Consider the following 44,401-nt stretch of genomic DNA (forward strand, 5'->3'; position numbering starts at 1 on the left):
TGCAGTCGGTGGCGATCAGCAGGTCCAGCTCACCCTCGTCCGCTAATTCCTCCGGGCGCTCCTTGGAGCGTGGAGAGAACGCAGTGAGGATGGTACCCAAGTCCTTGCTCAGACGCGGCAGGGTGCTCTGGTTGCGACCAGCGCCCGTGACCAAGGCGGTGTCGATGCCCAGTGTTTCCTTCGCCCACAGTGCAAGGTTCTCGTAAAGGTAGTGGGCGGTATCGGCGAACGCGGTGAAGACGATGACCTTGCGGTTGCCCGCATTCGTCGGGTGCTGGCATTTGTGAGCGATCGTCTCGCGCAGGGCGTTGAGCTTGGCGTCGCGGCTGGCATCCACCTGGCGTGCCGCCGACAGCAAGGTGGCCAGGCGGTTGCGGTCCTCGATCAAGTCTTGCCGCCAGCGGATCAGGTCCACGTCGCCCAGCAGCACCTTGATGCGCTTGCCGACCAGCAGGCTCTCGAAGGCCGGATCGTCGATATCCACATCGGCGATATCGATCTCTTCGATGTCGCCCGCTTTCGCCTCGATGCGGGCGAGCGTCGCCTCCACGTCCTTGAGCTGGCGCCCGACGGTCAGGCTGAATGACGACACCGCGCTTTCCATGCGCTTGAGCACATTCACCCGCAGCAGATGGATCAGGCTTTCCTCGCGGTCGGCCTGACGGAAGAAACCTTCGCCGCCGCGCACCTCGGTGCTGTATTTCTCGTCGTAGGCGGCCTGCTTGTGCGGCAGGACATAGCGCAGGGGAGCATAGGCCGCCAGATTCAGGCGCCGGATCTCGTCGTTGATCTCGCGGATGGAGCGGAATTCGCCGGCGCGATCGACGTCCGGTTTGATATTGATCGGCTTGAGCCGCGCAGGAAACTTCCCGGTCTCCGCCGTTCCGTAGTACTTCTCGATGTGCTTGCGCGACCGGGCAATGGTCAGGTGGTCGAGCAGGGTGAAGTAGTCGAAGCCCAGCATTTCGATCAGCCGCGAGGGCGTGCGGTCGCCATCGGCCAGGTCGAGCCAGCGATTGAACTGCTTCTGTGCCAGCCGCGTGGTGGCCTCGATGCTGGCGATGCCGTGATCGGCCAGCGCCAAGTCATCGCCTTCGGTGGCAAAAGCGATCTGGTTGCGCAGATCCGCCAGGCGGTTGTTGACCGGGGTGGCCGACAGCATCAGCACCCGCGTCTTGACGCCCTCGCGAATGATTTGGCGCAGCAGCCGGTGGTAACGGGACTCGCGATCCTTGTGGGTGCTCTTGTTGCGGAAGTTGTGCGACTCGTCGATGACGACCAGGTCGTAGTTGCCCCAATTCACGTGGGACAGGTTGATATCGCCTGACAGTCCGCCGTCGCGGGACAGGTCGGTGTGGTTCAGGACGTCATAGTTGAATCGGTCTGCGGCCAGCACATTGCGCCGGTCGTTGCTGCGGTACAGCGTCCAGTTGTCACGCAAGCGCTTGGGACACAGCACCAGCACCCGGTCGTTGCGCAGTTCGTGGTACTTGATGACCGCCAGCGCTTCGAAGGTCTTGCCCAGGCCGACGCTGTCGGCAATGATGCAGCCGCCAAAGCGATCGAGCTTGTCGATGGCGCCGACCACGCCGTCACGCTGGAACTTGAACAGTTTCTTCCAGATGACCGTGTTGCGGATGCCCGTCGCGGACTTGACGATGCGGTCCTCGTCCATCTGCTCGCCTTGCTCGGCGAAGAGCTGGTGGAGCATGAGGGCGTAAACCGAAGCAGGATCCCGATGAGCCGCAAGCGACTCGAAGTGATCCACAAGTCGTTGCTTGGCCTCCGGCTGTGTCTGAAGCGCCACCCACTGCACGTCGAACCACTGGCTCAGAAGCTGGCTTTCCTCGGTTGTTTCCGAGGCCTGGATCAGACTGAGAGGATTGCCTGGCGTCGTGCCCAGGCCCTCGGTGCTGAACGCGAACGACCCCAGGACAACTTGGTGGGGACGGTCTTGTGCGTCGCGCACCACCAAAGCCGATTGGGGAACCGCGCCGACTGCGCATCGGACTTCAGCTTTGGCCGCCAGCCATCCGGCGAAACGCTTCGCCAACCATCGCGTTCGCAACTGGTTTCTCGAGGCGCGATCAGAATCCGATCCAAGATCGCTAAGGCCCATACCCTCTTGAGGCAGCAGCAACCTGGCCCTGTCCAGCCGGGCGGCTTCCTTCATCAACTCCGCAAAGGCGAACAGCGAAAGTGCAGGCGTGACGACATCCAGTCGGTACCCGGGCTGCATCTGGGGTCGAACCAGGTCGATGACGCGCTCCGCGCCCGAGTTCCTGATGATCCTCATGCGTTGGACCGCTCGCGTCGCAGGTCATCGAGAGAACCCGACGCAACTGTTTCGATGAAATCGACCTCCATACCAAGGACGGCCGCGATCGCCAGCAGTTTGCGTGCACCGAACTCCGGGCATCGCCCGCGCTCAAGCCGGGAAAGCATCTCTTGCGCGACCCCGGCCTGCCGGGCGACGTCACCTTGCTTCAAACCAAGCGAGCGTCGTCGGTCTGCAATGGCGTGCCCGAGCTCAAGAATTGTCTGCATTTGACTTATTCGGCAAAAACCCAAAGCGAATAAGCCATTCTTTGCCTAACACGTCAACTTCTACGGTAGACAAGGCCTGCGGGAGTGCAAATTTCCTCCCATTTTTGGTTCTCGCCGACCAAGCGTACAGGTGGTGGTGTTCCAACCAGGAAAGAGGTCGCCACGAAAGCCAGACTGATCAGCCCCCCTCGCTCAACTGGCCTGCCTGCCAGGCCTGGTCAGACAAGTCGAGCCGGTCTAGCTGAAGGACAGCGGAGAGTGGGGGGTGCTGACCCGCGGGCGGGGATTCACCCGGCTCCTTGAACAAGAGTTGTTGCACGCACCAAACCTGATCCGGCCAGTCGGCTGGTCGCCGCACCGGCCCTTTGGGCGGTGCGGGGATTTTTTCCGGGCGGAAGGTGCCGCACCCTCCATGAACGGCCGCGCCAATGCGCTGGATGCCTCGACGCCTGGCTCAGCTCAGCGAGCAAACGCGACGTCGGGTGATTCGAAACCGTCGGCAAAGAGGGTGTCGCCGGGGCCGATGGCAGTCACCATGCCAACCAGATCGACGCTCGGATACCAAACCGCGCCAGGACTGCAAGGCGCGCTGCAGTTCATCACGTCGCCTGCAGGAAAGGTGCGTGATGGTCCACCCACGGCCGCGGCAGGCGCCAAGTCTGCAGCCGGCACGGCGGTATTGCCCAGCGTTGCCACATAGGGTGCCTGGGCGGCAGCCAGATAGATCGATGCGCCGTCCAGGGCAGCCAGGCCACCGACGACGTCGGCGCCCAGGGTGATGCTGTGGTCGTCGAAGTCCGCCGTGACCCAAGCGGGCTGACTGGACGGCACGAAGGTGTTTTGCACCGAATCCCAGAGCAAAAGGTCGATCTGCAGGTTGTCAGCGAGGTCCTCCTCGTGCGGCGTGCAGGGCAGCATTTGTGTCGGGGTATGCGCAAGCAGGTAGGCTTCGGCGCCAACGCCCATGATCGGGGCGCCGGTGCTGGTGTTGTTGTCCACATCAATCAAGACGCCCCATTGGGCGTCGTAGTTGAACACGGCAATCGCCGCAGAATCCCGGCACAAGGTGATCGTGGATGGCAGGCCGGCCAAACTGAAAGTGGCCGATACGCCATCAGAGGCGAAACTGCTCGCCGACATGCTGGCCAATGCAACACAGCCGATCGGCAGCAAAGTGACGCGAATCAACGAGCGAATCATGTGAACCTCCTTGGCGGGACCGAATCGACGGATCTGCCGACGTGCCTGTGGCCTGCGGCGAAACGTCGGCGGGTACCTTACGCCCGTTCATTCTGCGACGCGAATTCACTGGCCGCGGGCGAGGAAAGGGCAAAGCCAGGTTAGCGGCGATGTCCCGACTCCGAGCCTTGATGCCGCGCGAGGCGCCGATCGCCTCAGGCAACGCCTGCGCCGCAGATCCGAGGCCGGATCTTCCGCGCGACGCGACTGCAGCCGCTGCTGCATGGCGCGCGTCCGAATCGAGGCAAAGCCGGCCGTTCGCTATGCTGCGCAAACTGCGCGTGCGTGTTGTTCGCTGCCCTCCACAGCTGCATTGCAGCGCGCATGCGGCCGTCCAGACATCCAATCGAGGCCGACTCCACCCGCACGAATCGTCACAAGGAAGTTGTTGACACGCCGCCACAGCGTCGTTTAGGGTCGGCTCCATGTCGCAACGCAACAGCCAGCACAGCCTCACCGGATCGAGCCGCCTCGCGGCGCTCGACGGGCTGCTGCCGGCGCGCGGCACGCTCCTCATTAGCCTCGTACTCGTACTCCTTATTACCAACGGAGGTGCGGGCTGAGGGCGTGTGTCCAGGTAGCTGAAAGTTGAAAACCTGAAGACTCCCGAAGAACCCCGCACCAGCAATGGCGCGGGGTTTTTTGTTGCCTGCGGCCCGTCTCCACGACGGAGCCCTGAATGGAAATCCAGCAAACACCCGCAAGCGATGCCGACGGCGCTGCCGTCGATCACGTACGCATCTTCGACACCACCTTGCGTGATGGCGAACAGGCGCCCGGATTCTCGATGGATCGGCGCGCCAAGCTGCGCATGGCGCAGATGCTCGAAGCGCTCGGCGTGGACGTGCTCGAAGCGGGCTTTCCGCAGGCTTCACCGGATGATTTCGCGGCGGTGGCGCAGATCGCGCAATCGCTCAGGACCACCACCGCCTGCGCGCTGGCACGCTGCGTCACGGGTGACATCGATACCGCGGCACGCGCACTGGCCGGCGCGCAGCGCGCGCGCATTCATGTGTTCCTGTCGACCAGCCCGCTGCATCGCGAGCACAAGCTCGGCATGAGCCGGCAGCAGGTGCTCGATGCCACGGCCACAGGCGTCGAGCGCGCTGTGCAGCTCGCGCACGAAGTCGAGTTTTCGGCCGAGGATGCGATGCGCACCGAGCCGGGGTTTCTCGCCGAGGTGTTTTCGGTCGCTGCCGCCGCGGGAGCAACCACGCTCAACGCGCCCGATACGGTCGGCTATCTGACGCCGGTCGAGATCGCCGAACGCTTTGCCTATTTGCTGGCCCACGTGCGCCGCGAACGCCACGTGGTGTTCTCCAGCCACTGCCACGACGATCTCGGCCTCGCGGTCGCCAACAGCCTCGCCGCAGTCGGCGCGGGGGCGCGTCAGGTCGAGTGCACGATCAACGGCATTGGCGAGCGCGCCGGCAATGCCGCGCTCGAGGAAATCGTGATGGCGATGAAGGTGCGCGGCGCGCTGCTGCGCACCGAAACGCGCATCGACACGCGCAAGCTGTTTCCGGCTTCGCGCCTGCTCGCAGAACTCACTGGCCAGGCGGTGCCGCGCAACAAGGCAATCGTCGGCGCCAATGCCTTCGCGCACGAGTCGGGCATCCACCAGCACGGCATGCTCAAGCACCGCGGCACCTACGAAATCATGCGTCCACAGGATGTGGGCATCGCCGAAACGCGCCTGGTGCTGGGCAAGCATTCCGGTCGCGCCGCCTTGCGCGCGCGGCTGGAAGCCCTCGGCCACGCACCCGATGACGCCGTGCTCGATGCGCTGTTCGCGCGCTTCAAGGCGCTCGCCGACAAGAAGCGCGAGATCCACGACGACGACCTCGATGCGCTCGCGCGCGGCCATGATCCCGAAGCCACCGGGCCCTGGCGTCTGCTGCGGCTGGATACCAGCGCGCATCTGGGTGCGGGCGCTTCGGCCTCGGTGCGCCTCGCGCACGAAGATGGCGGCGAAGTCGCCGAAGCTGCGCTCGGAGATGGCCCGGTCGATGCGGTGTTGCGCGCGATCGAACGCGCCACCGATACCGCGCTCGAACTCACGCGCTTCCAGATCCAGGCGGTCGGCGCCGGTGGCGATGCGCAGGGCGAAGCGCGTCTGGCGGCGCGCCATGCCGAACGCGAATGGAACGGCCATGGCCTGAGTACCGACATCGTCGAAGCCGCCGCGCAAGCCGCCCTCGCGATCGTCAATCGCATCGAGCGGCAACAGCCGCGCGAGCGCAATCCGGTTTCGCAATCACCGCGTGGCCACGCCGCGCCATCCCCCGCAATCCGTGCAGCCGGCGCTGCGCGCAGGGAGATCTCGCCATGAGTCATCCCGCCCTGCTCTGGCACAACGGCCAGATCAAACCGTGGGCGCAGGCCACCACCCATGTCGGCGCGCATGCGCTGCATTACGGCTCGTCGGTGTTCGAGGGCGTGCGCGTGTATGCCACTGCGCGCGGCGCGGCGGCATTTCGTCTGTCCGATCACACGCAGCGCCTGTTCGAATCGGCGCGCACCTACGAGATCGAGATCGGCTACAGCCAGGCGCAGATCAACGCGGCCTGCGCCGAGGTGGTGCGCGCCAACAAACTGACATCGGCCTACCTGCGTCCGATCGTGTTTCGCGGCGCGGGTGGTCTGGGCGTGCTCGCGGGCGCACAGGATCCGGTCGAGGTCGCGGTGATCGCGCTGCAATGGGGCGCGTATCTGGGTGAAGCCGCCGAACGCGGCGCCGATGTCTGCGTGAGTTCCTGGCATCGCCCCGCGCCCAACACCTTGCCCAGTTGGGCCAAGGCCGGTGGCAATTACCTGTCGAGCCAGTTGATCGGCATGGAAGCGCGTCGCCACGGTTACGACGAAGGCATCGCGCTCGGCCACGACGGCCTGCTCAGCGAAGGCGCGGGCGAGAACCTGTTTCTGGTCAAGCACGGCAAGCTGATCACGCCGCCATCGAGCGCGGCGATTCTGGCCGGCATCACGCGCGACAGCGTGATCGCGCTGGCCGGCGATCTGGGCATCACGGTGGAGGAACGCGCACTGCCGCGCGAGGCGCTCTACAGCGCCGACGAAGTGTTCATGACCGGCACCGCCGCCGAGATCACGCCGGTGCGTTCCGTCGATCGCAAGCAGATCGGTCGCGGCGCACCGGGGCCGCTCACCACGCGTCTGCGCGCAGCCTTCTTCGGCTTGTTCGACGGCAGCACCGCCGACCGTCGCCAGTGGTTGCAGTTGCTCGATGCGCCGACGCCGGCCGCAGCCAGGATCGAGGTGGCCGCATGAGCGCGCCCCGCACCCTGTTCGAAAAGGTCTGGGACGCGCATCTGGTGTGCGCGCAGACCAGCGACACCCCCGCGGTGCTGTTCATCGACCTGCACCTGATCCACGAAGTCACCTCGCCACAGGCCTTCGACGAACTGCGCGCGCGTGGTCTTGGCGTGCGTCTTCCCGAGCGCACGCTGGCCACGCTCGATCACTCCACGCCGACCTTGCCCGGCGATGCCAACGGCGAGCGGCCCTATGCCACGCCCGCGGCCAAGGCGCAGGTCGAGCAACTGCAAGCCAACTGCGCGCAGTTCGGCGTGCAATTGCACGGCTGGGACAGCCGCGAGCGCGGCATCGTGCACGTGATCGGCCCGGAGCTCGGCGCGACCTTGCCGGGCAGCACGATCGTCTGCGGCGACAGCCACACCTCCACGCACGGCGCCTTCGGCGCGCTCGCCTTCGGCATCGGCACCACCGAAGTCGGCCATGTGCTCGCCAGTCAATGCCTGCTGCAGAGCAAACCGAAAACGATGGCGATCGAAGTCGATGGCGCCCTGCCGGCGGGCGTGAGCGCGAAGGACCTGATCCTGCACATCATCGGCCAGATCGGCATCGCCGGCGGCACCGGGCACGTGATCGAGTATCGCGGCGCGGCGATCCGCGCACTGTCGATGGAAGAGCGCATGACGGTGTGCAACATGTCGATCGAAGCCGGCGCGCGCGCCGGCATGATCGCGCCCGACGAGGTCACCTTCGCGTGGCTCGCAGGCCGACCTCGCGCGCCACGTGGCAAGGACTGGGACAGCGCGGTCGCGCACTGGCGCACGCTCGCCAGTGATCCCGGCGCGCGTTTCGATCAGACCGTCCACATCGATGCAGGCAAGGTGCGGCCGACCGTGACCTGGGGCACGCATCCGGGCATGGCGATCGCGCTCGATGCACCGGTACCGGTTGCGCGCGATGCAGTCGAGCAGCGCGCGCTCGACTACATGCAAGGCCGCAGCGGACAGCCGATGCTCGGCACGCGGGTCGACGTGGTGTTCGTCGGCAGTTGCACCAATGGCCGGCTGTCCGACCTGCGCGAAGTCGCCGCGATCCTGCGCGGTCGCCGCATCGCCAGCCATGTGCGCATGCTGGTGGTGCCGGGCTCGGAAAGCGTGCGCCGCGATGCCGAGGCGGAAGGGCTGCACGAGACGATCTGCGCGGCCGGCGCGCAGTGGCGCCTGCCGGGCTGCTCGATGTGCATCGCGATGAACGGCGACATCGCCGCCAAGGGCGAGCTGGTCGTCTCCACCTCCAACCGCAACTTCGAAGGTCGCCAGGGCCAGGGTGCGCGCAGCGTGCTCGCCAGTCCCGCAGTCGCGGCGGCGAGCGCCGTCGCCGGCCAGCTTGCCGATCCCCGCCAGTATCTCAACGAGGCCGCTGCATGAACGCCGTCACCCGCATCCATTCGCGCAGCGTCGTGCTCGCCGATGAAAACATCGACACCGATCGCGTCATCCCCGCGCGCTTCCTCGCCACCACCACGCGCAGCGGTCTGGGCCGGCACTGCTTCAGCGACTGGCGCTATCTGCCCGATGGCAGCGACAACCCGGCCTTCGCGCTCAACCAGCCGAGCGCGCGCGGCTGCTCGATCCTCGTCGCCGGACGCAATTTCGGCTGTGGTTCCTCGCGCGAACATGCGCCGTGGGCGCTGCTCGACTACGGCATCGAAGCGGTGCTCTCCTGCGAGATCGCCGACATCTTCCGCAGCAATGCGCTCAAGAACGGCCTGCTCGCGATCGTGCTGAGCGAGCCCGAACATCGCTGGCTGCTCGAGCATCCGGGCATCGAACTGGCGATCGACGTGCGCACGCAGACGATCAGCTTGCCCGATGGCGGGCGGATTGCCTTCGAGATCGATGCCTTCGCACGTCACTGCCTGCTCGAAGGCGTCGATCAGCTCGGTTATCTGCTCGCGCGCAGCGCGCAGATCGATGCCTATCTGCAGTCTCGTGCGGTCGTTTCGGCAGGAGTTGCGGCATGAAGGCGCGCATCGTCTGTCTGCCCGGTGATGGCGTCGGGCCCGAAGTGACTGCGGCCGCGATCGCGGTGCTCAAGGCGGTGGCCGCACATTGCGGTCATGGCTTCGAATTCTCCGAGCATGCGCTCGGCGGTTGCGCGATCGACGCCTGCGGCGAGCCCTTGCCCGCATCCACGCTGGCTGCGTGCAAGACCGCCGACGCGGTGCTGCTTGGCGCAGTCGGCGGACCGAAGTGGTCCGATCCCGCGGCCACCGTGCGACCCGAACAGGGCCTGCTCGCCTTGCGCGCGGGGCTGGGCGTGTATGCGAACCTGCGCCCGCTGAGCGTGCATCCCGCGCTCACCGCGCTGTCGCCGCTCAAGGACGACAAGCTCGCGGGCGTGGACATCCTGTTCGTGCGCGAGCTCACCGGCGGCGCCTACTTCGGCGCCAGGACGCGCAGCAAGGACGCCGCCACGGACGAATGCAAATACACCGTGGCCGAAATCGAACGCGTCGCGCGACGCGCCTTCGAGCTCGCCGGCGCGCGGCGCGGGCATCTGACCTCGGTCGACAAGGCCAACGTGCTCGAAACCTCGCGCCTGTGGCGCAGCACGCTCGATCGCCTCGCCGCCGACTATCCCACGGTCAGGCTCGAGCACCAGCTCGTCGATTCGATGGCGATGTTGCTGCTCACGCGCCCGGCGAGCTACGACGTGGTCGTCACCGAAAACCTGTTCGGCGACATCCTCACCGACGAGGCCGCGGCGATCGCGGGCTCGCTCGGTCTGTTGCCATCGGCTTCGCTCGGCGACGGTGCCTGCGGACTGTACGAACCGATCCACGGCTCGGCGCCCGACATCGCCGGCCAGGGCATTGCCAATCCGAGCGGCGCGATCCTCTCGGCGGCGCTCCTCTTGCGCCATTCGCTGCGGCTCGAACGCGAAGCCGCCGCAGTCGAGGCCGCAGTCGCGCGCGTGCTGCGTGATGGCCCGCGCCCGCGCGATCTGGGTGGCAGCGCAAGCACGCGGCAAGTGTGCGATGCGGTGCTGGCCGCGCTCGCCGCGAACCTGTCGGCTGCGCAGACCTACGCCGATCCGATGAACGCCTGCTGCGGTTGAACGCCATGACTTTTCTTCTTGCAACGGAATACTTCCATGCGCAGTGATCTCATCAAGACCGGCGCCGAGCGCGCGCCCGCCCGCGCGATGCTGCGCGCCACCGGCATCGACGATGCGGGGCTCAGGAAACCGCTGGTGGCGATCGTCCACACCTGGTCGGATGTCTCGCCCTGCAATCTCAACCTGCGCGATCTCGCGCGCGCCGCCGCCGAGGGCATCCGCGCCGCGGGCGGCACGCCGGTCGAGTTCAACACCATCGCGGTCACCGACGGCATCGCCATGGGCACGCCGGGCATGCGCTACTCGCTGGTGAGTCGCGAGATCATCACCGACTCGATCGAGGCCGCGGTCGAAGGGCATTGCCTGGATGCGATGCTGCTGCTGTGCGGCTGCGACAAGACGATTCCCGCCGCGGCGATGGCGATGGCGCGGCTGGACATTCCGAGCGTCGCGCTCTACGGCGGCACCATCGCCCACGGCCTGCACGATGGCCAGCCGATCACCATCCAGCAGGTGTTCGAAGCGGTCGGCGCACACGCGGCCGGTCGCATCGACGCCGCCGAACTCGAGCGCGTCGAATGCGATGCCTGCACCTGCTCGGGCGCGGGTGCCTGCGGCGGCCAGTTCACCGCCAACACGATGGCGATGGTGCTGAGCACGCTCGGTCTGTCGCCGCTCGGCCTCAACGACATCCCCGCGACCCACGCCGACAAGGCGAAGGCGGCGCATCGCTGCGGCGAGCTGGTGATGCAATGCCTGCGCGAGGGGCGCCGGCCACGCGCGCTGATCACGCGCGACTCACTGGCCAATGCCGCGCGCATGGTCGCGGCCACGGCGGGTTCGACCAATGCGGTGCTGCATCTGCTGGCGATCGCGCGCGAGGCTGGCGTGGAGTGGTCGCTCGAGGATTTCCAGCCGGCTTCCGAAGGCACGCCGGTGATTGCCGATCTGCTCCCGGGCGGGCGCTACACCGCGGTGGAATTGTTCGCTGCGGGCGGCAGCGCGCGCGTCGCGCAGGAACTCATCGCGGCCGGCCTCCTGGTCGACACGCCGACCGTGACCGGTCGCTGCCTGTTCGCCGAAGCCGCAGCCGCGCCGCGCGTCGCCAATCAGAAAGTCGTTCATCCGCCCAGCGCGCCGCTCAAGCCACGCGGTGGTTACTCGATCCTCTACGGCAATCTCGCGCCCGATGGCTGCATCCTCAAGCTCGCGGGCAAGGGCGCCACGCACTTCGAAGGCACGGCGCGCGTGTTCGAAAGCGAGGAAGCCGCCTTCGCCGCAGTGCAGGACGGCTTTATCGGCAAGGGCGAGGTGGTCGTGATCCGCAACGAAGGCCCGGCCGGCGGCCCCGGCATGCGCGAGATGCTCGGCGTCACCGCCGCGCTGATCGGGCGCGGTCTCGGTGATGACGTCGCCCTCATCACCGATGGCCGCTTCTCGGGCGCAACCCACGGTTTCATGGTCGGCCACATCGCGCCCGAAGCCGCGCGTGGCGGGCCGATTGCCTTGCTCGTCGACGGCGATCGCATCCGCATCGACGCCGACACGCGGCAGATCAGCACCGACGCCGATCTCGTCGCGCGTCGCAAACACTGGCAGGCGCCCGCACCCAAGGTCGTGCGCGGCGCACTCGCCAAGTTCGCGCTGCTGGTCGGCTCGGCCTCCGATGGCGCGATCACCCAGCCGGTATTCGACACCCCCGTTTCTTCCACCCCACGTTCTGGAGTTCCCGCATGAGTCAGGTCAATGCCTTGTCTTCTTCCCGCATCGCCGTGCTTGGTTACGGCAGTCAGGGCCGCGCGCACGCGCTCAATCTCGCCGAGTCGGGCCTGGATGTCGTGGTCGGCGTGCGCAAGGACGGTCCCTCGTGGCAGCGCGCACAGGCCGATGGCCTCAAGGTTGCCGAGCCTGCGGCCGCAGTGCGCGATGCCGATCTGGTCGCCGTGCTCACGCCCGACATGGTGCAGCCCGCGCTGTATCGCGAGGCGATCGAACCCAACCTCAAGCCGGGCGCGGTGCTGCTGTTCGCGCATGGTTTCAACGTGCACTTCAAGCAGATCAGCCCGCGCAGCGACATCGACGTGGTGCTGGTTGCGCCCAAGGGGCCGGGCGCGCTGGTGCGCAGCGAATACGAGCGTGGACGCGGCGTGCCCTGCCTGTACGCCGTGCATCAGGATGCCAGCGGTCACGCCGAACAACGCGCACGCGCCTACGCCGACGGCATCGGCGGCGGCCGCGCGCTGCTGATCAAGACCGACTTCCGCGAGGAAACTGAAACCGACCTGTTCGGCGAGCAGGCCGTGTTGTGCGGTGGCGCCAGCGAACTGGTGACCAAGGGTTTCGAGACGCTGGTCGAAGCCGGATACCAACCCGAGATCGCCTATTACGAGGTGATGCACGAGCTCAAGCTGATCGTCGACCTGTTCTACGAAGGCGGCCTCGCACGCATGTTGCAGTTCGTCTCCGAGACCGCGCAGTACGGCGATTACGTGAGCGGCCCGCGCGTGGTCGATGCCGGCGTCAAGGCGCGCATGAAGGAGGTGCTGCGCGACATCCAGGACGGCACGTTTGCGCGCAATTGGACGGCCGAATACGCCGCCGGCCTGCCCAACTACCAGCGCCTCAAGCAGGCCGATCTGGATCACCCGATCGAACAGGTCGGCCAGAAGCTGCGCGCGCGCATGGCCTGGCTGCAGCCGGAGAAATCCGGCGCCGGTTCGGTGTCGCTCAAGAAAGCCGGCTGAAGCAAGCGCCGCAGCCAGACCCTCACGTTCACCACCGGAGAATCCGCATGAAACGTTTCCACATCGCCATCGCCGTCGCCGACGTCGATGCCTCCATCGCCGACTACAGCAAGCGCCTGGGCCAGCCGCCGCAGGCGGTGGTGCTCGACACCTATGCCATGTGGCGCACCAACCAGCTCAATCTGTCGGTGCGCCACGATCCCGCGCACGCCGGCCAGATCCTCCAGATCGGTTTCGAGGATGACGCGGCGACAGGATTTGCCAGCGACACCGACATCAACGGCATCGAGTGGCAGCGTTTCTCCACGCTCGAACAGGACCTGCAGATCATCGCCCGCTTCGGCGTGCCGGTGCATCCGGCCGAACCGCGCGAACTGATCCGCAACTGAGCCGCAGCCGAGGAGTCAACGTGAACCTGCCCCTGCCAACCGCAGTCCCATCGCCGGCGCCGGAGGCGCCGCATCCGCGCGCCGGCGAACATCTCAGCGGCGCCGACATCATCGTGCAGATCCTCGTCGACGAAGGTTGCGAGGTGCTGTTCGGCTATTCGGGCGGCGCGATCCTGCCGGTCTACGACGCGATCTTTCGCCACAACGCGCAGCATCTGCGCGCCGACGGCAGCGAACCGATGCCGCTGATCGTGCCTGCCAACGAACAGGGCGCGGGCTTCATGGCGGCCGGCCATGCGCGCGCCTCGGGCAAGGTCGGCGTCGCGGTGGTGACTTCGGGCCCGGGCGCGACCAACCTCGTCACGCCGATCCGCGATGCGATGGCCGACTCGGTGCCGATGCTGGCGATCTGCGGTCAGGTGCCGACTGCGGTGCTGGGCAGCGATGCGTTCCAGGAGGCACCGGTGGCCAACATCATGGCTTCCTGCGCCAAGCATGTGTTCCTGGTCACCGAGCCCGAACAACTCGAAGCGACCCTGCGCACCGCCTTCGAGATCGCGCGCAGCGGACGCCCCGGCCCGGTGGTGGTCGACATTCCCAAGGATGTGCAGAACGCAATGCTGGCGTTCGACGGCGCCTGCCGGCTGCCGATTCCCGGCTATCGCGCACGCTTGCGCGCGACCGCGCAGTCACAGCTCGGCGAAGATGCCTGCGCGCGCTTCTTCAACGCGCTCGCGCAGGCGCGGCGACCGCTGATCTATGCCGGTGGCGGCGTGATCGCTGCGGACGCCAGTGCGGCCCTGCATGAATTTGCCACCACGTTCGGCATTCCGGTGACAACCACGCTGATGGGTCTGGGCGGATTCGACACCACCCATCCGCTGGCGCTGCACATGCTCGGCATGCATGGCACCGCGTATGCGAATTACGCGGTCGAGGATTGCGATTTCCTGATCGCGCTCGGCGCGCGCTTCGATGATCGCGTCGCCGGCGTGCCGGCGCGCTTCGCTCCGCGGGCGCAGTTCATCGCCCAGATCGACATCGATGCGGCCGAGGTCGGCAAGGTCAAGGCGGTCGACTGGCATCACGTCGGGCCGCTGCGCGCGGCGCTCGAACGCCTGCTGCGCCACGGCCGCGCGCGCGCCGCGCAGCCCGATTTCAGTGCATGGCATGCGCATCTGGCGCAGCTCAAGCGCGCGCATGCGCTCGACTACGACCGCGACAGCGTCTTGATCCAGCCGCAAGCGGTGATCGAGGCGATCAACCGGCACACGCGCGGCCGCGCGATCATCAGCACCGGCGTCGGCCAGCACCAGATGTGGGCGGCGCAATATTTCGATTTCCGTGCGCCGCGCCACTGGCTCACCTCGGGCTCGATGGGCACGATGGGCTTCGGCCTGCCGGCCGCGATCGGGGCGCAGTTCGCGCGGCCCGATGCGCTGGTGATCGACATCGATGGCGACGGCAGCATCCGCATGAACCTCGGCGAGCTGGAGACGGTGACCAGCTACGGCCTGCCGCTCAAGATCGTCGTGCTCAACAACGTCGGCGACGGCATGGTGCGGCAGTGGCAGAAGCTGTTTTTCGATGGCCGCTTCAGCGCCACCGATCGCAGTCTGCGGCGCAAGGATTTCGTGATGGCGGCGCAAGCCGACGGCTTCGGCTGGGTGCGCCGACTCGAGCGCAAGGAAGACCTCGAAACGGTGATCGCCGAGTTCCTCGCCCACCCCGGTGCGGCCTTCCTCGAAGTGATGATCGATCCCGATGCCGGCGTCTATCCGATGGTCGGGCCGGGCAAGTCCTACGCGCAGATGATCACCGGCCCGTTCATTGCCGAGCGCGGCGAGAGCGCGATCGCGCCCGCGCAAACCGCCGACATGTTCTGAACCGACCTCGCGCAGCGACCCACGTGGAGACGACCATGAAACACACCTTGTTCATCCTGTTGCAGAACGAATCGGGCGCGCTGCTGCGCGTGGCCGGGCTGTTCGCCGCGCGCCACTGCAACATCGACACGCTCACCGTCGCCACCACCCACGATCCGGCCATTTCCCAGCTCACGCTCGTCATGCACGGCAGCACGGCGCTGCTTGAACAGGTGGTGCGGCAGACGCGCAAGCTGGTCGACGTGCTCGACGTCAACACGCTGTCACTGGTCGGCACCGAGCAGCGGCTCCTCGCCCTGGCGAGCAGCGCGTGAACGCCTGCATGAACCCGGTCGCCGATGAACTTGACTCGCTGGAAACGGTGCTGCTGCGGCGCGCGCTCGACGCGGGCGTCTACGAAGTCGCGCGGCAAACACCGCTTGAGGAAGCGCCGCTGCTGTCGACGCGCTGCGGCGCGCGCGTGCTGCTCAAGCGCGAGGACCAGCAGCCGGCGTTCTCGTTCAAGCTGCGCGGCGCATGGAGCCGCATGCAGCGGCTGGATGCGCTGCAGCGCGCGCGCGGCGTGATCGCGGCATCGGCAGGCAATCATGCGCAGGGCGTGGCACTGGCCGCGGCCAGGCTCGGCGTGCGCGCGACGATCGTGATGCCGGTGACCGCGCCGCAAGTGAAGATCGATGCGGTGCGCCGCATCGGCGGCAAGCATGTCGAGATCGTGCTGGCTGGCGATTCCTACAGCGATGCGCAGGCGCATGCGCTGCGCCTGCAGGCCGAGCGCGGCCTCGAGTTCGTGCATCCCTTCGATGATCTCGACGTGATCGCCGGACAGGCCACCGTCGCACTCGAATTGATCGAACAGGCACCGACCGACCTGCACGCGCTGTTCGTGCCCATCGGCGGTGGCGGTCTGGCTGCGGGTGTCGCCAGCGTGATCAAGCAGGAACGCCCGCTGTGGCGCGTGTTCGGCGTGCAGGCCTGCGATGCCGACGCGATGGCGCGCTCGCTCGAAGCCGGCGAGCGCATCGCGCTCGACGAGGTCGGCCTGTTTGCCGACGGCACCGCGGTCAAGCGCGCCGGCGCGCTCACCTTCGAATTGTGCCAGCGTCATCTCGACGGCATCGTGCGCGTGGATGCCGACGCGATCTGTGCGGCGATCCGCGATGTCTACGAAGTCGACCGCAGCGTACCCGAACCAGCCGGCGCGCTCGCGCTGGCCGGACTCAAGCAGTACGCGGCCACGCATGCATCGACGGGTCCGCTCGCGGCGATCGTGTCGGGCGCCAACATGAATTTCGATCGCCTGCGCTTCGTCGCCGAGCGCGCCGAGGTCGGCGAACAGCGCGAGGCGATCTTCGCGGTGACGATACCCGAGGAGCGCGGCAGCTTTCGCCGCTTCTGCGCTGCGCTGGGTCGCCACGACATCACCGAATTCAACTATCGCATCGGCGATGCGCGCCGCGCGCACATCTTCGTGGGCATCCGCATCGCCGCGCGCGAGGATCGCGAGCGGCTCGCGCTGCGCTTCATCGAGCAGCGCTTCGACGTGCTCGATCTCACCGACGACGAACTGTCCAAGCAGCACCTGCGCCACATGGTCGGCGGTCGCTCGCCACTGGCGCGCAACGAACGCCTGTACCGTTTCGAGTTTCCGGAACGCCCCGGCGCGCTGCCCGAGTTCCTCGCGCAATTGCATCCGGACTGGAACATCAGCCTGTTCCACTACCGCAACCACGGCGCCGACCACGGCCGCATCCTCGTCGGCATCCAGGTGCCCGATGCCGAGTTGCCACTGTGGCAGGACTGCCTCGCACGACTGGGCTTTGCGCACTGCGACGAAAGCGACAATCCGGCCTATCGCCTGCTGTTACGTGCCTGAACCCGGCCAAGGCGCGCGCAAGCGCTATTGGCTGCCCTCGACCGGCGGCGTACGGCCAAGTTGCGGCCAGTCCGGATCCGCCGTGGTATCGCGCGAATCGCGCGGTACGGCCAGTTCGGCGCCATGCACCACGAACCAGACGTTTTCGGCGATGTTGGTGACATGGTCGCCGATGCGTTCGATGTTCTTGGCCATGAACAACAGGTGCGTGCAGGGCGTGATCGCGCGCGGATCCTCCATCATGTAGGTGAGCAGCTCGCGGAACAGCGCGGTGTAGGCCTCATCCAGGCGTGCATCGTCCTGCCACACCTTGAAGGCGCGTTCGGCATCCATGCTGCGGTAGGCGGCCAGCACTTCGGCCAGACCGGCGCCGGCGAGATCGGCAAGCCGGCGCAAGCCGAGCGCGGGGGCGACCGGCGCGGCCAGTGCGAGGGCGATCGCTCGCTTGGCCACGTTGGCTGCGTAATCGCCGATGCGCTCGATGTCCGCGGCGATGCGCAGGGCGGCGAACACCGCGCGCAGATCGCGCGCCATCGGTGCGCGCAGCGCCAGCAGTCGCACCACGTCCTGGCTGATCGCATGCTCCATCGCGTCGATGGTGCCGTCGTTGTCGACGATGTGGCGGGCCGCGCGGTCATCGCGGCGCTCGACCACGTCGACGGCGGCCAGCAGTTGCCTGCCGGCGAGTTCACCCATGCCGATGATTTCGCTGGTCAGGCGGGCAAGTTCGGTGTCGTAGCTCTTGATGATGTGATCGATCATTGGATGGGATCCATGCGGCTCGTGGCGGGGTTCAACCGTAACGTCCGGTGATGTAGTCCTCGGTCTGCTTGCGCGCAGGCGCGGTGAAGATCTTTTCGGTCGCATCGACTTCGATCAGCTCACCCAGGTACATGAAGGCCGTGCGATCGGAGATGCGCGCCGCCTGCTGCATGTTGTGGGTGACGATGACGATGGTGAACTCGCTCTTGAGTTCCTCGATCAGTTGCTCGATGCGACCGGTGGCGATCGGATCGAGCGCCGAGGTGGGTTCGTCGAGCAGCAACACCTCGGGCCTGAGCGCGATGCAGCGCGCGATGCACAGACGTTGCTGCTGGCCACCGGACAGGCCGAGCGCGCTGCCCTTGAGCTTGTCCTTGACTTCGTCCCACAGCGCGGCCGAGCGCAAGGCCTCCTCGACACGCCGCTCGAGATCGGACCGACCCAGGCGCTCGTGGTGACGGATGGCCCAGGCGACATTCTCGAAGATCGTCATCGGGAACGGCACCGGCTTCTGGAACACCATGCCGACCTTGCTGCGCAGGCGGTTGAGGCTGTAGCGCGGGTCGAGGATGTTCTCGCCGTCCAGCAGCACCTGGCCGCTTGCGCGCAAGCCCGGATGCATCGCGTAAATGCGGTTGAACACGCGCAGCAGGGTCGACTTGCCGCACCCTGACGGGCCGATGATGGCGGTGACCTGGCGCGCCGGAATGTCGAGCGTGATGTTCTTGAGCGCGTGATGGCCGTGGTAGTGAAAATCCAGGCCCCGCACTTCGATGTGATTGCGTGGAGCGAGGGTGTCGGCGGTGTGCAGGGCGGCGGCAAGTTCAGTCATGGCGGATGTGTCCACGGACGAGGAACCAACGCGCCAGCAGACCGAGCGCGAGCACGAACAAGGTGATCATCAGCGCGCCGGCCCAGGCGATGGCGTGCATCGCCGGATTGGGGTCGTTGGTGTACTGGTAGATGATGGTTGGCAGGCTGGCCATCTTTTCGAGCGGGCCGAACGCCATGTAGTTGTTGCCGAAGGCGGTAAACAGCAGCGGCGCGGTCTCGCCCGCCACGCGCGCCAAGGCCAGCAGGATTCCGGTGAGAATGCCCGAGCCGGCGGCGCGCAGCAGCACCTGACTGGTGAGCTTCCATTGCGGCACGCCGAGCGAAAGCGCCGCCTCGCGCAGGGTCATCGGCTGCAGGCGCAGCATTTCGTCGGTGGTGCGCACGATCACCGGCAAGGCAATCAGGGCAAGGGCGAGCGCGCCGGCGAAGGCCGAAAAACTGACCGCGCCATTGCTCCACGCGGTCATCGGCAGCACCACCACCACATAGACGAACAGGCCCAGCACGATCGATGGCGCCGAGAGCAGGATGTCATTCATGAAGCGAATCAAGGCGCCCAGCCGCGAATGCGCGGCGTACTCGGCGAGCCAAGCACCCGCCATCACGCCGATCGGCGCGGCAAACAGGATCGCCATGAAATTGATGATCCCGCTGCCGACGATGGCGTTGGCCAGGCCGCCGTCTTCGCCGTGGGCGGAGATGCGCGTGAACAGCGGCACGCCGATCGCGGAGATGCCGCGACTGAGCGTGGTCCACAGGATCCAACCGAGGAAGCCAAGTCCGAGCGCGGTGGAGGCGGCGGCGAATGTGATTGCGGCGCCATTGCCGAGGGCGCGGCGACGGTACAGGCCGTTCATGCCGTGCCCTCGCGCCGGGCCAGGCGACGCAACATCACGCGTGCGATCAACAAGACGAAGAAGGTCACCACGAACAACAGGAATCCCAGCGCCAGCAGGGCCGAACGATGATTGCCCACCGCTTCGTTGAATTCGTTGGCGATCGAGGACGAGATCGAGGTGCCCGGCATGAGCAACGAGGCTTGAATGTCGTAGGCATTGCCGAGCACGAAGGTCACTGCCATCGTTTCGCCCAAGGCGCGCCCGAGACCGAGGAAGATGCCGCCAATCACCGCCGATCGCGTGGCGGGCAGCACGATGTGCCAGACCACCTCCCAGGTGGTTGCGCCGAGCGCGCGCGCCGATTCCTTGAGACGACCGGGCACGGCAAGAAACACCTCGCGCATCACCGCGGCGATGAAGGGCACGATCATCACTGCGAGCACGATGCCGGCGGTGAGGATGCCCAGGCCAAGCGGCGGGCCGGAGAACAGTGCGCCCAGCAGCGGCAGTTCGCCGAGTACGGCCGTGAGCGCGGGTTGCACCTGTTCGGCCATGAACGGCACGAACACGAACAGGCCCCACATGCCGTAGATGATCGAGGGAATCGCGGCCAGCAGTTCGATCGCCGCGCTGAACCAGGCGCGCATCCACTCGGGCGCGATCTCGGTGAGAAAGAGGGCAATGCCGAACGCGACCGGCACCGCCAGCACGATCGCGATGATCGAGGTCAGCACGGTGCCGAAGATCGGTGCCAGCGCCCCGTAGCGATCGTCGACAGGGTTCCATTCGCTGCTGGCGAGAAAGCGCAGACCTTCGCCGAACAGGACCTCGCGCCCGCCCCACAAGGTCGACAGGGCCGCCCCGAGCAGGACCGCAAGCACCAGCAAGGCCGAAGCCTTGAGGGCACGGGCAAACCAGCGATCACGCCGCGCGTCGCGCTCGGCGCGGCGTGTCGCCGGTGCGGGCGTCGCAATCACCATCGTCGAAGAGCTGGCTGACGTCATCCGGGTTTGCTCTTGTCGTCGGGTGGATGCGAACCGCTCCGCCCGGTCGTGGGCGGAAGCGGTCGCATGGCGCACTCAGTGCTTGAACTCGCTCGCCCAGTACGCCTCGACGCGCTGCACCAGCGGTACCGGCAGGGCGACGTAGTCCAGCGCCTCGGCCTGCGCCTGCCCCTTGTTGAGGGCGTAGCGGAAGAAGTCGATCGCCAGCCGCTTGCGCTCGGAATCGCCTGCCTTCTTGGGCAGGATGATCCAGGTGGTTGCGGTGATCGGCCACGCGCCACTGCCCGGCGCATTGGTCATGACCAGATTGAAGTCCCTGGCGCTCGCCCAGTCGGCGGTTGCGGCTGCGGCCTGGAAGCTCTCGCGGCCAGGGCGCACCACTTCACCGGCGGCGTTTTTCAACGTGGCATGACCGAGATTGTTCTTGGCCGCGTAGGCGTATTCGACATAGCCGATCGCGCCCTTGATGCGGCCGACATAGGCCGCCACGCCATCATTGCCCTTGCCGCCGACGCCGACCGGCCAATCGACCGCCGTGCCCTCGCCGACCTTGGTCTTCCATTCCGGGCTTACCTTCGAAAGATAGTTGGTGAAGTTGAACGAGGTTCCCGAACCGTCGGAGCGGTGCACCACCGTGATCTTGCTGTCGGGGAGTTTCAGGCCGGGGTTGAGGCTGGCAATCGCAGCGTCGTTCCAGTTCTGGATCTGGCCAAGAAAGATGCCGGCAAGCGTCGGGCCGTCGAGCATGAGAGCGCCCGGCGCGATGCCTTCGAGCGTGTAGACGGGTACGATGCCGCCGATCACGCTCGGGAACTGACCGAGACTGGACTGGGCAAGCTCGTCGGCCGAGAGTGGTTTGTCGGTGGCGCCGAAATCGACCGTTCCGGCCTTGATCTGGGCGATGCCGCCGCCCGAACCGATGGCCTGGTAATTGATGCGGTGACCGCTGCCCTGTGCATAGGCGGTCGACCATTTCGAGAGGATGGGCTGGACGAAGCTCGAGCCGGCGCCGCTGATTTCGGTGGCGGCAGCGGCGAAGCTCAGGGTCGTTGCAGCGAGGGTGGCGAAGATGCGGGCTGGCAAGCGTGTGGACACGGTGGACTCCTGACTGCCTGGGACGGCGATGGAAGGTCCGCGCATTCAAGTCAATGCAGGTTGCAGCGTCGTGATGGCCATGTTGCGGTTTCATGACAGCGCCCATCGCTGCGGCCATCACGAATCTGCAGTGCAAATTGCATGATCCTGTCATCTTGCGTGGTCAATCTTGTCGGCAAAGGTTGGCTGATCGCGCGGCATGGTGTCGCCACGCCGCCCACATCGGAGCCCAACATGCATTCCACGCCTCTTCGCGCCGCGTCGATTGCGGCGATCGTCCTTGCCCTGGCCAGTCCCGTGGCCAGCGCCGATGCCGGCAAGACCCGCATCGGCGGCAGGATGTTCTTCGATCTGAGTTCGCTCGAAGAACGCTACAACGACACCGGCAAGACCGACGCCAGCAGCTTCGCGCTCGACGTCAAACGCTTCTATGTCGACATCGCCCACGCGCTCGATTCCACCTGGAAACTTCAGCTCACCACCGACTTCACCTGGTCGAGCAGCGATGGCGAGACGCAGCTTTTCGTCAAGAAGGCGTACCTCGAGGGCAAGTTTTCCAAGGCGGCGGTGCTGCGTGTGGGCTCAGCCGACATGCCGTGGATTTCGTTCGTCGACAAGGCGCAAGGTTTTCGCTACATCGAGAAGTCGGTGGTCGACCGCACCAAGTTCGGCAACTCCGCCGACTGGGGCGTCCACCTGGGCGGCAAACTCGGCGCCGGACAGCAATTCGACTACGCCGTGGCGATGGTCAACGGTGCCGGATACAAGGATCCGGGCCGCAGCAAGAGCGTCGATTTCGAGGGGCGCATCGCCTACCTGCCCAGCAGCAGGATCATGCTTGCCCTTGGCGCATACTCGGGCCGGCGCGGGAAGGATCTCGAATCCAGTCCTGCCATCCACACGACCCAACGCGTGAGCGCGATGGCCGCATACGTTTCGGATCGCACCCGCGCCGGCATCGAGTACTTCAAGTCCGACAACTGGAACGAGGTCAACAAGCCGACAGGCGACCACGCCAAGGGTTGGTCGGTGTGGGCGAGTCAGGCGCTGGGTGAGCAGTTCACGCTCACCGCGCGCGTCGACCGCACCACGCCCAGCCACGTGCGCGATCCGCGCAGCGCCGAGCGTTATGCGCATCTGGGCCTGGAGTACAGCCTGCGCGACAACCTCGATCTGGCATTGGTGTGGAAGAACGGTGCGACCGACAGCAGCGCCAGCCGCGACGGCATTGCCTACACCCGACATCGCCGCGGCAACGAGGTCGGCATCTGGGGTCAGGTGTCGTTCTGAGCCGATGGCCGAACGCGAGGTTTGTCATCATGCGGTCATGTTGGCACGCTGCAATAATGGCCCACGCTGGCCTTGACCGAACCGACCGTGCACAAACACATCCTCATCGTTGAAGACGAACCATCGATCCGTGACATGGTCGCGTTCGCATTGCGCAAGGACGGCATGCATTGTGCGCTCGCGGGCGATGCCCGCGAGGCCGAGCTGGCGATTGCCGACCGCATTCCCGACCTCATCCTGCTCGACTGGATGCTGCCCGGTACCAGCGGCCTGGATTTCGCCCGCCGCCTGCGTCGGGCCCGACCCACGATGGAGATCCCCATCATCATGCTGACCGCGCGCGGCGAAGAGATGGATCGGGTCAACGGACTCGATGCGGGCGTCGACGACTACGTGGTCAAACCGTTTTCCGCGCGCGAGCTGATCGCGCGGATCAAGGCCGTGTTGCGTCGCAGCCAGGGCGATGATGGTTCGGGCACGATCAACATCGGCGATCTGCGCATCGACAGTGCCGCACACCGCGTGTTCGCGGGCGAGCAGGCGGTCTCGATCGGACCCACCGAATACCGCTTGCTGCACTTCTTCATGAGTCACCCGGAACGGGTCTACTCGCGCGCGCAACTGCTCGACCATGTCTGGGGCGGCAGCGTCTACGTCGAAGAGCGCACCATCGACGTGCACATCCGCCGCTTGCGCAAGACCCTCGAGCCTTCGGGGCTCGACGGGATGGTGCAGACCGTGCGCGGCAGCGGCTATCGCTTTTCCGCGAACCCGTGACGCGCGTGCGCCAGCAAGCCCAATCCGAAAGCGTCCGCTGGCTGGCCGAGTTGCGGCGCAGCGCCGACGCACTGCCCGATGCAAGCGTGCTGGTCGATCAACGCGGCCGCATTCGCTGGTTCAATCACACCGCCGGCAGCCTGCTCGGATTGTTTCGCCCGCAGGATCGCGGACACGAGCTCGGCGCGCGATTTGCCGGCACGGAGTTGGGGGCATGGCTGCGGCACGGCGGCATGGGCCCGGTGACCGACATCGCCTCGCCACTGCCGGAGGGCCCCCGCTTGGGCGTGATGTTGATCCCGGTCGGGCGGCGCGCGCGCATCCTGCTCGCGCGCGATGTCAGTGCGATCAGTCGCCTCGAGCAAATGCGGCGTGATTTCGTCGCCAATGTCTCGCACGAGCTGCGCACGCCGCTGACGGTGATTCACGGCTATCTCGAACTGCTCGACCCAAATGACGTGCCCGCCTTGGCGCCGGTGCTGGACGAGATGCGCACGCAATCGCGGCGCATGGGGCAAATCGTCGAGGACCTGCTGACGCTGTCGCGGCTGGAAGCCCAGCAAACCGCAGTCGACGACCGTGTGGCGATGGCGCCGATGCTGGCGAGTCTGTTGCGCGAAGCGGAGGCCTTGAGCCAGAGCCGTCACCGGGTCGAGCTCGTGCGCGAATCCCGCGCCGACCTGATCGGCTCCAGCCGCGACCTGCACAGTGCGTTTTCCAACCTCGTCAGCAATGCGGTGCGCTACACGCCCACCGGCGGTTCGATCCGCATCAGCTGGCGTGATGTCGGCGAGGGCGCCGTGTACGCGGTCGAGGACAGCGGCTACGGCATTCCCGCAGATCACATCTCGCGCCTGACCGAGCGCTTCTACCGCGTTTCCTCCAGTCGCTCGCGCGCCACGGGCGGCACGGGCCTGGGCCTGTCGATCGTCAAGCACGTGCTGAGCCTGCATCAGGCCGAATTGCACATCGAGAGCCGTCCCGGCAAGGGCTCGACCTTCAGCTGCGAGTTCCCGGCGGCGCGGATCCAGCGGACGGCGACCTGATTGCCCTGCCGCGGTCTTCGGCGCAGGCGGCGCGAGCCGGGCCACGCTGCGGGAACGACGGCAATGCGTGTTCCCGCAACGGCGCCGAGGCTTCAGATCGCGTAGTACATCTGGTACTCGAGCGGATGGGTCGCGGCGCGAAAGCGCGTGACCTCGGCCATCTTGACCTCGATGTAGGCGTCGATGAAGTCGTCGGAGAACACGCCGCCGGCCTTGAGGAAGCCGCGGTCCTTGTCGAGCGCCTCGATCGCCTGATCGAGCGAGTGGCACACGGTCGGGATGTTCTTCTCCTCTTCCGGCGGCAGGTCGTAGAGATCCTTGTCGGACGGCGCACCCGGATCGATCTTGTTCAGGATGCCGTCGAGGCCGGCCATCATCAGCGCGGCGAAGGTGAGATAGCCGCTGTTGACCGGATCGGGGAAACGCACCTCGATGCGGCGCGCCTTGGGGCTGTGCACGAAGGGAATGCGGCAGCTTGCCGAACGGTTGCGCGCCGAATAGGCCAGCAGCACCGGCGCCTCGAAACCGGGTACCAGGCGCTTGTAGCTGTTGGTGCTGGCGTTGGCGAAGGCATTGATCGCGCGCGCATGCTTGAAGATGCCGCCGATGTAATGCAGCGCAGTTTGCGACAGGCCGCCGTAAAGATCGCCCGCAAACAGGTTCTGGCCGCCCTTGGCGAGTGACTGGTGCACGTGCATGCCCGAACCGTTGTCGCCGACGATCGGCTTGGGCATGAAGGTCACGGTCTTGCCGAACTGATGGGCGACGTTCTTGATCACGTACTTCATCGCGATCAGTTCGTCGGCCTTGCGCACCAGTGAATTGAAGCGCGTGCCGATTTCGCACTGGCCGGCGTTGGCGACCTCGTGGTGATGCACTTCGACCACCTGGCCGATCTGTTCGAGCACCTTGCACATGTGGCTGCGCAGGTCCTGGAAGGAATCCACCGGCGGCACCGGGAAGTAGCCGCCCTTGACCCCGCCACGATGGCCGTGATTTTCACCATCGAAGGATTTGTGCGTGGACCACGCGGCTTCTTCCGAACCGATCTGGTAGGCGACATGGCCCATGTCGTTGCGGTAGCGCACCGAATCGAAGATGAAGAACTCCGGCTCCGGGCCGAAGAACGCGGTGTCGGCGATGCCGGTCGACTTGAGGTAACTCTCGGCGCGCTTGGCGATCGAGCGCGGATCGCGCGCATAGGCCTGCATCGTGCTCGGCTCGAGCACGTCGCACTGGATCACCAGGGTCTTGTCGCTCATGAACGGATCGACGAACGAGGCCGTCGGATCGGGCAGCAACACCATGTCCGATTCATTGATGCCCTTCCAGCCGGTGATCGAGGAACCGTCGAACATCTTGCCGTCCTCGAACAGCGATTCATCGACGCTGTGCGCGGGATAGGTCACGTGATGCTCCTTGCCAAGCATGTCGGCAAAGCGCAGGTCGATGAATTCGATTTCTTCGTCCTTGATCTTGTTGAGCAGGGCGGCGGCAGTGGTCATCGTGGACATCCGTTGCGTGGCTAAGGGCGCGGTTATCAGAGCAAGCCGCGTGCCAAGCCCCACGTTGCCGGCAGACCGCGATGGAATGCGCCCTGCGCGCCGGATGGTCAAGCGAAAGTTCGGCAATGGTGCGTCGTTTGCACCACTTTGGTGATTATCGATACAAGCCCGGCACGTCCGTGCCGTTCCGTAGAATGCGCGCTCCCCCTGCCGGAACCACGCCTTGTCCGACCTTGCTGCCACGCTCCTGCTCGGAATCATCGAAGGCGTCACCGAGTTCCTGCCGATTTCGAGCACTGGCCATCTGTTGATTGCCGAACGCTGGCTCGGCGCGCGCTCGGACCTGTTCAACGTCGCAATCCAGGCCGGCGCGATCCTCGCCGTGGTGCTGATCTACCGCGAGCGCCTGTGGCAACTGGCGACCGGCTTCGCGCGCGGCGAGAGCCGCGACTACGCACTCAAGCTGCTGGCCGCCTTCCTCATCACCGCGGCACTCGGCTTTGCGGCCACGCGACTGGGTTTCAAGTTGCCCGAAACCGTCGCACCGGTGGCCTGGGCGCTGATCATCGGTGGGGTGTGGATGCTGCTGGCCGAAGGCTTCGCCGCACGCTTGCCCGAGCGCAGCTCGATTTCCTGGCGCGTGGCAATCCTCGTCGGCCTCGCCCAAGTCGTGGCCGGCGTGTTCCCCGGCACCTCGCGCTCGGCGGCGACGATCTTCATCGCGATGCTCGCCGGGACCAACAACCGCGCCGCGGCGACCGAATTCGCATTCCTCGTCGGCATCCCGACGATGTTCGCAGCCAGCGGCTACGAGTTGCTCAAGTCATTGCGAGCGCATGGCACGGCGGGCGAAGACTGGAGTGCGCTCGCGCTCGCCTTCACGGTGTCACTGCTGACTGCCTTCATCACGGTGAAGTGGCTGCTCGGCTACATCCGCAGCCACCGCTTCATGCCCTTCGCGCTGTACCGCATCGCGCTGGGCGCGCTGCTGCTTCTGCTGCCCGGCGTGGCTTGATCAACCGCGCAGCGCAGGATTGAGCGTGTAGGTGCCGGTGAGGGTTGCCTGCGCGAGTTCGTGGCCGGCGATTGCCGCGCGCAATTGCGCCAGATCGAAACCCGCCACGAGGTCGAGTCGCTCGACATCGAGCGCATGCACGGTGAAACGGTAGCGGTGGACGATGCTGTCGTTCCATGGCGGACACGGCCCGTCATAGCCAAGGTAGTCGCCGCTCATCTCGGCATCACCGGCGAACCATCCCGTGTAGTCGTTGCGGCCCTGCACCGAACGCGCGGGGCCGGGCGGCGTGCGCTTGCCGCGCGCGACCACGCCATCGGCGCAGGCGCCCTGCGCCAGTTCGATGCAGTCTGCGGGAAGGTTCGCCATCAGCCAGTGCACGAACTCCACACGCGGCAGGGACGCCGGTACCGTGCGGCCCGCTTGATTGACGTCATCGCCGCGCGAGGGTACGTCGACGTCGATGCAGCTGAGCACGAAGGAGCGCGTGCCTGCGGGTACGCCACTCCAGGCCAGATGCGGACTGCGATTGGCCGCGAGCACGCAGGGCTCACCCGCCGGTCCCGGCTGGCCAAATGCACACACCGCGGGAATCGGCCGCCCATCGGCGAAATCGTTGCTGCGGATCTGCATGGTCACCTCCGACGGGTTTCAGCGTTCTTGCAGGCGCGCGAATGGCGCGGCGAGCACCTCACGATACGCCTGCCAATGATCTGCGGCGAAGCGGGTGCGCGGGCGGCCGGCGGCAAGCCGGCGTGACTGCGCGGAAAAATCCAGATGATCCAGACCGAGGAAGCGCGCGACTTCCTGTGCAGCCGAACCCTCCTGGAGCAAGTCCTCCGCGCGTACAGTCAGTCGGCGCGGATCATCAAGCTGCGCCCCGTAGGCGATATGACGTCGGGCACGCGCCAGCCAATCGGCCGCCGCGTTGGCATCGGTGCACGCAAATCCATTGACCCAGCCGAACGCGAGCCAATTGAGCAAGGCATCGCGCGGATCGGCATCCACGATCAAAAGGCGCGTGCCCGGCATCGCGCGACGCACCAGTGCGAGCAGATGCGCATCCCAGCGCGGCAGCCAGTCGACGAGGGTGCGGTCGATCGCCATGCCGCTGCGCGTGAGTGGCTGCAGGTAACGCTCGCGGATGCTTTCGCGCGCGGCATCATCGAGCTCACCACAATAGAACTGGAAGCGCGGATGGTTGAAGTCGTCCGCACGATCACGCGTCACCGCGCGCCCGCGCAACACCTGCAACGACGCCTGGTCAGCGAGCAGGGCCACCACCTGCTCGACGCCACTGCCCGGCGTGCCGAGCACGAGCACCGGCGCATGCGCCCAAGGCTTGCCCGCCGGTTCGGCCAGCGCGGCCGCCAGTTCCGGCCGCGGTTCGGCCAGCGGCGGCAGCGTTTGTTCGAGCCCTTGCTGCGCAGCGAGGAAGCAGCGCAGTGCGGCCTCGCCATCGCCGTCATGGTCATGGCATTGACCCAGCGCACGATCGCGCTGGCGCGCCTGCTCGTCGGTGAGCTTGGCCGCAGCGAGTACGGCCAGCGTCTGCGCAGCCGCGGCGAACTCCTGCTTGCGCAACTGCGCACGCGCAAGCACGAGGCGCGCATCGACATCCGCGGCATCGAGCGCGAGCGCCTGCATGGCATGATCGAGCGCGGCATCGAACAGGCCTTGTTGTTCCTTGAGCAAGGCCGCGCGCGCGTGACCCAGCGCAACCGCGGGTTTGCGGCGCACCAGCACGTCCCACTCGGCGCTCGCCTCGGCGTTGCGGCCGATGGCGGCGAGCACGTCGGCGCGGATCTCGCGGACCTCGTCGTCATCGGGCACCAGCGCGAGGTAGTCGGCAAAGGTCTGCGCGACTTCGTCGTTGCGACCGAGCGCGGCCAGCGCCACCGTGAGCATGCGCATCGGTGTCGGCTGACGCGGGTCGATTTCGATTGCGGCGCGGTAATGCGTGACCGCGTCTTCCATGCGGTTCTCGGCGCGCGCGACGTCGCCAAGGCCGGCATGGGCACGCAGTTCATAGCCGGGCACCGACAGCAAGTGCAGGTAATGCGCTTCGGCGGCGCGCGGCTGGCTTTCATGCATCAACACTTCGGCGAGCCAGGCGTGGGCCTCGTGCAAGCCCGGCGCCAGTTGCAGGCAGCGCTCGAGCGCCTGCCGCGCAAACGTGAGCAGGCCCTTGCGCGCAAAGGTCTGGCCGAGCAGGTACTGCGCCATCGCGTTGTTCGGGATCAGCTCGACCGCGCGCGTGAGGTAGCGCAGGGCCGCGTCCCAATCGCCACGCAAGACCATGAGATTGCCCAGCCCGACCAGCGCATGGCCGTCCTCGCCCGCGCGCAGCGCAATGCGGAAATGATTCTCGGCGCGCGCTTCCTCGCCACGGTTGAGCATGATCTGGCCGAGGCCGATGTGCGCGCCCAGCGCATTGGGATCGAGTTTGAGGGTCTGCTCGTAGCCACGCTCGGCCAGCTCGTGCTTGCCCGCGCGATAGCGCGCGACCGCGAGATTGAGATGCAGATCGGCGATGTCGGGCTTGGCCTGGACCGCGCGTTCGAAGCAGCCTTCGGCCTCGATCGCGTCATCGCGCATCAGGCGCACGACGCCGAGCATGAACACCGCATCGGTGTTGTCGGGTTCGCGCTCGAGCAGTGCGCGATAGCCTTGCTCGGCTTCGTCGAGTCGGCCCTGGCGTTGCAGTTCGAGGGATTGCGCAAGTGTCAGCATGGGGGAGGAATCCGAGCGATGAAGGCGGGACGCCGGCCTTGGCCAAGCGTGAGCCGGCCATTATGCCCGATCCGCGCCTTTGCCCGCAGAAAACCGCGGGATTGCGCGACTTCAGGCCTCGCCCAGCAGGCGCGGCAGGCGCGCGCGCACAAAGCCCTCGAAGAAGCTCGGCGCCAGCATGCCGGCGAGGAATCCGCAATGGCCGCCGTACGCGGTGATTGCCAGTTCCACCTGTTCGGGCAGGCGCAGGGCGCGGAAATCAGCGATCGGGATGATCGGATCATCGGCGGCGGCAAGGATCGTGGCCGGCACGCGCAACTGCGCAAGGCGGTCGCCGGCGATCGAATAGCCGTCGAGATAGGCCTCGAGCGAGCCGAAATCGGTATGCCGCAGCACCAGAGCGCGCGTGAGTCCGCGCAGGTCGAGCTTCAGGTCGGCGCGTGCGAACCATTCGACGTCCGGAAACGCCTGCCGCTTTCCGCGCAGGCTGCGCCGCCACTTGTGCAGGAAATAACGCTGGTAGAACCACGGCCCCTGCTCGAGTCCGAACAAGCCTGCCGCGGGGCTCACCACCGGACACACCGCGAGCACGCCGCTGAGGACATCCGCGGCACGCAAGCCGACCCGCAGCGCGAAATTGCCGCCCAGCGAAAATCCGAGCACGAGCAATGGCTGGCCGGCAAACTGCGCAGCCAGCGCCCGCACCGCGCCGACCACTTCGTCGATGCGGCAGGAATGGAACAAGCCGCGGTTGAGATGCTGGGTGCCACCGTGGTCGCGCAGATTGATGCGAACCACATCGCAACCTGCCGCGAGCAGGTGCGCGGCGGCGTCGATGAGGTAGGTTGATTGTGCGCTGCCTTCCCAGCCGTGGATCAACACGCACAGACCGCGCGCAACGGGTAGCGCCTGCTGGCGGGTGACGAATCCCTGCAGGCACACACCCGCTCCGCAGTCGATCGGCAGCTTCTGCGCAGCGCCTTCGACGCGTCGTCGCGCCTCGCGCAGCAGCCAGCGCCGCAATCCGGCCGAGGCCAGCACGGTCTGCACATGCGGATTGCGCAGCCAGCGTGGCGGGCGAAACTGCGCCGCATCCTGCGCGACACGGGTGGCCGGTGTCGATGGCACGGTCGCGTCAATCGTCAGTCATCTTGGTAGCCAAGGACGGCATTGATGCGCGCCCGACTTTCCTCGGCCATGCGCCGCCGCGCCTCGGGCGCGAGCGCGACCGGTTCGAGGAAATGGACTTCGGCGTCCATGCGCGGATTGCCGAGCAGACGCACGAGATTGGGGAAGAATTTTTCCTTGCGCGCGAACGGCACCGAAGGATCCTGCCGGCCATCGCGGCCATAGCGCAGCGCCACCGGCTGTACCGGTACTTCGGCATCGAGCGCAGTCTGGAAGATGCGCGCATGGAAGGTGCCCACGCGGCCGCCATGCCCGCTGCCGCCTTCGGGAAACACGCCCACCGGCTGACCTTCGCGCAAGCGCTGCACCACCACGCCCATCACCAGGTTGAGGGAATCGCCGTCACCGCGCCGATGGAAGATCGTGCCTGCCCTGGCCGCGAGCCAGCCGACGAAAGGCCAACGCTCGATCTCGCTCTTGGCGACGAAACTCAGCGCACGCTGGCTGTGCATGAGTTCGATATCGAGCCAGGAGATGTGATTGGCGACGAACAGCACGGCATCGGGCAATGGCTCGCCGAAGCTGCGAATGCGCATGCCGAAAATGCGGATGAGGCGCCCCGACCACCAGCGCACGAGGAACTTTTCGACCGTGGTCGAACCGATGCGCATGCGCCTGGCGAGCGGGTTGAACGCGCACAGCGTCAAGGGCACCGCGACGATGCCGTGGAAGAACAACTGCGGCACGCGCCAGGCGTAACGCAAGGGCCGCAGGCGATCGGTCGGCGCGGAGGCTTCGAGGGTTCGGGGTGGGCCGTGCATGACGCGCTATGGTAGCCCAAGGCCGTCGCCTCGCCGCGCCATTTGCCGCGCCATTCGCTACAGGTAGCGCGACTCGACGTAGTCGATTTCCCTGACCAGCTTGCGCGTGACATCGTCGGCGAGCCGGCCCGCGCGGGCGAGCGCGAACAGCTCGGCGCGCTCGCCGCGCAGGGCGGCCAGGCGCAGGCGCCGTTCGGCCTGATCGGCCTGGCGCAGGCGCTGCGCATCGACTTCGGTATCGTCGCCATCGAGCCGCCGCTGATAGATCGCGATCACGCGCGTGGCGGCAGCCGCTTCGATCTGCGCATCGGCGACGGCACCGTCATGCTCGCGGCGCACCTCTTCGATCGCGGTCAGCGCGGCCTTGGCAGCGAGCCGTCGCGCCAGATCTTCCTGGCGCCGGGCATGCGGTTCGGGCGGCACCTGCAAGCCGACCAGCAGCCGCGGCAGGCCGAAGCTCGCGGCCAGCAGCGAGAACACGATCACCGACATCGCGAGGAAGATCACCAGATCGCGATACGGAAACGGTCGGCCGTCGGCGAGCAACAAGGGCAGGGTCAGCACGCCGGCCAAGGTGATCGCACCGCGCACGCCGGTCAGCGACATTGCCAGCACCAGCCGCCATGAAGGACGCTGCTGCGTCTGGCCGCGTCGCCGCAGCAGCCAGGCATCCACATGCAGGGATCCCAAGGTCCACACCAGTCGCAAGGCGGCCAGCACCAGATTGAGCGCGAGCGCGAACAGCAGCAGTGTGTCCATGCCGAACTGCCCGCCGGTGGCAGCGCCCTCGCTGGCGCGATGCAGGATGCCCGGCAGCTGCTCGCCGAGCACGACGAAGGCAGTGCCATTGAGCGCGAATTGAACCGAGTCCCAAACCGCCGCGCGCTGCAGACGCGTGTTGGCGGGGGCGACGCCCGAGAGCTCGGCATAGCTCATCATCACGCCGGCCGCGACCGCGGCCAGAATGCCCGAAGCGCCCAGATGCTCGGCCGCGAGGTAGGCGCCAAACGGCGTGAGCAGGCTGCCGAGCACCGGCAGGCCCGCATCCTGTCCGAAACGCCGCGTGATCAGGCGATGCGAGCGGCTGATGCCCCAGGACACCGCCGTGCCGATCGCCACACCACCGAATGCAAGCCAGACGAAGCTCAACGAGGCCGACAGCAGCGAAAACTGGCCGGTGAGCGTTGCCGCGACAGCGAACCGGAAGCAGACCAGGCCCGAAGCATCATTGAGCAGGGATTCGCCTTCGAGGATGTGCAGCATGCGCCGCGGTATCGGTACGCGCGCGGAAATCGCCGCGACTGCGAGTGGATCGGTCGGCGACACGATCGCGGCCAGCGCGAAGGCGACCGACAGCGGCAACGCCGGGATCAGCCAATGCATGAACAGGCCGACGCCGAGCACGGTGAAGATGACCAGCCCAAACGCGAGCTGCAGGATCGGCCGCGCATCATGCAGCAAGCCATCCTTGGGAATGCGCCAGCCATCGAGGAACAGCAGCGGCGGCAGGAACAGCACGAAAAACAAATCCGGATCGAGCTGCACGCCGCGGCTCGAGAACGCCGCCACGCCGGCACCCAGCGCGATCTGCACCAGCGGCAGCGGCAAGGCGAACGGCAACACGCGCACGAGGTAGCCGCTGGCCAGCACCAGCAGCAACATCGTCAGCACGATTTCGATCGAATCCATCGGCAGGCAGTGGCGCAAGCGACACGGCGACGTTAGCGTGCGCCGGCCACTCGTCGCAATTGTTCAGGCCGCAGCGATGATGCGCCGGTGGCGATGACGGGGCGCAAGCGCGCTCAATCGCGCAGCCGCGCCTCGGCTTCGCCGAGGTCGTTCAGATGTTGCTCCCACCAACGTGCTTCGCCCACTTGCGGAAAGCCACGCGGGAATGCCGGATCATCCCAGCGCGCGGCGACCCAACCGGCCCAGTGCACCTGGCGCAGGATGCGCAGCGGCTCGACCAAGGCGAGTTCGGTGTAATCGAAGTCGCGGAACTGCGCATAGCCTTCGAGCAGGGCATCGAGTGCCCGCGGCGTCGGCGCCAGCATCCACAAGTCCTGCACGGCGGGCGCCATGCGTGCGTCGTCGAGATCGACGAAATGCGGCCCGTGATCGGTCCACAGCACGTTGCCGGCGTGGCAATCGCCATGCGCGCGCAGCAGGCGCGGCGGATGGGCGGCAAAGCGCGCCTCGATCATCAAGGCGAGCGTCTCGGTGCGTGCGTGATAGGCATCGCGGATCGATGGCGGCAACAAGTCCGACTGCAGCGATGCGCGCGCGGCCACGCGAATGAAGGTCTGCGCATCGATGGCGCCGCGCTGCGCAAAGCGATCGCGCGCACCGACCAGGTGGATGCGCGCAAGCAGGCGCCCCATCCAGGCCAGATGTTCGCTCGATTCGAGCTCGGGCGCGCGGCCACCGCGGCGCGGATACAGCGCGTAACGGAATCCGGCCAGCGTGCGCAGGCTTGCGCCATCGATCACCAGCGGCGCGACCGCCGGCAATTCCGCCTGCGCCAGTTCGAGCGCAAACGCGTGTTCCTCGGCGATCGCGGCATCGCTCCAGCGCGCAGGCCGATAGAACTTCACCACCAGCGGCGCGGCCGCATCGAGGCCGACCTGATAGACGCGATTTTCGTAACTGGGCAGTGCGAGCAGGCGTCCGTCGGTGCGAAAGCCCGCCGCCTCGACCGCATCGAGCACGAGCGCCGGCGTGAGCTGCGCGTAGGGTGTCGTCGAGGTCACGCTCACACGGCCTTGGGGCTTGCCCGTGGCACCACCGCGAGCGTGAGGCGCGAAATGCACACCAGTCGCCCACGCTCATCCTCGATGCGGATTTCCCACACCTGGGTGCTGCGACCGATGTGCAGCGCACGCGCCGTTCCAGTCACGCTTCCCGCGGTCACCGCACGCACATGGTTGGCGTTGATTTCGAGCCCGACCGCCATCTCGCTGCTGTCCAGGCACAGGTTGCCGGCGAGGCTGCCGAGCGATTCGGCCAATGCCACCGACGCGCCGCCATGCAAGAGTCCGAACGGCTGGCGCGTGCGCGCATCGACCGGCATCGTGCCGCGGATGAAATCCTCGCCGACCTCGGTCACCCACATGCCCAGGTGCTCGACCATGCAACCGCGATTCCAGCTGTTGATGCGCTCTAGATCGGTCGTCTGCTTCCACAAGGCCATGTTCGACTCGCTGCCGTTCAAAGCGGCCACTATAGCAACCGCGATCCGCAGGACCGGTCCGGTACCTGCCGCGACGAACCTCGTTCATGTTGCGCCGGATACGATGACCCAACCCGGCGGGAGACCATGCGATGTGGCTGCGAAGCTTGCTGACCCTGATCCTGCTTGGCGCGGCCGGAAATGCCTCGGCACTGCGTTGCGGCAACCGCCTGCTCAATGCCGGCGACAGTGACGTGCGCGTGCGTGCGGTCTGCGGCACGCCCTACTGGACCGATGCTTTCGTCGATACCGAAATCACTGGCGCCGGGCATGCACTCGAGCTGCAGCGTGATGTGCCGATCGACATCTGGTACTACAACTTCGGCCCGCGTCGCCTGCTGGTGCAACTGGTGTTTCGCGCCGGCGTGCTGGTGCGCGAGAACACGCTGGGTTACGGCGTGGAAACGATCGGCGACGACTGCAATCCGCAAATGCCCTACACCGGGATGAGCGTGGGCGAACTGGTTGCGCATTGCGGCGAACCGGCCACGCGCCGGGTATCCAGCGGCCATGTCGGTCGCCGGCCCGCGGCGGGCGTCGAACAGTGGCGGGCCTTGCGCGAGGAGGAATGGATCTACGACTTCGGCGCCGGCCACCTGCCCCGTCGCCTGCGTCTGCGCGACGGGCGCGTGGACACGATCGACCCATTGACGCGCTGAAGCCGCACGCGGGCCGACCAGCCCACTGTTCACGGCAAGGAGGCGCCACGGGTCGCAGCGAAGCAGCGTCGCGACCCGCGCACGGCGCGGTGTCTCAGGAGGAATGCGGCAGGCGCGGTACGCCGTGCTCGCTGCGTTCCTCGAAAGCGATCGGCTGGGTGTCGAGTGCGCGCGGCGCGCGCAGCGGGGCGAGGGTCTGCGTGGTCTGACCGCGTGCGCAGCGCAGCGCATTGGCGAACGCGGTTGCTGCGCCCGCCGGATCCTGCGCCGCGCGCCGCAATTCGCCGAGCGTTTCCCAGGCCGCCGCCGAAGGTGCGAGTGCGAGTGCGCGCTGCAACGATTCTTCGGCGCGCTCGTGCTGTCCCTGCCGCAGTTGCAGGCGACCAAGCGTGAGTTGCAGGGCAGCGCTGTTGGGTGCGAGTGCGAGCCAGCCCTCGGCCTGGCGCAGGCGGGCGGCGACCTCGGCGTCACCGAGATCGCCATAGATCGAAGCCAGACGCTCGCTCCACTGGCGGCGCTGCGCCGATTCGACCTCGTCCATCGCCGCCAGCACCTGACCCAGCGCGGCGCTGCGGCGCGCAAAGGCTTCGATGGTTTCCTCGCGCCGACGTTGTGCACGACTGGCGCGATTCCACAGCGCATTGAGGCTGGCGATGTCGGGCGCGGCGGCGAGCGCGGCGGCGAGCGCGCGCGTTTCCAGTTGCTCGAGCGTGCTCGCGGTCAGGGACTGGCTGCGCAGCAGGGCGGGCATGGCATCGAGTGCGACCTGGCTCTCGCCGAGTTCGAGTGCGCTGTCGATCAGCAGGCGTCGACCACGCAGGCACAGTGTGTCGGCGTCGGCATTCTTCTTGAGCAGGTCGAAGGCTTCGCGCTCGCGTCCTTCTTCGACGAGAAAGCGCGCGCGCAAGGCGGTCGCAGCGCGTGCGGCGCCGGCTTCGGCTTCATCGAGCGCCTGCCTGGCGCGCTCCTGCGCGCCTCGTTCGTGCGCGGCGCGCGCCAGCACCAGCAAGGCCGGCGTGCGGAATGCGGCATGCTGGGCGGCCTTGTCGAGATCGCGTTCGGCCTGCAGATAGTCGCCTTCGGCGAACGCGGTGAGACCGTTGGCCAAGCGTTCGCGACCACGCCGCTTGTGCGCGCGGCCCCAGGCACGAAACGGCCAGCGCAACAGACGCCAGGCCAGACCCGCGACCAGCCACGCCAGCAACAGGGCCGCGATCGCGACGACCACGCTGGTTTCGAGCGTGGTGCGTCCCAGACGCAGGTAGACGTAACCCGGATCGGCCGCGAGCCAATGCCAAGCGAGTGCGGCAGCCGCCGCGACGATCAACAGCACGAGTACCCAACGCCAGAGCTTCATGTGGCTTCTCCGGACGCAGGTTTTGCCGAGGGCGTTGGCGCAGCCGCGGGCGCGGGCGCCGACGACGCCGGTGCCGGCGCGAGTGGCTTGGGCTCGGCCAGCGCGCGCGTCGCCCGCAACGCGCGCAGTTCACGCAGGGCGCTGCCCAGTTCCGGCAACGCAGGCACGAGCGGCGCGGCGAGCAGACGGTCGATTTCAGCGAGCGCGGCCTGTACCGCTGCGCTCTGGCCATCGACCAGGGTGGCAATGCCATCGCGTGCGCGATGCAGGGCGGCCTGATATCGCTTCGGGTCGCCACCGAGCAGGGCTGCCTGCGCATCGCGCAGATCGAGGGCAATCACCGCGCGACTGAACGCCGGCTCATGCGCGGTGTTGCCGGCGCCATCGACATGGCCGACGCGCACGAAGGAATCGAGGAAGTCGCGCCAGCGCGAAGTCTGCGCCGCAGGCTCGGGCGCGCGCGCCGCAACCATGCGCGGCAAGGCGGCGCGCAGGCGTTCGATCGCATCGAGGTTGGCGCGCAGGTCGGTGGGTCTTGCCGCTGCCAGCGCATCGCGTTCGGCGCTGATCGTGCGCCGCACCGAGGCAAACGCGGGGTCTTCGGCCGAAGCGAGCGCGGCATCGGCGAGGCGATAGGCCGCGAGCGCCGCATCGGCATCGTGGAACAGGGCGAGTCGCTCCTGCGCCTGCACCAGCAGGAATTCGGTCTCATTGAGGGCGAGCGCATCGCGCCCGCTCAGGCGCTGCTCGGCCAGATGCGCAATCGCATCCTCGACGTGCCGCACGCGCTCGCCGAGCGCAAGCACTTCCTCGCGCAGGCTCTTGTTGACGGTGTCGGCATCACCCAGTCGCGCGCGCACGCCATCCAGATCGCGCTGGCGCTGGCCGATCTGGCCCTCGATTCCGTCGAGTCGTGTCGACAGTTGGCTCAGCGCCGTGCTTTGGCTGGCATCACGTTCGTCAAGGTAGACCCGCCACGCCGACCACGCGGCGAGCAACAAGGCGAGCAGCGCCAGCAGCACGGCCAGACCACCACGCCGCGGCGCGGGCGCGGTCGCGCCGCGAACCACCAGCGCCTGCGTTTCGCCCACTTCCTTGTTTTCGATCGGTGCGTTCATGTGTTCATGCTAGCCGAACTGGCCGGCACAGGCCGTACCCGGACGGCTTGAGCGGCCAGATCTTCGTGAATGAAGCCGCCATCTCCGCATGGACGGGTTCCGGACCCTGAACCAGCGCGGCGAACTCGCGCGGCCTCTCATCCCTTTCCTACAGGCGATGGCGCGCCAGCCAGCGCGCCGCGCCCTCGAGCAAGTCGCTGCCCATCGCGCTGCGGGCGAGTGTGACATCGACGAAGCCGTGTCCGCGCGCAAGGCCGGCGAGGCGTTCACTGGCGACGATCAGCGGCTGCGCACGCCAGCGCGCGGCCAGCGCGACCGGCAGCAGGGCGCACAGGTGGTCGAGCGCCTCGGCGCTCGACAGCAGCGTGATCCACGGGGCGGCGGCCGCTTCGAGCGCTTTGAGGTGACGACGATCCAGACGCGGCGCGCGGCGCTGGTAGACATGCAGGATTTCGAGCTGCGCACCGCGTGCACGCAAGGCCGGCGCGATCAGATTGCGGCCACCCGGTGCGCACAAGAGGGCGACATGGCGTCCACGCAGCCGCGCGAGCTCAGGCAATGCGAGGAGGGCTTCACTGTCGGCGCCCGCGGTCGGGGCGAGCGCCTCGATTCGATGTCGCGCCAGCGCACGTCCCGTACCGGCGCCGACGGCGAAGGCACGTGCGGAGCGCGACAAACGCAAGTTCGGCGCCAGCTCGAAACAGGCGCGCACCGCAGCCGGACTGCTGAAAATCCAGTCATCGAAACGGCCGTCATGCAATCGCCGCGCAAGCGCGGGATCGTGCTCGTTGCGCAGGCTCAGGCCCGGCAGCAGCAGCGGCACGCCACCGCGCGCACGCACCTGCGCGGCGAGCGCACGTGCGGTGCCTGCAGGGCGCGTGATCAGCACGCTCGCGCCGGCCAGCGCATTGCCGTGCGAGGTGGCGTGATCGATGGCGGGCTTGGTTGCGGACATGCGTGGGCATGATAATGCGCGCCGCCGCCGTGTCGGCGCGCCACGTTTTCCAAGACCAAGGTCGATTCCGATGCCCACACCTGCGGCCGCGCTCGAGCGCGAACTGCTTGATTGCATTCCGCTCGCCCGGGCGATGTCGCTGCACGTGCAAGATTGGGACGGCGCGCTGCTCACGCTCGCTGCGCCATTGGCACCCAACATCAATGACAAGGGGTGTGCCTTCGGCGGCAGCCTCGCCAGCCTGATGACGCTGGCGAGCTGGGGTGTGGTCGAACTGGCACTGCGTGAGCGCGACCTGGATTGCGATGTCTACGTGCAGGACAGCGCGATTCGCTACCTGGCGCCCGTGTGGGGCGATTTCCGCGCGCAAGCGCAGTTGGCGCCCGGCGAATCCTTCGACGATTTCTTCGCCACGCTGGCCGCGCGCGGCAAGGCCCGCCTGAGCCTGAACGCACAGGTGCCGCTTGCAGACGGCAGCATCGCTGCGAGCCTGGGTTCGCGTTTCGTCGCCATCGTGCGCACCGCAAACTGAGCGTGCGCGCGCGCACTTGTTGCACAATTGGCGCGTCCCGCCCCTGGAGGATCGCCATGCGCCGCACACTGTCGCTGATCTTGCTGGTCCTGGTCTGCCTGCTGCCGGCCGGCTGCGCCAATCAGGAAATCCGCTCCAAGCAGGCCATCCTCAAGGACACCCTGCGCGCCTATGCAGCGACGATCCGCTGGGGTGAGATCGAGCAGGCGGTTTCCTTCATCGATCCCAAGGTGCTGGCCGAGCATCCGCCAAGCACGATTGACCTGGAGCGCTTCAAGCAGGTGCGCGTGAGCAGCTACGACGAGTCGCCGCTGGTCACGGTTGGCCCCGAAGAGGTTCGCCAGACGGTTCAGCTCGATCTGTTCAATGTCAACACGCAAACCGCGCGCAGCGCGGTCGATCACCAGATCTGGAAATACGACAAGGCCACCAAGCACTGGTGGCTGGTCAGCGGCCTGCCCGACATCAGCCGACGCGAGTGATCGGGCGCCCGGCAGTCGCCGGGCATGATTTTCCGCGATAATCGCCGGCCGCGTCCGCCGGTTTGACCCGCATGTCCGAATTCCTCCACCGCCTGCCCGAGTTCCTCGGCAACCATTTCGTTCTCGCCCTCGCCTTCATCGGCGTGCTGGTGGCGCTGCTGGTCGTCCAGATGCAGCAGTTCATGCGTGGCTATACCGCGCTGACGCCGGCCGGGCTGACCCAGCTGATCAACCGCGAGAATGCCTACGTGATCGATGTCTCGGCGCAGGCCGAGTTCGAATCGGGCCACGTTCCGGGCGCGCATCACCTCTTGCCCAGCCAGGTCGATCCCGACGGCAAGGAGCTGTCGAAATCACGCGAGGCGCCGGTCGCGCTGACCTGCCGCAATGGCCAGGCTTCGGCCTCCGCCGCGCAAAAACTCAAGAAGGCGGGCTATTCCAAGGTGTTCTGGCTCGAGGGCGGAATTGCCGCCTGGCGCGAGGCGCAGATGCCACTGGCCAAAGGCCGGCAGTGACGATCCGCCCGGCGGCGTGCGCTGGCAGCGCCGGCGTGGGATAATCGCCTCCTTTTCCCTCCCGCAGGAACACCGAAATGGCAGAACAAGGCAACGGCGCCGCCAATGGCCTGGCGCAAGCGCAGGCTCAGCTCAATTTGCAGCGCATCTACGTCAAGGACGTCTCGTTCGAGGCGCCGGGCGTGCCGCAGATCTTCCAGGAACAAGGCCAGCCCAATGTCGAGCTCAACCTCGGCCATCGTTCGACCGTGCTCGGCCCGGATGTCCACGAAGTGGTGCTCAGCGTGACTGCCACCTGCAAGGTCGGCGACAAGACCGCCTACCTCGCCGAAGTGCAGCAGGCCGGGATTTTCGGCATCGCCGGTTTCGACGATGCCGGTCGTGACGCGATCCTCGGCAGCTACTGCCCGAACCTGCTGTTCCCGTATGTGCGCCAGATCATCTCCGACCTGGTGCAGAACGGTGGCTTCCCGCCGCTGTTCCTGCAGCCGATCAACTTCGACGCGCTGTATGCCGAGCAGGCGCGCCGCCGCAGCGAAGGCGCTTCCGCGCAGCCACTCAATGCCTGATCGACTGCGATCGCGGTGAGGCGATGAGCCAGGCCACGACCGCAGTACTGGGCGCAGGCTCCTGGGGCACGGCGCTGGCCGTGCAACTGGCGCGCAATGGCGTTCCCACCACGCTGTGGGGGCGCACGCCGCAGGCCATCGTCGAGATGGCCGCGGAGCGCCACAACGCACGCTACCTGCCCGATCTCGAACTGCCCGATTCGCTGCAGCTCACGGCGGCGATCGAGCCGTTGGTGCGCGATGCCGGCACGATTCTCATCGTCGTGCCCAGCCACGCCTTCGACGAATTGCTGGTGCAAATCGCACCGTGGGTCGCGCCCGGCGTCGGCATCGCCTGGGCCACCAAGGGTTTCGATCCCGCCAGTGGCCGCTTCCTGCACGAACTGGTCGCGCAGCGCCTGCCCGGCCACGCGGCAGCGGTCGTCACCGGCCCCTCGTTCGCGCGTGAAGTCGCGCAAGGCCTGCCGACCGCGCTGACCGTGCATTCCGCCGATCCGGCATTTGCGCAGCTCATCGCCGAACAACTGCATTCACCACGCTTTCGCGCCTACACCGGCAGCGACGTGCTCGGCGCGGAACTGGGCGGCGCGATGAAGAACGTGCTCGCCGTCGCCACCGGAGTCGCCGATGGCATGTGCATGGGCCTCAACGCACGCGCCGGCCTCATCACGCGCGGACTCAACGAGATGATGCGCCTGGGCGCTGCGCTCGGCTCCCGTCCGGAAACCCTCATGGGCCTCGCGGGCCTGGGCGATCTCGTGCTCACCTGCACCGGCGACCTCTCGCGCAACCGGCGCCTGGGCCTCGCGCTCGGCCAGGGCATCGGCCTGCAAGAGGCGATTGCGCAGATCGGCCAGGTGGTCGAAAGCGTGCAGACCGTCGATACCGTGATGCACCTGGCCAACGCGCACGACGTGGAGTTGCCGATCACTGCGCTCGTGCAAAAAGTGCTGCACGAGGAGCTCACCCCCAGCGAAGGCATGGTCGCGCTGCTCGCACGCGAGCAGAAGCCCGAATACCGCTGATCGGGGCGTCGCGCCGGGTCTGCGCCGCGATACGCACCGCACGCGAGTCTCCATTCGGCGCGATGCACCTCGCAACGCCTCACGCCGCCGCTGGCCGCGAACCCCGACCGCTTCCGATCACTCCAGGCCGTTGGCAAAGATGAGATCGGACTGCAGGCGCGTGACCACGAGGTCGAGATCGGTGTCGCCAGTGGTGGAATCGGGTGATTCGCCGACCAGCACCGGGCGTCCACCATCGAGGAACACGCGCTTGAAGATCGTGCGAAAGGCTCCCTGCCCGCCCGTGGTCTTGGCGATGTAGCCCGAGGGCGACGAGGTGCCATTGAAACTTGTATCGATGGCAGCCGATGTCGACAGGCGCCCGGAGATGCCCTGTTTGAACGGCGCGTATTCACCGGCGAGCAAGAAGCGGCCGCGACTGTCGATTGCCAATCCGTTGACGATGGCGTCGGTCCACGGCAACACCATCAAGGCGCGATTGGTGACGTTGCCGAAGCCGGGCTTGTCTTCTGCGCTGCCCACGGCCTTCCGGCGCAGCAACACCGGCACGGATTTGAGGTTTGTGTCATTGGCCCAGCCCAGGGCGACCGGCTTGCCGTCTGTCTGGACAGCCAGATCCGTCATGTAGGCGAGCTGGTAGCCGCTGGCCCCGCCCAGATCCACGACGAAGGAGTCGACATGGGTCGTTCCGCTGGAGGTCGTGTCGAAGATGAACCAGTCGGTATTGCTCGCGCTGACCGCATGGTCCCCGCCCACGACGATGCGATCGCGCGGTGCGTCGTAGACGATGCGTGCGACGTGCAGGACGTTCTCGCACTGCACGCCGCAAAAGTATCCAAGACCACCGGCGACGGAGCCGAAATCCTCGTCGCGCGAACCGTCGGGTTTGAGCTTGACCACGCCAACCAGCGTGGTCGCATTGCCGCTCATGCGATCCTGGATCACGCCGGCAACGAAGATCGAGCCGTCTGGCGATGTCGTCACGCTGGAGGGCGTGTCGTTGACGCGACCATTGGCAGCGTCGAAATCGAAGGCCACGCCGGTGCCGCCGTCGCCGGCAAAGCTGGTGTCATCGCTGCCATCGGCCTTGAAGCGCACCACGCCGAAATCCGATTGCCCGAGCGCGCCGGGCGTCGCGCCGACGACGATGATGCGGCCCTGCGCGTCGATCGTCATGTCGGTGACGCTGCTCAGCCAGGCATCCTTGAGCACGCGGCCCGTGCCGGCGTTGCCGGTGGCCGCGCTGCCGCCGAACGTCGCATCGTCGCTGCCATCCGCGCGGAACTTGGCGAGAAAGATCAGCGCGCCGGCGCCGCCACCCGCGCGTGATCCGGCGAGTACGTAGCCGCCATCGGGGGCGCGCGCCGCGGCGACGATGCGCTCATCCGCATTGCCACCGCCAGCCACGTAGGCGCGCCGCCATCCCGGCTGGACCCCGCCGACGGTAAACGTGGTATCGACGTTGCTGTCGCCGGCATGCGTGACCAACGGTGCCAGGCCAATGCAGGCCGCAAGAACGAGTTGGCGCGTCGCGCGCAGGCCATGGTTGAAGCGATAAGCAGACATGAAATTCTCCCGGTTGGATGCCGCGTACCGGGACAGACGCAAACCGAGGCACCCGAACGACAGATTCACGCAGGAATCATCTTCCCAGCCCCGTCCGCGCCCGGCGCAAGTCCGCCACGATCGGCATGTAAGGCCGATCCTTGTCGAGGATCCCAAGGGCGAAATCGAGCTCGCGCCGGGCATCGGCAGCCTGTCCCGTCGCCGCCTGCGCCATGCCGAGCACGCCGCGCGCCTCGGCGGCGCGCCAGTGGCGGTCGCCCGAAAACCGCGTGTACAGGTCCGCGGCTCCCTGCGCGGGCGCGAGTGCCTCGCGTGCGTGCACCTCGCCCAGCAAGGCGAGCGCCAGCGTCATCTGACCCCAGGCTTCCTCGGTACCACCGTCCGGCGACAACGCGCGGCATTCGTCGATGGCGTGGCGCGCCAGCTCGACCGCGCGCGCGAAATTGCCGGCCTCGCCCTCGCTGCGCGCGAGCAAGC

General features: G+C 67.0%; 42 protein-coding genes. 21 read left to right on the forward strand and 21 right to left on the reverse strand.

The window, feature by feature from the left end; translation table 11 throughout:
- The 3 genes from KF759_RS11795 to KF759_RS11805 all read right to left on the reverse strand — a co-directional run.
- On the reverse strand, positions 1-2,296 hold a 2,296-nt coding region (locus KF759_RS11795), incomplete at its 3' end, for an SNF2-related protein (protein WP_291225743.1).
- A complete protein-coding gene (locus KF759_RS11800) occupies positions 2,293-2,571 on the reverse strand; it encodes a helix-turn-helix transcriptional regulator (RefSeq protein ID WP_291225745.1) in 279 nt (92 codons plus the stop codon). The genes KF759_RS11795 and KF759_RS11800, both read right to left, overlap by 4 nt.
- Positions 2,572-3,006: 435 nt before the next feature.
- Positions 3,007-3,747 carry a hypothetical protein gene (locus KF759_RS11805; RefSeq protein ID WP_291225747.1) on the reverse strand — a complete coding sequence of 247 codons (741 nt, stop codon included), beginning with the start codon at positions 3,745-3,747 and terminating at the stop codon, positions 3,007-3,009.
- A 718-nt stretch (positions 3,748-4,465) separates the two neighbouring features.
- Here KF759_RS11805 and KF759_RS11810 point away from each other — a divergent pair.
- Genes KF759_RS11810 through ilvA form a run of 11 tightly spaced genes read left to right on the forward strand, consistent with a single transcriptional unit; the run spans position 4,466 to position 17,068 of the window.
- Positions 4,466-6,118 carry a 2-isopropylmalate synthase gene (locus KF759_RS11810; RefSeq protein ID WP_291225749.1) on the forward strand — a complete coding sequence of 551 codons (1,653 nt, stop codon included), beginning with the start codon at positions 4,466-4,468 and terminating at the stop codon, positions 6,116-6,118.
- Positions 6,115-7,071: a branched-chain amino acid transaminase gene (locus KF759_RS11815; RefSeq protein ID WP_291225751.1), complete on the forward strand. Its 957-nt coding sequence runs from the start codon at positions 6,115-6,117 to the stop codon at positions 7,069-7,071. The genes KF759_RS11810 and KF759_RS11815 overlap by 4 nt, the downstream gene beginning before the upstream one ends.
- Positions 7,068-8,483 (forward strand): 3-isopropylmalate dehydratase large subunit, encoded by a 1,416-nt coding sequence (leuC, locus tag KF759_RS11820; protein ID WP_291225753.1) that lies wholly within the window; start codon positions 7,068-7,070, stop codon positions 8,481-8,483. Before KF759_RS11815 ends, leuC begins: the two co-directional genes overlap by 4 nt.
- Positions 8,480-9,079 carry a 3-isopropylmalate dehydratase small subunit gene (leuD, locus tag KF759_RS11825; RefSeq protein WP_291225754.1) on the forward strand — a complete coding sequence of 200 codons (600 nt, stop codon included), beginning with the start codon at positions 8,480-8,482 and terminating at the stop codon, positions 9,077-9,079. Before leuC ends, leuD begins: the two co-directional genes overlap by 4 nt.
- Complete coding sequence (gene leuB, locus KF759_RS11830; RefSeq protein WP_291225756.1) at positions 9,076-10,176, forward strand: 3-isopropylmalate dehydrogenase; 1,101 nt, start codon at positions 9,076-9,078, stop codon at positions 10,174-10,176. The genes leuD and leuB overlap by 4 nt, the downstream gene beginning before the upstream one ends.
- A 36-nt stretch (positions 10,177-10,212) precedes the next feature.
- On the forward strand, positions 10,213-11,913 hold the full coding sequence (gene ilvD / locus KF759_RS11835; RefSeq protein WP_291225758.1) for a dihydroxy-acid dehydratase: 1,701 nt from the start codon (positions 10,213-10,215) through the stop codon (positions 11,911-11,913).
- Positions 11,910-12,920 (forward strand): ketol-acid reductoisomerase, encoded by a 1,011-nt coding sequence (ilvC, locus tag KF759_RS11840; protein ID WP_291225761.1) that lies wholly within the window; start codon positions 11,910-11,912, stop codon positions 12,918-12,920. Before ilvD ends, ilvC begins: the two co-directional genes overlap by 4 nt.
- A gap of 47 nt (positions 12,921-12,967) precedes the next feature.
- Positions 12,968-13,309, forward strand: a complete 342-nt coding sequence (locus KF759_RS11845) for a hypothetical protein (RefSeq protein ID WP_291225763.1) — start codon at positions 12,968-12,970, stop codon at positions 13,307-13,309.
- 20 nt (positions 13,310-13,329) lie between these two features.
- Positions 13,330-15,195: a biosynthetic-type acetolactate synthase large subunit gene (gene ilvB / locus KF759_RS11850; protein ID WP_291225765.1), complete on the forward strand. Its 1,866-nt coding sequence runs from the start codon at positions 13,330-13,332 to the stop codon at positions 15,193-15,195.
- 35 nt (positions 15,196-15,230) lie between these two features.
- Entirely contained in the window at positions 15,231-15,509 is a 279-nt protein-coding gene (gene ilvN, locus KF759_RS11855) for an acetolactate synthase small subunit (protein WP_291225767.1), read from the forward strand.
- 8 nt (positions 15,510-15,517) lie between these two features.
- A complete protein-coding gene (gene ilvA / locus KF759_RS11860; protein ID WP_291225769.1) occupies positions 15,518-17,068 on the forward strand; it encodes a threonine ammonia-lyase, biosynthetic in 1,551 nt (516 codons plus the stop codon).
- 24 nt (positions 17,069-17,092) lie between these two features.
- On the opposite strand, the gene phoU is transcribed toward ilvA, so the two are convergent.
- The 5 genes from phoU to pstS form a co-directional block, all read right to left on the reverse strand.
- Positions 17,093-17,830, reverse strand: a complete 738-nt coding sequence (phoU, locus tag KF759_RS11865) for a phosphate signaling complex protein PhoU (RefSeq protein ID WP_291225771.1) — start codon at positions 17,828-17,830, stop codon at positions 17,093-17,095.
- Positions 17,831-17,861: 31 nt separating this feature from the next.
- Positions 17,862-18,662 carry a phosphate ABC transporter ATP-binding protein PstB gene (gene pstB, locus KF759_RS11870; RefSeq protein WP_291225773.1) on the reverse strand — a complete coding sequence of 267 codons (801 nt, stop codon included), beginning with the start codon at positions 18,660-18,662 and terminating at the stop codon, positions 17,862-17,864.
- A complete protein-coding gene (pstA, locus tag KF759_RS11875) occupies positions 18,655-19,521 on the reverse strand; it encodes a phosphate ABC transporter permease PstA (RefSeq protein ID WP_291225775.1) in 867 nt (288 codons plus the stop codon). Before pstA ends, pstB begins: the two co-directional genes overlap by 8 nt.
- A complete protein-coding gene (pstC, locus tag KF759_RS11880) occupies positions 19,518-20,483 on the reverse strand; it encodes a phosphate ABC transporter permease subunit PstC (RefSeq protein WP_291225821.1) in 966 nt (321 codons plus the stop codon). The genes pstA and pstC overlap by 4 nt, the downstream gene beginning before the upstream one ends.
- Before the next feature lie 99 nt (positions 20,484-20,582).
- A complete protein-coding gene (pstS, locus tag KF759_RS11885) occupies positions 20,583-21,602 on the reverse strand; it encodes a phosphate ABC transporter substrate-binding protein PstS (RefSeq protein ID WP_291225777.1) in 1,020 nt (339 codons plus the stop codon).
- 141 nt (positions 21,603-21,743) lie between these two features.
- Here pstS and KF759_RS11890 point away from each other — a divergent pair, with 141 nt between their 5' ends.
- The 3 genes from KF759_RS11890 (at position 21,744) to phoR (ending at position 24,715) form a co-directional block, all read left to right on the forward strand.
- Complete coding sequence (locus tag KF759_RS11890; RefSeq protein ID WP_291225779.1) at positions 21,744-22,892, forward strand: carbohydrate porin; 1,149 nt, start codon at positions 21,744-21,746, stop codon at positions 22,890-22,892.
- 87 nt (positions 22,893-22,979) lie between these two features.
- A complete protein-coding gene (gene phoB, locus KF759_RS11895) occupies positions 22,980-23,669 on the forward strand; it encodes a phosphate regulon transcriptional regulator PhoB (protein ID WP_291225823.1) in 690 nt (229 codons plus the stop codon).
- 5 nt (positions 23,670-23,674) lie between these two features.
- A complete protein-coding gene (gene phoR, locus KF759_RS11900; protein ID WP_291225781.1) occupies positions 23,675-24,715 on the forward strand; it encodes a phosphate regulon sensor histidine kinase PhoR in 1,041 nt (346 codons plus the stop codon).
- A 92-nt stretch (positions 24,716-24,807) separates the two neighbouring features.
- Here the strand turns inward: phoR and glnA are convergent, their stop codons facing one another.
- Complete coding sequence (gene glnA / locus KF759_RS11905) at positions 24,808-26,220, reverse strand: type I glutamate--ammonia ligase (protein WP_291225782.1); 1,413 nt, start codon at positions 26,218-26,220, stop codon at positions 24,808-24,810.
- A 223-nt stretch (positions 26,221-26,443) separates the two neighbouring features.
- Here glnA and KF759_RS11910 point away from each other — a divergent pair, with 223 nt between their 5' ends.
- Complete coding sequence (locus tag KF759_RS11910) at positions 26,444-27,235, forward strand: undecaprenyl-diphosphate phosphatase (RefSeq protein WP_291225786.1); 792 nt, start codon at positions 26,444-26,446, stop codon at positions 27,233-27,235.
- On the opposite strand, the gene KF759_RS11915 is transcribed toward KF759_RS11910, so the two are convergent.
- The 7 genes from KF759_RS11915 to KF759_RS11945 all read right to left on the reverse strand — a co-directional run bounded on the left by KF759_RS11915 (position 27,236) and on the right by KF759_RS11945 (position 35,107).
- On the reverse strand, positions 27,236-27,868 hold the full coding sequence (locus KF759_RS11915; protein WP_291225787.1) for a YbhB/YbcL family Raf kinase inhibitor-like protein: 633 nt from the start codon (positions 27,866-27,868) through the stop codon (positions 27,236-27,238).
- Positions 27,869-27,886: 18 nt separating this feature from the next.
- Complete coding sequence (locus tag KF759_RS11920; RefSeq protein ID WP_291225789.1) at positions 27,887-29,968, reverse strand: tetratricopeptide repeat protein; 2,082 nt, start codon at positions 29,966-29,968, stop codon at positions 27,887-27,889.
- A 111-nt stretch (positions 29,969-30,079) separates the two neighbouring features.
- The gene (locus KF759_RS11925; protein WP_291225791.1) at positions 30,080-31,096 is read right to left on the reverse strand and encodes an alpha/beta fold hydrolase; all 1,017 of its coding nucleotides are present in this window, start codon (positions 31,094-31,096) and stop codon (positions 30,080-30,082) included.
- A gap of 14 nt (positions 31,097-31,110) precedes the next feature.
- Entirely contained in the window at positions 31,111-31,917 is an 807-nt protein-coding gene (locus KF759_RS11930; protein ID WP_291225793.1) for a lysophospholipid acyltransferase family protein, read from the reverse strand.
- 57 nt (positions 31,918-31,974) lie between these two features.
- A complete protein-coding gene (locus KF759_RS11935) occupies positions 31,975-33,606 on the reverse strand; it encodes a Na+/H+ antiporter (protein ID WP_291225795.1) in 1,632 nt (543 codons plus the stop codon).
- Between the two features lie 113 nt (positions 33,607-33,719).
- Entirely contained in the window at positions 33,720-34,667 is a 948-nt protein-coding gene (locus KF759_RS11940) for a serine/threonine protein kinase (RefSeq protein WP_291225797.1), read from the reverse strand.
- A 2-nt stretch (positions 34,668-34,669) separates the two neighbouring features.
- On the reverse strand, positions 34,670-35,107 hold the full coding sequence (locus KF759_RS11945) for a hotdog fold thioesterase (RefSeq protein ID WP_291225799.1): 438 nt from the start codon (positions 35,105-35,107) through the stop codon (positions 34,670-34,672).
- 131 nt (positions 35,108-35,238) lie between these two features.
- On the opposite strand from KF759_RS11945, the gene KF759_RS11950 reads away from it, so the two are divergent.
- Positions 35,239-35,805: a DUF2845 domain-containing protein gene (locus KF759_RS11950; RefSeq protein WP_291225800.1), complete on the forward strand. Its 567-nt coding sequence runs from the start codon at positions 35,239-35,241 to the stop codon at positions 35,803-35,805.
- A gap of 94 nt (positions 35,806-35,899) precedes the next feature.
- Here the strand turns inward: KF759_RS11950 and KF759_RS11955 are convergent, their stop codons facing one another.
- The 3 genes from KF759_RS11955 to KF759_RS11965 form a co-directional block, all read right to left on the reverse strand.
- Complete coding sequence (locus KF759_RS11955) at positions 35,900-37,162, reverse strand: heme biosynthesis HemY N-terminal domain-containing protein (protein WP_291225801.1); 1,263 nt, start codon at positions 37,160-37,162, stop codon at positions 35,900-35,902.
- Entirely contained in the window at positions 37,159-38,280 is a 1,122-nt protein-coding gene (locus tag KF759_RS11960; RefSeq protein WP_291225803.1) for a uroporphyrinogen-III C-methyltransferase, read from the reverse strand. The genes KF759_RS11955 and KF759_RS11960 overlap by 4 nt, the downstream gene beginning before the upstream one ends.
- Positions 38,281-38,428: 148 nt before the next feature.
- Positions 38,429-39,235: a uroporphyrinogen-III synthase gene (locus tag KF759_RS11965; RefSeq protein ID WP_291225805.1), complete on the reverse strand. Its 807-nt coding sequence runs from the start codon at positions 39,233-39,235 to the stop codon at positions 38,429-38,431.
- Between the two features lie 70 nt (positions 39,236-39,305).
- Between KF759_RS11965 and KF759_RS11970 the strand changes: the two genes are divergently transcribed.
- The 5 genes from KF759_RS11970 (at position 39,306) to KF759_RS11990 (ending at position 42,358) form a co-directional block, all read left to right on the forward strand.
- Positions 39,306-39,767: a YiiD C-terminal domain-containing protein gene (locus KF759_RS11970; protein WP_291225807.1), complete on the forward strand. Its 462-nt coding sequence runs from the start codon at positions 39,306-39,308 to the stop codon at positions 39,765-39,767.
- Between the two features lie 56 nt (positions 39,768-39,823).
- On the forward strand, positions 39,824-40,249 hold the full coding sequence (locus KF759_RS11975; protein ID WP_291225809.1) for a hypothetical protein: 426 nt from the start codon (positions 39,824-39,826) through the stop codon (positions 40,247-40,249).
- A gap of 71 nt (positions 40,250-40,320) precedes the next feature.
- Positions 40,321-40,764 (forward strand): rhodanese-like domain-containing protein, encoded by a 444-nt coding sequence (locus tag KF759_RS11980; protein ID WP_291225811.1) that lies wholly within the window; start codon positions 40,321-40,323, stop codon positions 40,762-40,764.
- 77 nt (positions 40,765-40,841) lie between these two features.
- The gene (secB, locus tag KF759_RS11985) at positions 40,842-41,333 is read left to right on the forward strand and encodes a protein-export chaperone SecB (RefSeq protein WP_291225813.1); all 492 of its coding nucleotides are present in this window, start codon (positions 40,842-40,844) and stop codon (positions 41,331-41,333) included.
- Positions 41,334-41,356: 23 nt separating this feature from the next.
- On the forward strand, positions 41,357-42,358 hold the full coding sequence (locus KF759_RS11990; protein ID WP_291225815.1) for an NAD(P)H-dependent glycerol-3-phosphate dehydrogenase: 1,002 nt from the start codon (positions 41,357-41,359) through the stop codon (positions 42,356-42,358).
- A 117-nt stretch (positions 42,359-42,475) separates the two neighbouring features.
- On the opposite strand, the gene KF759_RS11995 is transcribed toward KF759_RS11990, so the two are convergent.
- Positions 42,476-43,924, reverse strand: a complete 1,449-nt coding sequence (locus KF759_RS11995; RefSeq protein WP_291225817.1) for a hypothetical protein — start codon at positions 43,922-43,924, stop codon at positions 42,476-42,478.
- Positions 43,925-44,000: 76 nt separating this feature from the next.
- On the reverse strand, positions 44,001-44,401 hold a 401-nt coding region (locus KF759_RS12000), incomplete at its 5' end, for a hypothetical protein (RefSeq protein ID WP_291225819.1).

The sequence above is a fragment of the Dokdonella sp. genome, from assembly GCF_019634815.1.
In the GTDB taxonomy this organism is placed as follows: domain Bacteria; phylum Pseudomonadota; class Gammaproteobacteria; order Xanthomonadales; family Rhodanobacteraceae; genus Dokdonella_A.

Excerpts from the sequence above, each read along its gene's own strand:
- KF759_RS11980 (WP_291225811.1), top strand. The coding sequence starts at position 40,321 with ATGTCCGAATTCCTCCACCGCCTGCCCGAGTTCCTCGGCAACCATTTC.
- KF759_RS11955 (WP_291225801.1), bottom strand. The coding sequence starts at position 37,162 with ATGAAGCTCTGGCGTTGGGTACTCGTGCTGTTGATCGTCGCGGCGGCT.
- KF759_RS11805 (WP_291225747.1), bottom strand. The coding sequence starts at position 3,747 with ATGATTCGCTCGTTGATTCGCGTCACTTTGCTGCCGATCGGCTGTGTT.
- KF759_RS11965 (WP_291225805.1), bottom strand. The coding sequence starts at position 39,235 with ATGTCCGCAACCAAGCCCGCCATCGATCACGCCACCTCGCACGGCAAT.
- ilvD (WP_291225758.1), top strand. The coding sequence starts at position 10,213 with ATGCGCAGTGATCTCATCAAGACCGGCGCCGAGCGCGCGCCCGCCCGC.
- pstA (WP_291225775.1), bottom strand. The coding sequence starts at position 19,521 with ATGAACGGCCTGTACCGTCGCCGCGCCCTCGGCAATGGCGCCGCAATC.
- secB (WP_291225813.1), top strand. The coding sequence starts at position 40,842 with ATGGCAGAACAAGGCAACGGCGCCGCCAATGGCCTGGCGCAAGCGCAG.
- KF759_RS11815 (WP_291225751.1), top strand. The coding sequence starts at position 6,115 with ATGAGTCATCCCGCCCTGCTCTGGCACAACGGCCAGATCAAACCGTGG.
- KF759_RS11990 (WP_291225815.1), top strand. The coding sequence starts at position 41,357 with ATGAGCCAGGCCACGACCGCAGTACTGGGCGCAGGCTCCTGGGGCACG.
- KF759_RS11915 (WP_291225787.1), bottom strand. The coding sequence starts at position 27,868 with ATGCAGATCCGCAGCAACGATTTCGCCGATGGGCGGCCGATTCCCGCG.
- leuB (WP_291225756.1), top strand. The coding sequence starts at position 9,076 with ATGAAGGCGCGCATCGTCTGTCTGCCCGGTGATGGCGTCGGGCCCGAA.
- KF759_RS11995 (WP_291225817.1), bottom strand. The coding sequence starts at position 43,924 with ATGTCTGCTTATCGCTTCAACCATGGCCTGCGCGCGACGCGCCAACTC.
- KF759_RS11970 (WP_291225807.1), top strand. The coding sequence starts at position 39,306 with ATGCCCACACCTGCGGCCGCGCTCGAGCGCGAACTGCTTGATTGCATT.
- KF759_RS11960 (WP_291225803.1), bottom strand. The coding sequence starts at position 38,280 with ATGAACGCACCGATCGAAAACAAGGAAGTGGGCGAAACGCAGGCGCTG.
- KF759_RS11945 (WP_291225799.1), bottom strand. The coding sequence starts at position 35,107 with ATGGCCTTGTGGAAGCAGACGACCGATCTAGAGCGCATCAACAGCTGG.
- KF759_RS11890 (WP_291225779.1), top strand. The coding sequence starts at position 21,744 with ATGATCCTGTCATCTTGCGTGGTCAATCTTGTCGGCAAAGGTTGGCTG.
- pstB (WP_291225773.1), bottom strand. The coding sequence starts at position 18,662 with ATGACTGAACTTGCCGCCGCCCTGCACACCGCCGACACCCTCGCTCCA.
- ilvN (WP_291225767.1), top strand. The coding sequence starts at position 15,231 with ATGAAACACACCTTGTTCATCCTGTTGCAGAACGAATCGGGCGCGCTG.
- glnA (WP_291225782.1), bottom strand. The coding sequence starts at position 26,220 with ATGACCACTGCCGCCGCCCTGCTCAACAAGATCAAGGACGAAGAAATC.
- KF759_RS11935 (WP_291225795.1), bottom strand. The coding sequence starts at position 33,606 with ATGGATTCGATCGAAATCGTGCTGACGATGTTGCTGCTGGTGCTGGCC.
- KF759_RS11950 (WP_291225800.1), top strand. The coding sequence starts at position 35,239 with ATGTGGCTGCGAAGCTTGCTGACCCTGATCCTGCTTGGCGCGGCCGGA.
- ilvC (WP_291225761.1), top strand. The coding sequence starts at position 11,910 with ATGAGTCAGGTCAATGCCTTGTCTTCTTCCCGCATCGCCGTGCTTGGT.
- KF759_RS11845 (WP_291225763.1), top strand. The coding sequence starts at position 12,968 with ATGAAACGTTTCCACATCGCCATCGCCGTCGCCGACGTCGATGCCTCC.
- leuC (WP_291225753.1), top strand. The coding sequence starts at position 7,068 with ATGAGCGCGCCCCGCACCCTGTTCGAAAAGGTCTGGGACGCGCATCTG.
- KF759_RS11810 (WP_291225749.1), top strand. The coding sequence starts at position 4,466 with ATGGAAATCCAGCAAACACCCGCAAGCGATGCCGACGGCGCTGCCGTC.
- KF759_RS11930 (WP_291225793.1), bottom strand. The coding sequence starts at position 31,917 with ATGCACGGCCCACCCCGAACCCTCGAAGCCTCCGCGCCGACCGATCGC.
- leuD (WP_291225754.1), top strand. The coding sequence starts at position 8,480 with ATGAACGCCGTCACCCGCATCCATTCGCGCAGCGTCGTGCTCGCCGAT.
- pstC (WP_291225821.1), bottom strand. The coding sequence starts at position 20,483 with ATGGTGATTGCGACGCCCGCACCGGCGACACGCCGCGCCGAGCGCGAC.
- ilvA (WP_291225769.1), top strand. The coding sequence starts at position 15,518 with ATGAACCCGGTCGCCGATGAACTTGACTCGCTGGAAACGGTGCTGCTG.
- KF759_RS11975 (WP_291225809.1), top strand. The coding sequence starts at position 39,824 with ATGCGCCGCACACTGTCGCTGATCTTGCTGGTCCTGGTCTGCCTGCTG.
- KF759_RS11920 (WP_291225789.1), bottom strand. The coding sequence starts at position 29,968 with ATGCTGACACTTGCGCAATCCCTCGAACTGCAACGCCAGGGCCGACTC.
- phoU (WP_291225771.1), bottom strand. The coding sequence starts at position 17,830 with ATGATCGATCACATCATCAAGAGCTACGACACCGAACTTGCCCGCCTG.